Origin of the sequence: Litorimonas taeanensis (assembly GCF_003634015.1) — a bacterium.
GTDB lineage: Bacteria > Pseudomonadota > Alphaproteobacteria > Caulobacterales > Maricaulaceae > Litorimonas > Litorimonas taeanensis.
The window spans coordinates 572,298-629,098 of the sequence record NZ_RBII01000002.1; the positions used below are offsets into that span (position 1 = coordinate 572,298).

The following is a 56,801-nucleotide window of genomic DNA, read 5'->3' on the forward strand; positions in this document are numbered from 1 at the left end:
CCTTATGTCATTGTAGGGTTATTTGTGGGTGGGTTATTGCCTTACCTCTTTGGCGCTTGGGCGATGCAGTCCGTCGGACGCGCGGCGAGTTCTATCGTCGAAGAAGTGCGCCGCCAATTCAAAGCCGACCCTGGTATTATGAAAGGTACATCTCGCCCAGATTATGCAAAGGCCGTTGATCTTTTGACAGGCGCAGCCATCAAAGAAATGATTAAGCCTTCGCTTCTACCGATTTTGGCGCCTATCGTTTTATATTTCACTATCTATTTCGTCACAGGCGGCGGTAAGATTGGGACAAGCTATGCCCTCTCTGCACTCGGTGCGATGTTAATGGGCGTGATTGTTACTGGTCTGTTCCTTGCCCTCTCAATGACAGCCGGCGGCGGTGCTTGGGATAATGCCAAGAAATATATCGAAGACGGTCATCATGGCGGTAAAGGCTCTGAAGCCCATAAAGCCTCGGTCACAGGTGATACAGTGGGTGATCCTTATAAGGATACAGCGGGTCCAGCCGTGAACCCAATGATTAAGATCACAAACATCATTGCGCTCTTATTATTGGCCGTTCTGGCGCATTAAATACACCATGCATTAAAGTCCCAGGGCCTCGCAAAATTTGCGGGGCTTTTTTTATCTTCTGATTTCTCATCATACCCTTTCTGTGATAAGCCTTAACCATACGCTGCGGCGTATTGGGGTAGGGGCGCAACTATTTCCATTTTTGAAGACCTTAACAGCTTTGCGCAGAGCTATATGAGGGACATATGATTTTACTAAAAAGAACACTGAAATGCATGGCTTTACCGCTAGCCACTATCATTATGGGGTTTGGGGCAACGGCACAGGCACAGAGCTATAATAAAACCCCCAATGCCGCGATATCTGGTCATAACAAAGCCAAGATAAAAGGCTCGGTTTTAGATTGTCAAACGGCCTGTAACAGTCGGACAGATTTTGTCTGTACGTCATTTGATTACAATAAAGCCGATCAAAGCTGTGACCTCTCTGATCAGAATACAGAGTCAGTCAAGCTGAAAACAGATTATAAGAACCATCCTTATGACTATTATGAGAAAGCCCAGGTCATGCCGGATTTAACGACGGCTTGGGACTCATCAGAAGGACTTATATATTGGCTGGGCGGGTACTATCAAACGCCCGACAAAACATTGAAAGGGACATTGGAGCGCCACAAGGCTGGTTATAAATTCGTCGGCAAATGGGGTCGCATGGATTCTCAACGCGGCATTGTGCCTAAAGGAGATGTGACTTTAGTCTTTTCTGAAAAAGGTAAGTCCTTTACCGGGACATATGAAAAGGAATCGGGCGCGCTTGGTAATTGGACAGGCAGTTATAAGTCAAATGCCCCATATTCCCTCGGTGTCGTTCCGCCCCATGCTTCACAAAACAGCCAATATAACGCCCAGTTGGCTTTCCAAATAAAAGCCAGTGACTCTGATAATGGCGTTGAATTTGAAACCTATGAGCAATCCATTAGTCCCACTAACCGCTGTGATGCAGAGATGATTGCCTTTTTTAAGAAACAAGGTTTGTCAAATCCATCCATTACAAAGGTTTGCCGAAATTAACCGATAAGTTTTCCATTTAATTTTTATCTTGGCAGAGCCAAAGTTCTGATTTAGTAAAATTAGTACAAAGTCTCGCATAGACGAGGGGAGAGCGCCCCGCCTTTGAAAAAAGGCGGGGTTTATTTATGCGCTCTCCCTATCTTGCCCCGCCTTAAGCTTTTATAACTTGACCCATTAAGGAAGCGGCCTAAGCCTTTCCTTGCATCTGATTTTATAAAGGCAGTTTTATGGCAGGTCATAAACTCTCAATTGGTTTCCTCTCTGTCAGCATGCTCCTGCTTTCGACATGTCAGGAATCGACCCCTATCTCCCAGCCCGTTGATGACCCCGAAATCACAGCGCCACAGCCTGTTATATGGTCTGTGACGGATGAAGATAGCGAGGTCATACTTTATCCGACCTTTCATATCCTGCCCCAAAATATAAAATGGCAAAGCCCAATCTTAATGGCCGCCCTCACCCGAGCCGATGAAATTTGGTATGAAGTCCCTGCGGATACGGGCCGCGACCCAGCCTTTAAACAGCAGACAATGGCACTTGGGCTAAGCCCAGACCGCCCTCTCTCTTCAGTTTTGCCTGACGCCACCTATGCTAAGCTGTCAAATGTTATGCGCGAATTGGGCATGCCAGAAAACAGTCTCGACCCGATGCGGCCTTGGATGGCGAGCATGGCTATCCCCCTCATTCAAATGTCAAAATCTGGTTACGATCCTGAACTTGGCGTTGAATCAGTTCTTCAGCAGATCGTCACAAATAAGCCCGTAAGATCATTTGAAACGGGGCTACAACAATTACAGTTTCTGGCTGATATTCCTGAGGCTGAACAAATCGCCATGCTCGATGCGACCCTTGATGATATCAATGAAGGTCAATCCATGATTGATAGTATGGCCAAAGCATGGGCAACCGGAGATTTAGAGTTTCTACAATCTGAAATCTTGGACGAGATGAAAGCGGAATCCCCTGAAGTTTACAACATCATGATTAAGAAGCGTAATCAGGCGTGGCTAGATATTTTAGTCAATGAAATGCAAGGAGCTGGCGTGGATTTTGTAGCTGTCGGCGCAGGGCATTTAATCGGTGAAGACGGATTACCTGAACAGCTATTACAAAAAGGCTATAACGTAAAAATAATAACTCCGCCCTCACCCTAACTATTGCCGCTACTGTGCGATATGAATTATTTTGCCATATCGAAATATATGAATTCGGCATCTCTTCCATTTTCAAACACAATTTGACCGCCTCTCCCAATGGCTAGGCCGTCTCCGTGTCGTAAAGTTTGTCCATTTACTGTGACATGCCCTTTTACCATTTGCACCCAAGCTATGCGGTCATGACCAAGCTTTGTTTCTATGGTTTGGCCCTGTACCAATGTGGCGGCATAAATATCACTATCAGCCTTAATATGCAGAGAGTCTCCACGCCCATCCGAAGATAGAAACAAAGCTAGCGTCCCATCTTTGTCTTGGGCTGAGATTTCCACAGCATTATATCGCGGGGCCTCATCCTGTATATTTGGCAATAGCCAAATTTGTAGCAGCCTTACGGGCGAGGTTTCACTGGGGTTAAATTCGGAATGACGCACGCCCGTTCCGGCGCTCATATATTGGACGCCGCCTGCACTCACCACAGATCCATTTCCCATAGAATCTTTGTGCTCTAATTGTCCTTCTACGACATAGGAAAATATTTCGTAATTATCATGCGGGTGCATGGGAAAGCCGCCACCGGCATCAATCCAATCATCATTAATGACGCGTAGTGGGCCATAATGCATATGTTTGGCGTCATAATAATTGGCAAAAGAAAAACTATGCGCGGATTTCAGCCAGCCATGATCGGCCACGCCTCTGGCCTCTGCGGGACGAAGAGTTAAATCACTTGCCATATTAACTGTTTGGGTCATTTGGCCCTCCGTCTCACTGTCTTTGTGGTTATAGGCTTTCAATCGCCTCAAACGCCAATTGGATTTTGGCTTCGGCTTGCTGTGCCAAAGCATCTGCTGCTATGAAAGTCACATCGCTTATGCCAATAAAACCTAGAGCATGCCGCAAATATGGCGTCGCAAAATCTATTTCGCTACCGAGCTGCGTGCCGCCAGAGGCCACGAGCACAATAGCACGCTTATTTTTCAATAAACCTTGTGGACCCGTTTCTGTATAGGCAAAAGTCTTTCCCACGCGGGCCACCATATCAATCCAAGACTTGAGAGAAGCAGGGATAGAAAAGTTATATATAGGTGTGCCAATCAAGAGCGTGTCCGCCTGTTCGAGCTCTGAAACCAAAGTATCAGATTCAATCAACGCCTGATGTTGCGCTTCGTCGCGAGCTTCAGCTGGCGTAAAGTTCGCGCCAATCCAGCCTTCATTCACAAAGTTCAGACCCTCTGACAGGTCGCGATTGATAATCTTTACTGGCCCTTTAGCTGACATACTATCAATTGCCTTTTGGGTTAACCGTCTGGAAATTGAATCCGTTTTACGCGGGCTAACGTCCAAGCGTAGTATTGTATTTATATCTTTCATGTGTGTCTCCATACCGTCAGTTGAGTTGAGCATTAAACTTAGAGTGTTTCGTCACGCCAGATTAGAGGGTTGATAAACAACTGATTGTTGCGCATTGTGCAACAATGAACCGTTATGAAGAGATTGAAGCCTTTGTACGCACCATTGAGGCGGGCTCTTTTACCCATGCCGCGAAACAATTGGGCGTGACCAAATCCGCAGTCAGTCGTCGGCTCTCTGATTTAGAAACGCGCCTTGGTACGCAATTAATAATGCGTACAACGCGTTCGCTTTCTTTGACCGAAGCTGGCCAAGCACTGTTTGAACGCGCCATAGGATTGCTCGCTGACTGGAATGAAGCTGAAACGGTAAGCATGTCCCAAACCACCGCCCTATCGGGCCGTATCCGCATGGCGGCCCCATTAACCTTTGGCGTTAAATATCTGGGCCCCGCCATTATTGATTTTCTGGCCCTACATCCAGATATTGTTTTTGATATTGATTATAATGACCGAAAAATAGATCTTATCTCTGAAGGTGTCGATGTTGCGATACGGATAGGCGAGTTGACGGATTCCGGGCTCATCGCTCGCAAACTGGCCCCCATCACTATGTTGGCCTGCGCCGCCCCCGCCTATCTCGAAAAACATGGCCACCCTAAAACTGCCCAAGACTTAAAACATATGAAGAAACTCAGCTATGCAAATCGGTCTAAGCAATCCTGGCATTATACAGACAACCAAGGGAAACGCGGTGAAGTGACTATCCCTTCAGCCCTACGTTCCAACAATGGTGATTTTTTGAAAAACGCGGCTATAGCCGGTCTTGGTATTATACTTCATCCCAGCTTTATCGTCTGTGATGCGTTGCAAGACGGATCGCTTAAGGTCATTCTCAAAGACCATAATTTCGCCTCTATTTCCGCTTATGCTATATATCCACCCACCCGGCACCTATCATTGCGCGTCAGAACTTGGGTTGATTTTCTTGTTGAACGCTTCAAGGACATTCCCCCATGGGAGATGCATATACATTTGTCGAAACAAAAGAACTAATGCATAGTAAGCTTATTTCGCCGACAGTCCTTTGCTTTTAACAGCATTATTTTCGATGGTTTTCTAATGGAAACAGAACCCCTTAGTCCAATTGCACCGCCGCATAAAACCGCTGCCACGCCTGCCAAAGGTCGGTTGGCCGATTTACTGGCTTGCGGTTTAGCAATCTTGGCAGCAATCCTCAGTGCCTTTACAGCGCTTCGGTTCTTTCTGGGGTTTGCAGCCAATGACACGCATTTAGCAGGATTAAGTTCGGCTTTCATCTTTTCTATATTCTTAGGCGTGTTTGCGGTGGGGCCCGCCATAATAATTGCCCGTCTGGCTTTTCTTGGCTGGAAATCAGGATTGGTTTTAAAACAGGCCCTTTGGGTCTTATGCCTTGGCATGCCATGGGTGGTTTTGTCCGTGTTAATTATCAAGCACACACCCTTACCAATATATGCGGGATGGACAGCATTCACGCTGTCGAGTTTGCTCTGTCTGTGGGCCGCCATTTCAATTTATTTATCTCACAGCGGAACACAAAGTCGTCAATAACCGTTAGTTTAGTTGTGCATGGATATGATTATAACTATGTTTCAGTAAGCGTTCAGGGACGGTGCGCTATAAATGTATAACGCTACAGACGTTAATGAGTAAGGAGCCCCCGACATGACATCTCTTAGAAACCTCTTAATATGCGGCGCTACGGCCGCCATTCTGACGGCTTGCGCCACATCTACTCCCTATCAACCCGCTTCTAAGCCGGGGGGATTTGATGGGTTTTCACAAACCATGATTGAAAACGACCGCGCGCGTATTACTTTTGGTGGAAATTCCCTGACAAAACGTGAGACCGTTGAAAATTCGCTCTTATACCGCGCGGCAGAGATGGCTGTTGAACGCGGATTTGATTATTTCACTCTTGCCGAACGTGAAGTCGAAGCCAACAAACGTGTAAATGTCTCACCGTCATCTCGCTTTGGTCTTTACGATCCATATTTCAATTATAGCTTCTATCGACCGCGTTATGGCTGGAGTCAGAACTACCGCTATTCTCGTTTTGGAGGATTTTATCGTGGCCGTGGATTTGGCTATCGCGGATTTTACGATCCCTTTTACGACCCTTTCTTTGATGATTTTAATGTACGAGAAATCACCAAGTATCGTGCAACCGCAGAAGTCTTATTCGGCAAAGGCCCCAAGCCCGTTAATCGTGATAATGCGTTTAATGCCCGCGAAGTTTTACAAAACCTATCTGACGTAATTGAGTTTCCTGAAGAAAACTAAATCATCCACGCAAATAAAACTGGTTTTTTGCGCATTCGATTTTCGATCTAAAAATAAGATTAAGAAAACCGCCCATTGGCGGTTTTCTTATGGACTAAATGTATCCAACATTGAAACACGTCCCTAACTTAACAGACTCTCTAGCTACGCCTTCCCTACTTCCCTCTTTTTCTTAACTTTACGCTTTCCAACTTTCCCTTACGAAGTTATTAGTTGCGAATGATTTTCAATTGCGTTATTGTTGAAGTATAAGCGCTTCGCAAGGGCCGAGGCGTCACAGGGGACATTGAGGGATGTATGATATTACGAACACGCTCTGAGACTTTAGCTATTCTATTAGCGAAAGATGGCGGCAAATGTCCGCACCTACAGGCCGTAAGGGACGCCATTATACTGGCTCAGGCGGAAGCCGAATGTTTGCCGCAGCCTGAGAATGTCGGGAATGACCGCACTGGGTTGAAACATCAAAATCAAATTTAAACGTTGTTTTGGTCGCTCTATCGCGCGAAAGCCTTTGCGACATTACCATTTTTACAGTGATTAGGGTTGATTTCTAAGAAAAACCCGACGATATAGCGCGCATTCTGAATTCCCAGACATGTTGAATGCGAGATAATTGAATCCTATGAGCTTCCCCGGACAGCAAAATTTTAATGACCGATTAAAGGCCCAACGCGAAGCCAAATTGGCAATGCTAGAGCGCGCCAAAGAAAAGCAACTTGACCCCAAAGAAAAAGAGCGTCTTTTAAAAGAGCGAGCAGAGCGCAATAAGCGTCGTGAAGAACGTGAAGCGAAAAAAGAAGCTGAACGCAAAGCAAAAGAAGCCTTAATTGCTGAAGAAAAAGCAGAAAAAGAACGTAAAGCTAAGATTGCAAAAGAAGCCGCAATTAAAGCACAAGAAGAATTAAAACGCGCTCAAAAAGCGCGCCGCGATGCCAAATATGCCGCGCGGAAAAATCGCCGCTAGGCGCTCTTTTATCTTCATAAATAAGCCCGCCTCTGGCGGGTTTTTTTATACGTTGAAGTTTTTAGGGCGCTTCTGTCTTTGGTCGATAGGCACATATTTGCGCAATAGCGCAATTATAACATTTCGGCTTTCGTGCCACGCAGGTATATCGGCCGTGTAAAATGAGCCAATGATGCGCCCCTAAAGCATATTCATCAGGTGTCACGCGTAAGAGGTTTAACTCCACGATATAGGGATCTTTACCCGGGGCCATACCCGTTCGGTTGGCCACGCGGAAAATATGAGTATCGACGGCCATGGTGGGTTGACCAAAGGCTTCATTCATCACGACATTCGCCGTTTTGCGGCCTACGCCCGGGAGTTTAACAAGCGCGTCTCTGTCTTGGGGAACGACCGAGTTAAAATCATCAATCAACATTTGTGAGAGCTTTATCACATTCTTGGCTTTGTTCCGATATAACCCAATTGTGTTTATATGATTACGAACTACGTCTTCCCCCAGTGCGACCATTTTTTCAGGCGTGTCTGCCTTGGCAAAAAGATCTTTGGTGGCTTTATTAACGCCAACATCCGTTGACTGCGCCGACAAGGCGACAGCGACAACCAAAGTGTAAGGGTTTGAATAATTCAGTTCAGTTTTTGGATCGGGATTTAAAGTCTTTAAATGGGCATAAATTTGACCAATTTGATGACGATTTAATTTTGGTCGCGGAAGATTTTTATACAGCCGCTCTTTCGGGGGCGTATGCTTTACACTTCCTTTTGACGACTCCGCCACGGGTTAAGCCGATTTTTGCTCAATACGTTTTATCATCGCGGCAATCATTTTATCCGCCAAGTCCAATGAGCGGCCCTCGACTAAATGCCCGTCTTCATCAAACGCCACAGCCGCATTCCCCACACCGACTTGCACAGGCAGGACCTCGGCGCCAAGACGCATCAAAATATAGTTAATCTGGCGCATACACATTATCCCGCTCATTGCGCCCGGGGTACAAGACGCAATACCATAAACGGGTTGAGTGAAATGTTGGGTTCCAAATGTTGAAGTCCAATCAATCGTGTTCTTAAGTAAAGGTGGTAAGCCTCCATTATATTCAGGACTCACAATCACGAGCCCATCAAATTCTAGCAGGGTCATGACAAGGTTTTTCACCGTTGCCGGCAATTCGATATCACCGTGAAACAAAGGCAGTTCATATTCTGCCAAATCAATAATTGATGTAGAAACCCCTGCCGCTTTAAACCGTTGACGGAGCGCGTTTTCTAAACACTTATTAATCGAGTCCTTGCGTAAAGACGCGCAGATAAATCCAATTTTTGGGGTCGTCATTGGCTCACTTCCTATAGGGCAGCTATATATTCTGCCATTACGAAATCCTGCGATAACAGGATAGGGAATAATTTCAAGGCAGCGCCGCACGAGAACATCTTGCGCGGCAGAGCGTCCTCGCCCATATGAAGTTTATGCCAACGATATACGGACTTTCACCTTATTGGTTTTTTCTTATCCCAACCCTGATAATCGGCTTTTATGGCCTCAGGGCTTTTTTGGGATATCGGAGCGTCGCCCGTGATGCCTCGGCCGATTATCGCTATCGGAAAGAGAATAACACAGTTCCTGCCGGACTGAGCGAAGCGGGCTATATCGCGGCATTTCGGCGGTTCCATAACCCACGCGGCCCACTCTATGTGGCCCTTACACTGGCGGCAATTTTGCTGTTAACCCCCGTCGCTATGCTCATTATCCAGTTCTTATTAGAACAACTTTATCAAGTCACAGGGCGTTCGCGAGTTTTTGAGCCAGGTTATTTGGTATGGGGTTTTTCTATATTTTTTATGATGATCGCCAGTTGGGCTCTCATTGCCTATTTAGGGGCGAGGCGCTTTTATCGGCGTGCGCCGGGCACATTTGCCCAAGAGCTCGAGAAAGAAATCGAAAAAGAAGACAAAATTTAGGGTACCGCGCTAAAGCCCCAAAACATCTTTCATATTATAATGGCCGGGGCTTTGTTTCACAGCCCAGAGCGCCGCGTTAACGGCGCCATCTGCAAAAACAGAACGATCAAACGCGGAATGAGACAGCGTTATCTTTTCAAGCTCTGAAGCAATAATCACAGAATGATCGCCAATAACGCCGCCGCCGCGTAACGTCGCAAAACCAATATCGCCTTCTTGCCGCGCACCTGTTTGCCCCTCTCTGGATAAAACTTGTACATCGCCCAATTTGACATCACGCCCCGCGGCTGCCGCTTCGCCCAGCATAAGCGCTGTCCCCGACGGCGCGTCGACTTTGCGCTTATGGTGCATTTCCAATACTTCTATATCCCAGCCTTGCCGCAGTTTGGACGTCGCTAATTCAACAAGGGCCTCAAGCATATTCACGCCCATAGAAAAATTGCCTGATTGTAAGAACACCAAATCAGATATCGCCCCGTCCAAACTTTTTTGCTGGGCGGCATTAAACCCCGTTGTTCCAGAGATTACAGCTTTAACGGCGGAGCCTTTTATTGCATCGACTAAATCCAGTGTCGCTTGGGGCGCAGAGAAATCAATAACGACATCGCTTTGGCCTGCCTGTGATAAATCATCGGTCAAATTTACAATGGACTGTCCAGCGCCAGACATAACGCCAGCTAGCGCCAAAGCATCTTTTCCTAAATGTGGACTTTGCGAATGCGTAAGGGCGGTGTTTATGGATACACCGTCTATAGACGTTGCCGCCTTTATAATCGCTTGGCCCATTCGGCCATCTGCACCCAATATCGCGAATTTTATTTTTTCAGCCATAAATCCGCATAACGAAGAGCAGCCCTTTGGGAAAGCGCTTTGTCGTAAAAAGTGGTTATAGCGCGCTAATTACGGCGTATTTAGAAGGCTTCAAGGCCCTTTCTTAACGGGCTCTTGGAAAACATACTTAACAAGTGGCAAAGCGCTGTTTAATTAAATTTTATCGCTCTTTGTGTATCAGCTTGCCACAGGTTGGATCGGTCTTATCGGTTTGACGGGACGGCAGATTGCGCTATCTTTTGGGTATGTCAGAAACACAGCCCAAAGATAATCTTTTGCAACCTACCGAAAAGAAAGTGTTAAGCCCCGCTGCTAAGCGGGCGCTTGCCGAAGCTGAACTGCGCCGCAAAGCGCGTGACGCCGAAAACACGGCCCGTCCATCAGAGAAATCCGGCCCAAAAGGCGAGGAACCCACGCGCTATGGCGATTGGGAACGCGGCGGCATTGCCTATGACTTTTAAAAGTCAGGCCCGCTTCATCCGCGCCTAGCTGTGGGTGAGAAGGGCACAGACCCTCCCGCTCATAAATGAAGTAGACTGGGTGAAACATTGGGAGAGGCATATGCCTATCAAATATATCGTCAGCGCCGTCAGCGCGTTGGGAATTCTAAGTTTAACAAGCGCAGCAAGTGCAGGCGGATGTGCCGGCCCAGATTGCGTGTTGGGAATGCAGTATATTCCCGGAAATGCACCGCGATTTGATTCCATGACCGTCGCAACGCCTCAGCCCATGGGTCATTTGAAATCCATTAATTTTCAGCGGGCCCCACACGTCTCTATCATGCGGGTTCATGGTCTAGGCCCTAATGTCGAGCTATCAGATGGGCCGACAGGTTTTACAGAAGGCTGCCACCCCACATCGACGCGTTATTGCCGCCAAGATGTGAATACAACCGTTCACGCGCCAGCCCCAATTATGCATGCGCCCGCGGCGCCCGCCCCCCTTTACCGCCCAGCGCCTCCTCAAAGCTACACCCCGCAGCCTATGATGAACTCAGGCACATCCTATTCTGGTACAAGCACGAGTGGCTATTGGGAAAAAGTCTCCGGCCCCAGAACAATTGATGGCATGATGGCGACACAAGTGATCTGCCGCCGCCCTGCCCCGCAGCCTGTTGCACAGCCGCAGACATATTACCGCGTCGTACGGCCTATTGTTCACGTGCCAGTTCCTGTGCCTACGCCCGTGCCAGCCCCTATGCCGGCTCTGCCTTATTGCGGCGGCCGATAGTTTTATTAAAGCTTTGCGATGAAGGGGCCCCTCTTCATCGCTTTTTTTGGTGTTTTTATAGTAAAAAACAACCGTTCCGCGTAGTTGGCATGATGATTGCTTGTCCCTTCTTATTAAATTCACTGAGAAGGAGCGGCCAATGTCTCGTATTCTTAAAACGGCCCTTATATCTGTAGCGGGGCTTACGATTACAGCATCAGCGCAAGCCAGTTGCGGCGGAAATTTTTGTACCACAGCAAATACAGTTGTAAAATCAGCCCCACCTTGGACGGCGACACAAACGTCCAATTATCAGGCGACATCCCATTATTCCAATAACGCAACGCGTTATTATGGCTTTGCAGGTTCACCCACAACGATTCCTGGTCTCGGTGCAAATGAGAGCCTTCGGCCAACAGTTTGCCCAGTTAATGTTTACAACCCGAATGGCGGTAAAGTTCTTGGGTGTTACAACGTTGTAAAAACTATGACCTATAAACAGGCGCCTCAAATGACCTATTATCGTATTGTGCGCCCGATCGTTTATATTCGCTATCCAGTGCCCGTCGCTGTGCCAACATATCATCATTTCAATGCCTATAGCCAATATGGTCAATATGGACATTTCAGCCAATTTAATCGGGGCTGTGCTGGGGCGGCTTATGCATCAAGGTATCATCAATCTTCACGCTATGGCAGTTCGCGTTACGGTGGCTCGCAAAGCTCACATCATAACCATGCTGTCGGGTCTTGCGGATAAAATATCTTCGCGCTTATAGCGGTGAAATTTAAAGCCGCCTGAGGCAAGACATTCAAAACTAGATTTCTGAAAACCTCTCAATTATGGGAGGTTTTTTTATGGTAATTTTAACAGGTATTACCCTCGCATATTAGCGATTACATCTAGCGCCGCTTGGCGCGGTTGGGCCGCCGTTGAAATAGGACGACCAACAACCAAATGTGAAGCCCCATTATTGAGGGCGTCATATGGCGTGGCTATCCGTTTCTGATCTCCCGCATCACCGCCAGCCATGCGAACACCTGGTGTGACAATCAAAAAATCGCTCGGCACAACGGCGCGAATAGCGGCCGCCTCAAGCGGGCTGGAGACGACGCCATCCATTCCAGCCTCAATGGCCTGCGCCACGCGGCGCATCACTAAATCCTCAGCCGTACCGGCATACCCAATAGCTTCTAGAGCGGATTTATCCAGAGACGTTAATACCGTCACACCCAAAAGCTTTAACCCGCTCTCTCCGCGCCCCGTAACGGCGCTGTGCATCACATCGGGACGTGCATGAACGGTCAATAAATCAGCCCCTAACCCAGCAATTGACCGCGTGGCTTTTTCAACCGTTGCGCCAATGTCATGGAGCTTAAAATCATAAAAGACATTTTTTCCTTGCGCCTTTAACCGCTGTCCAAACTCAACCCCGCCAATCGGCAGAAGCTGTAGACCTATTTTATAACTATCAACGGCATCCCCCAATGTTTCCACAAGAGCTTCAGCCTCTGCCACGCTGGGCAAATCAAGAGCCACATAAAGGCGCGGATCAGATATTTTAGTCATTTACATTCCGAAATTTATTTGAATTTTTAGCCATAAGTTTTTGTGTAACAGAGAGCGGTAATAGCCGCCCAAGCAAAGCAATAAAATTGTTCACGCGGCCCGTAATATATACGGCGCGATTGCGCTCCAAGGCTTCATAAGCCAGTTCGGAGCAATAATCCGCATCCATCATCATATAGTCTGGCAAACGGTTCATGGCTTCTCGCGTATTATTGACGTCATGGAATTCCGTCATAGTAAAACCGGGGCAAATAGCCGACACATGGACACCTGTGCCGTCCAATTCCATATTCAAGCTTTCTGAAAACTTTATCAGGAATGATTTTACGGCTGCATAAAGCGTATGCCCTTTCGAGCCCGGCATATGCCCCGCAAGTGAGGCAATATTCATAATTCGGCCAAACCCTCTTTCCGCCATCATGGGGGCTAGCTTTCGGGCCAATTCACATGGCACTGTCGCCATTAGGTGAATGAATTTCGCATGGTCTTCCCACTCGCTCTCAAGGTAAGTACCAGGATGTCCATAGCCTGCATTATTAATCAAGCCATCGACTTGAAGGCCTGCTGCGTTAATCTCATTAAGAAGCGTTTCAACGGCATTGGGTTTGAATAAGTCAGCCTCAAATATGTGACTTTTGGTGCCGTAATCTTTTTCCAAATGCGTGGCCAGCGTCTCCATCCTATCTCTGCGGCGTGCACATAAGATTAAATCCCACCCCTGAGAGGCATATTCATTTGCCAAAGCCGCTCCAAGCCCCGCAGACGCGCCAGTAATTAATATCAGAGGTTTCGTCGTCATAAGCCAGACTCAAAAGGTGACAAGATTGTGAGTATTAATATTTGCATTAGCTGTTAGCTTATATCCTGTGACTTTCAAGGTTCACCTCTATATTTACGAAAATCAACTTGGAGAGCGCGATGCGAAACCGAATGAATACCTATCTCTTTATGATGGCTGCGCCCGCTCTTTTGCTCACGGCCTGCGCGACGCAAGCAGACCCCGAAGCCTATATGTCATATGACTGTAAGCAATTGCGCATGCTTTCCGAAAGCCGCGCACCGACAGACCCTTTCGCAGCCAATCGCGTAGGGCCCGACCCACAAGCCGGATTGTCTGGGGACCGCCAAGGTCTACGCACTCAAGATGCTGACTTAGTCGAAAAGCGCGATGACGAAACCCGATCTATCCGTGCAGCTTATCTGAAGAAAGGGTGCTAGCGCTTTTTGAGCCCCTGTTTTGGATAAAATTGACCTCATAAGAATAGGCATTTTTCTGGGCGCCTTAATCCTGTTTTCTGCCGCAGAAGCATTGTGGCCTAAACGCCCCCGTCTTCAAAACCGCTTTCGACGCTGGATTACGAATGTCGGCTTTGTCGTCATAGGGAGCCTCAGCCTACAATTACTCGGACCGCTTATTGCTGTTGGCATCGCAGCTTGGGCATCGCTTAAAGGGTGGGGGCTTCTCAATATAATAGACGCCCCCCTCTGGCTAGAACTTACCATCGCCTTTATTGTGTTGGATTTCGCTATTTGGTGGCAGCATGTCTTGTCTCACAAAATTCCGATTTTATGGCGACTCCATAAGGTTCATCATGCAGACCGTGATCTGGACGCAAGTTCAGGCGTTCGCTTTCATCCCATCGAAATCTTTCTATCGATGATTTATAAATGCGGCGTCGTCTGCCTCTTGGGCCCTCCTGTAATAGCCGTGGTTATCTTTGAAATCACACTCAATGCGATGGCAATTTTTAACCATGCAAATTTGGCCCTACCGCGAGGGATAGATAGCCCTCTGCGTAAAATCATAGTGACCCCCGACATGCACCGCGTCCATCATTCTGTAATCTGGCAGGAGAGCCAAAAGAACTATGGATTTAACTTATCGATTTGGGACCGCCTGTTTAAAACCTATCAAGCCGCGCCCCAAGCGGGTCAACAAGGGATGGCGCTGGGTTTAAGCGACGCTCAAACCAATGACCCACAATATCTGGGCTGGAGTCTGTGGCTCCCCTTTCGTAAATATAAATGACTATATTTTCGCGTTAATTTTATTATCACTTGAGAGACAACGCATCAGGGACTAGCCTATTCTTCACAAAGGGGGCGTTATGCTGATTTGGACTATTCTTGCGATTTTCATAGCGCTTCTGGTCGGGGTAGCGTTGGTTTTCAACCAATTGGTTCAAGCCCGACAAATGGTCAGTAATGGCTGGGCCGACATCGCTGTACAGCTAAAACGCCGGGCTGACCTTATCCCCAATATTGTGGACACGGTTAAGGCCTATGCTCAACATGAAAGACAGCTTTTCATTGATGTCACTGAAAAGCGCAATGCGGCCCTATCCGCAGGCGATAACCCAAAGGCAAGAGGCGCTGCCGAAGGTGCTTTGGCCCAACCTGTTACGCGCCTCTTGGCTGTTGCCGAAGACTACCCCGATTTGAAAGCCTCTCAGAACTTTCTCGACTTACAAAATGAGTTGAGCGAAACAGAAGATAAAATTGAAATGGCGCGGCGTTTTTACAACGGCGCTGTGCGCCAATATAATACGAAAGTCGAATCTGTGCCGAGCAATTTAGTCGCCGCCCCTTTTGGATTTAAGCAGGCTGATTATTTTAATATTGCCGAAGAAGATTACGCCGTACCCACCGTTGATATATAGGGGGCGGATTATGGTACAATTCACGGTTTTTTCTTTACTTCGCAGCCTATTATGTATGGCTATACTTTTGTTCGCCGTCACAAATACAGCCGCCGAAGAGCGTTACACATCTTATGATATTCAAATAGAGGTCGAGAAAAGCGGCGCAATCACTGTAACGGAAACGATTAATTTAATCGCTGAGAACGACCAAATTAAACGCGGTATTTTTAGAGAGCTCCCACGCTACTATAGTTTTCTGGATGTAAAGCTCGAAAATGACTATCAACTTCTCTCTATAAAAAGAAACGGGAAGGCAGAGAACTATACCGTTATCGAAAATGGCAACGCCGTGACATGGCGCATTGGCCGCGCAGATTATATATTGCCCGTTGGGCCGCATAGCTATGAAATTAAATACCGCGTACCAGAACAAATACGGCGTCACCGAGATGATGAAAGCGGCCCAGATCGAGACGAGCTATATTGGAATGCAACAGGCAGTTACGTTCTTTTCCCTGTTGAGAAAGCCTCTGCGACAATTATCTTTCCCGAAGGGGCAAATATTATTGACGCGGCCGCTTATATCGGTCGCTATGGTGAAAACCGTAAAAATTACACACAACAGATACAGGGCAATGTGGTTTCATTTTCCACAACTCAAGGCCTTCTCCCGCGCGAAGGTCTGACGGTCTCTGCGGCCATCAAGCCTAATATTATCGCCCCGATGAGCGCCGAACGAAAACGCGAATTAGAGTGGATTCGTAATGGCGGCAAAGTGGTCTTGGGCCTTGGGGGTGTGGGGTTATTCTTATATTATATCATGATGTGGAACCGTGTGGGGCGTGACCCAGTCAAGCCGCCCGTCTTCCCGCGTTACGCCCCACCCAAAGGCTACTCTCCGGCTGCCGTACATTTCATCCATTTCAAAGGTTTTCGCAAAATGGATGCCATGACCGCCTTGATGATGGGATTAAGCCTGAGAGATGTCCTCGACATCAAAGCCGAGAAAAAGAAAACAACCATCATTTCGGCCCCCGAAAATATACCGCAAGCGCAACTCTTGTCGGACGAAACTCAATTCATGAAAGTCTTCTTTCCCAAGAAACATCCTGAGAAGATTGTTCTCGACCGCAAAACAGATGCAAGATTCTACAAACGCGTTATACGGTTTAAATCCTATCTTAGAAAAAAATATAGCCATGATTATCACCGGTCTAATGCTGGCTGGGGACTATTGGGGATCATCCTAAGCGTCGTCATGGTCTTTGTAGTGCTCAGCCTGCCCGTCTCATTATCTGGCGCTATGGTTGGTGGATTTATTTTACTCATTGCTGCGTTAAATATTCTGTTTTTTATCCTTTTACGGGCTCCTACGAAAAAGGGCGCTCAAATCAACTCAGAAATTGACGGGTTCAAACTCTATTTAAATACCGCCGAAGAGAAGCGTATTAATACGGCGAACCCTATTGGAGATAGACCTCCTTTGATGACAGTCGAGCTTTATGAGCGCTTCTTGCCCTATGCCGTAGCTCTTGGCGTAGAAAAACCGTGGACGAAACAATTTGAGAAGACATTACCACTTGAAGCCAAGGAGTATCGACCACGATATGCCCATGGTTCTTTGATTGATGGTAAAGGCGGCAACCCCTTTAAGATGAGTGAAGCCCTGGCCACAGCTATGACTGCAGGCGTCGCCGCAGCGGCGCCCGTCAGCCAGTCCTCAAGCTCAGGTGGTTTTTCATCAGGGAGTGGAGGCGGCGGGTTTTCTGGCGGCGGCGGCGGCGGCGGCGGTAGCGGCGGCTGGTAGGTTTTCGCTCTCAGAATATGGCTTAAGGCACATCTGCATCATCGCCTTGCGGCGTTAAAGCTTGAAAATCGAAAATATCGGTATCGAGCAAATGTGACGGCCGAACATGAGACAGCGCTCGCATCATACTTGATTTCGTTCCGGGGGCTTTTGCTTCCCACTCTCTGAGCCTCTGCCCCATTAATTGCCGCTGAAGACCATCCTGAGACCCGCACAAATTACACGGAATTATCGGGCAGTTCAGAGCGGCTGTATAACGGGCAAGATCGCTTTCCTCGATATCAATCAAAGGCCGCAAAACAGTTACGTCCCCAGCGTCATTTAAGAGCTTACCCGGCATAGCGGCCAGACGTCCGCCCTTTGTCAGGTTCATCATAAAGGTCGCCAGAGCGTCTTCACGGTGATGTCCCAAAACAATGGCATCACAGCCCTCTTCTCTCGCCACGCGATATAATATACCGCGCCTAAGCCGAGAGCATAATGAACAGAAGGTTTTATTTTCGGCGACTTTATCAACCACTATGGAATAAGTGTCTCGGGTTTCTATGCGATAAGGCATACCAAAACTCTCAAACCAGTTAGGTAAGGTGTCCGCCGGAAATCCTGGCTGTTTTTGGTCTAGGTTACACGCCAAAAGGTCAACAGGCAGATCGCCATGAGCTTTTAGATCTAATAAAATTGCGAGTAAGGCATGGCTGTCTTTACCGCCAGAAAGACAAATTAGCCATTTGGGCGGCTCGCCCGTATTTGTCCCGACCATGCCATATCGGCGAATACTATCACCAGCTTGCCGCTTTAGGCGCTTACGAAGGCGGTTGAAATTTGTTGTGCCTGGCGCACGTGAAAATAAATCACGGGCTATCGCGCCATAATCAACGTCATCAAGGGGTAAAATATCGACCATTTATTTCTTTGTATATACGACGCGTTGCGGGAACGGGATTTCAATCTTATGGGCTTTCAAAGCCCGCCAAATAATAAAGCCTACATCTGATGTAAATTTATTTGGGCCATCATCAACACCTTCGCACCAAAACTCGACGCACATATTTATGGCGCTATCCCCAAAGGATCGAAACTCCACACTAGGCAGGTCAGGCTCGCCCAGCACATCAGGATGCTCCAAGACAGCGTCGCGGATAATTGGGACAAGGGCATCAAGATCAGTGTCATATGCAACCCCAAAATCAACTTCATATCGCTGGAGTGGATTATCATGCGTCCAGTTTTCATAAGCACCTTCTGTAAAAGATGTATTGGGTACAATGATGTCTTTTCCGTCTGCGGTCGCAACCGTTGTAGAACGCATATTAATAGCGCGCACACGGCCAAAATTTTCACCTTCCATCATTACGAAATCCCCGACCTTTACGGAGCGGTCAAATAAGATGATGAGGCCTGAAACAAAATTTGCGGCGATCGGTTGGAGGCCCAAACCAATCCCTAATGATAAAGCCGAAAAGATAACCACGAGTCCAGATAATGGCACTTTTGCCGCGCCCAGAACCAAAATAAACACCAAGGCAAAAATAAGGATTTGAAAAATTTTTGCCGCGACTTCTCGAGTTGTCACATCAAGATTATCTTGTGCCCGAATGGCGTCTTGCCCCCGTGCATTTAGCAAGTTCCCAAGTTTAAAGAAAATAACGCCAAAAATCAGCAGTAATATGACCGTCATCAATGTAATAGGCTTGCCGCCCATCGCCATTAATTCTGTACTGTTTAAAAGCCCTTTAAACTCATCATAATAGCCAAACACCATCAATAGAGCGAGCGGGATTAAGACCCATGTCGCGACTTTGCGTGTTAAGTCATTGGGCGCAAAATCTTTAATGGCCGAGAATAAAAGGAAAACAACCGCCAGCCCCTGCACCAATTTTACGAGCCAATCCTGCCCCGCAATCGGTATATTTTTTAAAACCACAGCAAAAAGGGCCAAAAGCGCAACAAGAAATATCGGACGTAGCAAATTCCGCGCGCGGTAAATAATATCACGCACAGCTTTCAACTTCACGTCTTTGGCAGGTTCACTCCGAAATAGGAATAGTCGTTTCTTCAACACCCCTGCAAAGATAGGGGCTAAAAAATACGCCGTAATAATGGCGCCGATCTGAGCCAAGAACGGCACGCTGCTTAGCCAACCTAAAATCTTGTTCAAAACCTTTTCGCCCAAAGCTTTTATCTCTGCGCCAGAAGTCGGGAAAACGCTGTCCTTTTCCGCGATAGGGTCTTGGTTGGCCTCTGAGTTTTCTTCGGTGGCTTCTTGTTGAAGGCGTATAGCTTCAACTAATGCTTTATCCGCCGCCGCCCGCGCTTCTAGCGCCGCTTTGATAGCCGGGTCATCCAAATCAATACTCTGTGTTTGCGTCGCATTTTGTTCTGGAAGAGCGGGCTCTTCTTCAGCCGTCACTGGCTCAGATACTGATGGTTGCGTGACTGGAGGCGCCGCATTTTCATCCTGCGCCCATATCGTCTGGCTAGTGAATGCCCAAAAGAGAATGAAACAAAGTATTGTTCGCAAAGCGGCCATATAGATAGTTCCCGAAAAGTTTGAGAGTCCCTAAGACACTCTTCGTTTTTTTTCAAACAAATATGGCTTTTGTAAAGGGTTTCGCGCTATAGGCAGTCCCGAATTACGGAGCCAATAATGTCTAAGCCAAAAAAAGTCGTCCTCGCCTATTCTGGCGGTCTTGATACATCCATCATCCTTAAATGGTTGCAAGAGGAAAAGGGCTATGAAGTCGTCACCTTCACGGCAGATCTCGGCCAAGGTGAAGAGCTAGAGCCAGCCCGCCGCAAGGCAGAAGCCCAAGGCGTAAAAGAAATCTTTATTGATGACTTGCGCGAAGAATTTGTGCGTGATTTTGTCTTTCCAATGATGCGCGCCAATGCGGTTTATGAGGGGCTATACCTGCTCGGCACATCCATCGCGCGGCCGCTTATCTCTAAGCGCCAAATCGAAATCGCGCATATGGTCGGCGCCGATGCCGTTTGTCACGGCGCAACAGGTAAAGGCAATGACCAGGTTCGCTTTGAACTGGGCTATTATGCTCTTGACCCAGACATCAAAGTTATTGCGCCGTGGAGAGAATGGGATCTGAATTCTCGGACCAAGCTCTTAGAATATGCGGAAAAGCACGGCATTGAAATTGCCAAAGACAAACGCGGTGAAGCACCGTTCTCTGTCGACGCCAACCTCCTTCACACATCATCCGAGGGCAAAGCTTTGGAAGACCCGAATGAGGAAGCTCCAGAATTTGTCTATCAGCGCACAGTCTCGCCCGAAGAGGCTCCTGACAAGCCGACCTATATCACGATTGGTTTTGAAAAAGGCGATGCAGTCTCGATTGACGGTGAAGCGATGTCACCTGCCACGCTTCTAACGGCCTTGAATAAACTTGGCGGCGACAACGGCATTGGCCGCCTTGACCTACTTGAAAACCGTTTCGTTGGCATGAAGTCACGCGGTATTTATGAAACACCTGGCGGAACCATTTTGCTTATGGCGCATCGCGGCATTGAGCAAATCACTATGGATAAAGGTGCAGCGCATTTAAAAGATGAATTAATGCCAAAATATGCTGAGCTGATCTACAATGGCTATTGGTTCTCACCAGAGCGCGAAATGCTTCAAGCGGCGATTGACGCCTCACAAGAATTGGTGACAGGAACTGTACGCCTTAAGCTTTACAAAGGCAGTGTCGACATTGTTGGCCGCGACAGCCCGTACTCACTTTACTCTCAAGAACACGTCACTTTCGAAGAAGACGATGTTTATGATCAAGCCGATGCTGGCGGGTTCATCAAAATCAATGCTCTGCGTTTACGCTTGTTAAAAGCCAGAGACAGAAAAGCTGGAAAAAACACTTAGGCCCGAGGCCAGACCGCCTCATTTAGACGCTTTATCACTTTCGCCATTGACGCTTGATAAGGCGTCAATGGCCTTTGATTAAGGCCCCTCGTAAAAGTTACACCTCACGCATAAATCTTGTGCCATTTGTCAAAATAAGGGCTGTTTTATTCGTCCCATTTGGCGTAGCGAGAGGAATATTTTTAATGCCCCTAAAGTCTGACAAAAGGTAGATTTATGGCGACCTCATCCTCAAAAGAATTAAACTTCCGTCAAAGCGTTGATTTGATGTTCAATCGCGCAGCGAGCTTTGTGGACATCTCTCCAAAGCTCATTGAAAAAATCCGCGTTTGTAATGCCACCTATACGGTTCGCTTTGGTGTGAAACTTCGTAACGAAGTTCATACTTTTGTGGGCTATCGCGCGGTGCATTCCGAACACAAAGAGCCCGTTAAAGGCGGTATTCGCTATTCTTTGGACGTGAACCAAGACGAGGTCGAGGCGCTCGCCGCTTTGATGACCTATAAAACAGCCCTTGTTGAAGTTCCTTTTGGCGGATCAAAAGGGGGGCTTTGCATCAACCCTAAGGATTGGACAGAAGAAGAGCTAGAGCGCATTACCCGCCGCTTTACTTTTGAACTCTCTCGCCGCGATCTTATCCACCCTTCATTAAACGTACCGGCGCCAGATATGGGCACGGGTGAACGTGAAATGGCATGGATGATGGATGAATTCCGCCGTCTTCATAATGATAATATTGATGCTGTCGCCTGTGTAACAGGAAAGCCTGTCCATTTGGGCGGAATTGAAGGCCGCGTCGAGGCCACTGGCCGCGGCGTGCAATATGCGCTTCGTGAATATTTCCGTCACCCCGATGATGTCAAAAAAGGCGGATTTAAAGGCGATCTAGATGGGAAAACCGTCATCGTTCAGGGCCTTGGGAATGTGGGATATCACGCCGCTCTATTCCTCTCCGAAGAAGACGGGGCCATTATTACAACCGTCATCGAACGCGGCGGCATTATTAAAAACCCCAATGGGATTAATATTCGCGCGTTAAGAGACCACATGAATTCAGGTCGACCTTTGGCTGATTTCGAAAGCGGAACCTTTGAACCGCCAAATGACGCAGCGATTTGTGGTAAATGCGACATCCTTATCCCTGCTGCATTAGAGGGTGTTATCAATGTAGAAAACGCCCACAACATTAAGGCTAGCCTTATTATTGAGGCGGCCAATGGTCCCGTGACTGCCAAAGCCGACAAAATCCTGCGAGATAGAGGCATCTTCATTATTCCAGACATGTATGCCAATGCGGGCGGTGTGACTGTTTCTTATTTTGAGTGGGTTAAAAACGTCAACCATATCCGTTTCGGTCGTTTACAGCGCCGGAATGAAGAGCGTAAATATCACATTTTGATTGATGCGCTTGAAAGCCAAGGTATGAATTTTAAAGATAACTTTAAAAAAGAATATTTGGAAGGCGCAGGCGAACTTGCTCTTGTACGTGCTGGTCTCGACGACACTATGCGGACAGCCTATCAAAACATCAAAACAGCCTTGGAAAACAAACCTGAACTAGAAGACTTCCGCACAGCAGCCTTTTACAGTGTTATCGAAGACATCGCTCTACATTACCGTAGCATTGGACTGTAATAATTGCGTTTATACCCAACAATAAAGCCCAGCTAAAAGCTGGGCTTTTTCGTTTCAAGAATTTGTGTTTATAACGCTTCGTTTGGATTACATTTCAATTGTTTTTCTATTGCCAATATCTGGTGTTTCATTCGATATATTAGCTTTCGTAATTTCATATAGAAACGAGAACACATTCTTATCCGAAGTCCAAATCGCCGCCTTTTGCGGCACAAATTTCAAGAGAATTAATTTCGGGTCGGCCTTTCCCTCAGGGTACCAAGCCTCAACAATTGGGCTCCAAAATTTATCAATTATATCGGCGTCATTATGGGTTGTTAGACGACCCTTGATAGAAGCCTGAAAGTCTTTTGTTATATGGCATAATTCAACCGTGCCGGGATTTACGCCAATTGTCTTTCCTAATTGTGAAAACCTATCCGCAAAGAAATATATGACGCTCTCATCGACATCCACCTGTGGAGTCATAGGCTGCATGTGTTCATCAATATTTGTGGAGCCAAGCATTACACTCCGTGCAGATTTAATCTCTTTTAATAAGTGTTCTTGTGGGCTCTCGTCAAATGTAGTGGCCTTTGCCATGTCGTCTCTCCTTAGCATATTGTGTAAAAAGAAAACGCGGCCGCGCTGATATTGGTTCCATTAAGCCTAGTTTAATCGTCTTTGCTTTGTGCTAGCCAAGCCTTATAACGCGTTGTCTGACGTTTTTGTTTTAACTGCTGTTTTATCAAAGCCCAGATTGCCTTTTGCTTGGTCTTAACCCCGCGCCCTTGACTCACATGACTTAGCTGTTCTTTTGCCAATGCCATGTTAGCGAGAGATCGTAAGCCCGTATTTTTCCACATTACGGTAGCGATAGATGTATGCAGGTTTTTACCAACCCGCCAATCATTTGGTAGATTCGGGTTATAAGCCAAAGCCCGCGCAATGCCGACAATATCCACGCCTTCAGCCAAGGCCGTTTCTGCCGTTTCTCGCCGCGTTACGCCGCCCGTTACCATAATCGGCATTGTCGCGGCCTTTGCGATGTCTTTGGCAAAGTCGAGGAAAAACATCTCTCGCGCCTGAGTGCTTTGGGCCCGGCCATCTGCAGCCATGCCCATCATGGCAGCGCTTTCATAATTCCCGCCTGACAGTTCAACAAAGTCAATCGCCTCGCCGCCAAGCCAATCCACAACCTGCCGCGCATCGCCAATATCAAAGCCGCCTTTTTGAAAGTCCGCAGAATTTAACTTCACGCCGACGATAAAGCCGGGCTCTACCCGCGCCCGAACAGCCCGAACAATTTCAAGTAAGAACCGTGCGCGGTTCTCTAAACTGCCGCCCCATTTATCCTCGCGTAGGTTTGTGAGCGGCGACAAGAACTGTGCAACCAAATACCCGTGTGCGGCGTGAATTTCTACGCCGTCAAACCCCGCGCGCTCGGCCATATGTGCCGTATCCGCAAATCGCTTTATCGTGCCCAAAATTTCATCCGAAGTCATAGCGCGGGAGGGCGCAAACATTTTATCTCCTGGCCCTTCCATGGTGACTTTTGTAACAGAGGCTGAAACCCCTTCTGTCCCCATGGTCGCATAAACTTGACGCCCCGGATGCGAAATTTGCATGACGAGCTTTCCGCCGCCAGACTTTCCAGATTTAGCCCAGCGCTCAAACCGCATCCGATTATCATCGTCCGCTAAAGACCCTAGTTCAAGTACAACACCGCCCGGGCCCGTTAGGGCTTTGGGGTCAACCATCACATTGCCTGTTAGAATTAAGCCCGCGCCGCCCTTGGCCCATTCGGAATATAGCGTAAATAACGCCTCACCTGGAATCTGGCCTGCCTCAGCCATGTTTTCTTCCATCGCCGCTTTACACAGTCGGTTTGGTAGAACAGCCCCGCTTTGCAAGGTTAAAGGAGAAAAAATATCAAATGTCATAAATCCCCGTTAATGGCTTATACCTTGCCTCGCAAGCGCCATGCTTTGATGAGCCCATAAGCGCTGATAGAGAGCCACGCTATTTCAATAATAAATGAAGCCAGATTAAAGCTGAAATATAATGAGACGAGAATGAGCACGGCGCCGCATAGGTTCATCGCAGAATAGAGCATCGACTTCGGGTCAATTTTTTCAATCTGCAATAAGCCATAGCTAAGCAGAACAAAAGAAACACCGAGAATACCGATTGCATCATAAAGGGTCATGATAAGTCATCACTTTTTAAAGGGAGGGGGGCCTTAAACCGAATAGACAAAAATGCAAACCTTTTTACCCTAACTCTTAACAGGGTTCACACGCCGCATAGTCAGATTAATACGGCCGCCTTTTGGAACGAGCGCGCTTTCTCCGTAATAGACTTTACTTACGCCATGATAGCATTGTCGGGACTCTCCCGATAATATGACCACATCGCCTGAGAACAATTTAATGCCGTGTGTTTTTCCGCCTCGCTGTCTACCACCCAGGCGAAACATGGCTGGGTCGCCCAGACTGACTGACACCACAGGGGCGTTTAAGGCGTTCTCATCATTGTCAATATGTAGTCCCATCTTAGAGGCGCGGTCTTCGCGATACCAATTTATCAGTGTGGCCTCGGGGCGGGCCGGATAATCTGCGACATCGTCCCATAATCGTTCCAAGGCTTTTGGCAAAGCAGGCCAAGGTTTCCCCGTTTTCGGGTGGGCGGTTTCATATCGGTAGCCACCACTCTTATCCGTCACCCAGCCCAGCGGACCAAAATTGCTCATCACCACAGAGAGCGGCGCGCCCGTACGCGGCATGGTCGGCGTATAAAACGGCGCCTGAATGGCGGCGACCTTCACAGCCTCGATTAAGGCTGCTTGCTCATCAGGTGAATAATAAAGCGGGAAATGTGCAAAGCCTTGTGGAAGGTCGCATTGTAACAAATCAGGCATGGGCGCAAACTAAACGAAGTTTGCATTCGCCGCAATTCTCCCGCTTGGTAAATCACAATTGTACTTTAGGCTCCACGACAACACAAAAATGTGACTCTTTAACACAATCCCCCCTTGCACCTTGCGAATCGCCACCCATATCGGGGCAGATGGCACGTTTACCCGTGTGATACCGTGGATTTCTCTCTTTGAAATCACTCTCGTATCTCATAAGAACGCGCCGAAAATATTAACGTTGCGGCGTCAGGGATAGGCCGCGTAAATAGGAGACATCAATGTCAAAAGTAATTGGTATTGACTTGGGGACAACAAACTCTTGTGTTGCTGTCATGGATGGCGACAAGCCCCGAGTTATCGAAAACTCAGAAGGCCAACGCACAACCCCATCTGTTGTTGCCTTTACCGAAGGTGGAGAGCGTCTTATCGGTGTTCCAGCCCGCCGCCAAGCGGTCACAAACCCAGACCACACCTATTTCGCTGTGAAGCGCCTTATTGGTCGTAACATCAAAGATCCGGCCGTTAAAAAAGACGCCAAGCTCGTCCCTTATAAAATTGTCGAAGGCAAAGGCGGCGACGCTTATGTTCAAGGCCGCGATGATAACGCCTTAAGCCCGTCTGAAATCTCTGCCATGATCCTCACGAAAATGAAGGAAACTGCAGAAGATTATCTTGGCTCTGCTGTTTCGCAGGCTGTTATTACAGTTCCGGCTTACTTTAACGATGCTCAACGCCAAGCGACGAAAGACGCGGGTAAAATTGCAGGTCTTGAAGTTCTTCGTATCATTAACGAGCCAACAGCAGCGGCGCTGGCTTATGGTATGAACAAAGAAGACGGCAAAACTATTGCTGTTTACGATTTGGGCGGGGGTACATTTGATGTGTCAATCCTGGAAATCGGTGATGGCGTTTTCGAAGTGAAGGCGACGAATGGCGATACATTCCTCGGCGGTGAAGACTTTGACATGCACATTGTTGAGTACTTCAATTCAGAGTTCAAAAAAGAAAACGGCATTGATCTGAAATCAGACAAATTGGCTCTACAACGTCTTCGTGAAGAAGCTGAAAAAGCCAAAAAAGAATTGTCTTCTGCATCAACTTATGAAGTGAACCTTCCCTTTATTACGGCTGATGCATCTGGCCCGAAACATTTGAACATGAAGCTGACTCGCGCAAAACTCGAGACGCTTGTTGCGGACCTTATCAAGCGCACAATCGCGCCTTGTAAAAAAGCGCTTGCCGATGCTGGCCTTAAAGCTGGCGATATTGATGAAGTCGTTTTGGTTGGTGGTATGACACGTATGCCAGCGGTTCAAAAAGCCGTAACAGACTTCTTTGGTAAAGAACCTCATAAAGGTGTGAACCCTGACGAAGTTGTTGCCATGGGCGCGGCTATCCAAGCAGGTGTATTGCAAGGTGATGTGAAAGACGTTCTTCTCTTGGACGTAACACCACTATCCCTAGGTATCGAAACCGAAGGTGGTGTCTTTACACGTATGATTGACCGTAACACGACAATCCCAACCAAAAAGTCTCAGGTTTACTCAACCGCCGCGGACAACCAGTCTGCTGTGACTATTCGGGTCTCTCAGGGTGAGCGCGAAATGGCCGCCGATAACAAATTGCTAGGTCAATTTGATTTGGTAGGTATTCCTCCTGCACCGCGCGGCATGCCTCAGATCGAAGTTACATTTGATATTGATGCCAATGGTATTGTGAACGTGTCAGCCAAAGACAAAGCCACAGGCAAGGAACAGCAAATTCGTATCCAAGCCTCTGGTGGTTTGTCCGACGAAGATATCGAGAGCATGATTAAAGATGCAGAAGCGAACGCGGATGAAGATAAAGCGCGCCGCGAACTCGCAGAAGCCAAGAATCAAGCGGAAGCTTTGACACATAAAGCCGAAGCCGATTTGAAAGAGCATGGCGAGAGCTTGTCTGACGAAGACAAAGAGGCCATTGAAACTGCCATCACTGAACTCCGTGAAACAGCAGAGACAGACGACACGGCACTTATCACAGATAAGATTCAAGTCTTGACGGCCGCTGTCATGAAAATGGGCGAAGCAATTTATGCGAATGCTCAAGAAGATGAAGGCCCAACGTCTGCGGCAGCAGATGCCGAAGATGACGATGATGATATCGTTGACGCAGAATTTGAAGACGTAGAAGACGACAAGTCTTAAGCGCTTCGCATTCGTTAACAATAAACCCCGAAGCAGGTTTGGTTTTTACCAACTCTGTTTTCGGGGTTTATTATTTGCGGCAAGACACATAGTGTTGCCGCAACGATATCTATTCCGTTCTGCCAACGACAAGAAAGGTCTCTCATGTTAGACTTCGACCGCCTAGAAAACGGCACGGTGAAATCATTTCCTTTCACCTATCTGATGGCCGAAGCCTGTTTATCCGAAGAGGACGGCGCAGCAGTCAGACAAGATTACCCGAACATTACTAAGACAGGCTATTTACCGCTTTCTAAATTAGACGTTCATGGAGCTTTCTCGCGGTTGATAGACGATTTACAATCACCGCGATTAGCTGAAATACTTTCAGATAAACTCGGCCTTGAACTTCGCGACAAGCCGCGCATGATTACAGTACGCAAATTGTCTAAAGATAGTGATGGGCGTATTCACAATGACAGCCTTTCAAAAATTTGCACCTGCTTAATCTATCTAAACGAAACTTGGGATCCAGCCTATGGCGGGGCCATACGTGCCTTGAACGGCGAAAATGACATGGATGATTTTGCGGATGAGATGACCCCCTTAACAGGGAATATGTTTGCTTTCGCTAGATCAGAGACGAGCTGGCATGGCCATCCTCCTTTTGCGGGGGAGCGTTATGTCATTCAAACGACATTCCTAATCAATGAAGAAGCTTTAGCCCGCAAAGAAAACAGGGGCGGTATTCAGCTCTTGTTGAAAAAACTCAACCCCTTTGCACGATAAGCTGTTTTATAAATTTTTGCCGGCATGATAATTCTATCGGTACAAACATTCCCGCCCGATGCAGGGGGAAAGCAAGTCTTGATGGAAGGGCTCGCAAAAGCCGCGGCTATTCATCATGATGTTTTGGTCTTATCCGATAAGGCTCGCGAAGGCAGAGATAGCCAGAACCCCCATTACAATTTTACAGTGCAGCGCTTTGGTAGCTTTAAACCTTTGCGGCAAAGACAAAAAGCGAAATTAATTTCGCAGCTTGTCGAACAAGAAAAAGTTTCGCATTTATTTTGCGATAGTTGGCGAAGCGCAGAGCACTTACCGCCAAACTTACCTTGCTCCGTAACGATATATGCACACGGTAATGAATATCCGCTGGGCGGGCCTCAGAAAAACAAAACGAAGGCCAGACGTTTAATTAAAACTTTTGCTAAAATCGATCATATAATTGCCGTCTCAAAACCGACCGCCAACAGAGTACGCCCTTATTTACCGCCCATCTCTGCCCCGAAATTGCATATAATCAATAACCCTGTTTCCCTGCCAACACCGGCCACACAACAAAATGCGCATTTTGTAGAAACGCTTTGGCCACAAAAGAAAGAGCAGTCCACACGCATCCTCTCTCTTTGCCGTCTTATACCTTTGAAAGGGATAGATAGAGCCGTGCAGGCCGTTAAGGCGCTGAGAGATGAAGGTTATGCCCTGCAAATGATTATAGCAGGTGAAGGCGAAGATAAATTACGCCTAATGAAAAGTGTTGAGCAGGCAGGTTTAGGCCAATACATTCACTTCGTTGGTCATATAGCGGGACCCCAAAAAACAGCCTTGTTTGAAAGCGCCGATATCTTTATTCAACCCGGCCGTAAAATTGGAGATTATGAAGAAGGGTTTGGCCTTACTTATCTTGAGGCCGGGCTTCATGGTCTTCCGAGTCTTTGCGGTCAAGCGGGCGGCGCGCCAGAAGCAGTCCTTCATGAAAAAACAGGTCTTGTCATCGATGGCATGAGTCAAATAAATGTCACAAATGGGCTTCGGCGCCTTATTGACGAAACCGAGCAGACTTCCCACATGGGCAAAGATGCGAAGGCCTTTGCGCAATCGCATTTATGGGACAAACAAATCGACCTGATTTTAAACCGGGTCAAAGAGGTTAGAGGGACGCGCTGTGTCTAAACGTGATTATTACGAAATTCTGGGCGTTGCAAAAAATGCTGATGCTAAAGCCTTAAAGTCGGCTTTTCGTAAAAAGGCTATGGAATGCCACCCTGATCGTCACCCTGACGACCCAGACGCAGAGGCCCGCTTTAAAGAACTCAATGAAGCTTATGGTATTTTATCGGATGAGCAAAAACGTGCAGCCTATGACCGTATGGGCCACGCGGCCTTTGAACAAGGTGGCGGGATGGGCGGCGGCGGCTTCCAAGACTTCGGCGATATATTCAGTCAAATATTTGGCGGCGGTGGCGCTAGTGGCGGTTTTGCCGACATGTTTGGCGGCGGCGGACGTGGACGACAAACTGTTCAGCGCGGATCTGACCTACGATATGAAATGGAAATTACTCTAGAAGACGCGTTTCGTGGCAAGGATATTGATATCGAAGTCCCAATCGCGGAAGACTGCGATCGTTGTGATGGCCTAGGCGCGGAACCTGGTGCCTCCATTGAAACATGTTCGACCTGCGGCGGCGCAGGGCGTGTACGCACGCAGCAAGGGTTTTTCACAATGGAGCGGCCCTGTTCAACCTGTGGCGGCCAAGGTGAATATGTATCGGACCCTTGTCATCAATGCGATGGTCAAGGCCAAGTGCGGCAACAAACGGCGCTCGACGTCTCTATTCCTGCAGGTGTCGAAGACGGCACACGTATTCGCCTCTCTGGTCAAGGCGATGCGGCGCCTCGGCGCAGTGGCGGTGGACAACGAGGCGATCTCTATATTTTCGTCTCTGTCAAACCACACGGATTGTTTGAACGCGATGGGGCTAACCTGTTCTGCCGCACCCCTGTCCCCATGACGACAGCCGCGCTTGGCGGCGAAGTTGAAATCCCGACTATTGATGGCGGACGGTCCAAATTGAAAATTCCTGAGGGCAGCCAGAGCGGGAAGCGCATGCGCCTACGCGGTAAAGGCATGAGCGTTCTTCGTTCTGCTCAGCGCGGCGATATGTATGTAGAGCTCGGCGTGGAAACACCGTCCAAGCTCAATAAAAAGCAACGCGCCCTGCTCGAAGAATTTGCCCGTGAAGGCGGCGATGAAATCAGCCCCGAATCCAAAAACTTCTTTGATAAAGCAAAGGCGTTCTGGGAAGATTTGGTGGATTAATGTCGCGCATAAGCGATTATTGTGATGCTCATTCAAATCGAGCCCGATGGATTTTCGCTACTGCAGCAAGCCTAAGCGGAACGACAGCAGCCTGCCTGTTTTTTGCAGCGCAATATTTTGGCTCTATTTTTCTTCTAGTTCCAGAAGTCTTACTTTACGGTTTCTCAGCGGCTATAAGTGCTTTTTTTGCAGGAGCATTAGCATGGCCTCCGAAGCCATGTCGTTCTAAATGGCGTATGGCTTTAGCTGGAATTTTTACAGTCGCTTTAGCTTTTATTTTAATGGGGTTTATCTTGACGGGCATTATGGTCTTTGTAGATCATGATGATATAAAACTCATTTTTATCATGCCGTTTTTCTTCCTCTTATTTGGAAGTATATACACTCTGGGTATTCCGTATCTAATTGGAATTCTTGTTTCACTTCTCTTTGCGAACAAATAAGTTTTATTTAACTATTTCATTCGACGAAAGTCGCTCGCACCTGATGTGATGGAGTTCCATAAATCATCATCTTCTTTGTCGTCTGAGACATCTCGGGTAAGGTTCCACAACGTTCGAATATAAACGCCTTTATCATCTTCGCTCATTTGGCCTGTCCAGCTGGTGAGAGAGCCATAACCTTTGAAATTTACGGTAAAGGTGATTTGGTCACCCTCTACGAAACCTGTCAGTGGAAATTGTTTGGATTTATCGGGCTGCCCCAAAGCCGTTTGGTAGAAACCAGATAAAAGCCCGTCTTTTTCTGTAAAGGTTACAGCCGAGTTTCTATCATTCACCCATTGCCCAGAAAACAAACTTTCAGTCACCTCTAAAGTCTTGGCGCTTTGGGCCTCCCCTGCGGAACACGCTGACAGCGAAAGCGCCGCAGAAACGCCTATTGTCAAAAGTCTAAACACCCGCGACACCTAAAATTAAATATAGCATTGTCGTTATCGCGCCGCCCACCAGAGCATAGGGTAGCTGTGTGCGCACATGGTCAATATGGTCACTGGCTGTGGCCATAGACGTAATAATCGAAGTATCCGAAGTGGGGCTACAATGATCACCAAAGACACCACCGCCCAGCGCCGCCGCAACTGCGAGGGTCACATTCGTGTCGAGGCCCTGCGCAAGCGGAACGGCAATCGCTATCATAATCGCAAACGTGCCCCAACTCGTACCCGTTGAAAAAGCGATAAAGGCGCTAATGAGGAATATTAGAGCCGGAACCAAAGCCGGTGATAGATAAGGTTTTGCGCTTTCCGCAACAAAAACCCCCGTACCTAAAGCATCACAAAGATCGCCCAACGCAAAAGCAAACACCATCAATAAGGCGAGCGGCACCATGCCAGACATGCCTTTTAAAATGATATCTATCATTTCTTTTATGCCCATTATGCCTTGAGCTTTGCTCATGACCATAGACATTAAAATCGCGCCGCTTACCGCATAGAGAACGGATTTGGAGCCAGACGCCCGATCAATAATGTCGAAAAAAGCATTCGAGGCGCCGCCCTCATTTGACCACCCTGTGTAAACAAGGAAAACAGGCATAAGCAAAACAAGCGTAACCAGTGGAATAATCATGTTCCGCGCGTGGTGCGCCGCGCCTGTTTTGGGTTCCATCATTGTAATATCGCCCGCGATCATGGGTATGGCTCCATCGCGTAGAACCTTGCCTTCAGTCTTAGCGCGGGTCTCAGCCTTTCGCATTTCGCCAAAATCTCTACCACTTAGAATGACAAAGATCAGAATTGTGATGGCGAGCATGGGATAGAAATTAAAAGCCACAGCCCCTGCCAACATAGAAACCGGTTCAGCGATATTTTGTTCAAGCAGTAAGCCCATAATAAAAGCGCCCCATGCATTTAGCGGAATCAAGATACAGGCCGGCGCGCAAGTACTATCGGCAATATAGGCCAGCTTCTCGCGGGGTATATTGAGCTTATCCGTTATCGGGCGGTATAATGTTCCAACCGTGAGTGTCGAAATATTACTTTCCACAAAGATCAACATACCCGTCAGCACAGCAAGGAGTTCAACCCGCCGCCTTTGTCCTTTCATATCAGCTGTAGCCGCTTTGCTTTGCAGCCAGTTGACAACGCGTGTGACGAAACCTTCGACCCCACCAGCCCGCTGGATAAGCGCAATCAGTGCCCCAATCAAAAGCGTAAAGATAATAATCTCTGTATTGTAGTTGCTCTCGAAGACGCGAACAAAACCGCCTAATGTATCCAACAGGCCTTGCAGTAAATTACCGCCCGACAGGATAACAAATCCGGACGCGATACCAATCAAGAGCGAGAGAAAGACCTGCCGCGTTGCTAGGGCTAGTATAATCGCCAAGAGCGGGGGGAGAAGAGAAAGTAAGCCGTAATTTTCCATGTCTTTGGGTTAAGGTAAAATTACGGCTTTGCAAAGTGAAGAAGAAAAGTGAAAACTACCCTTCGATTGTAAAGATCAGTCCCGCATGCGCTTGTAAGCGGTCTATCAAAGCATCACCCATAACAGGCGCTGTTGTAAAGACGCCTCCCCCTGTTTTAGATTGGGGGACATCTTTGACCAAAGCCATTGCACTCTCCGCAATCATTTTCGAGGTTGAACCATAGCCAGGGTCTTTGTCGCCTTTAACACTCGCCATAACTTTTTGACCACCTGCTGTATCGCCAATAAAGAGTACGTCATAAAATCCGTTATCACGTTCTTCTTTTGACGGACCTTCACCCGGTTTAGGTGGGTTTTCGCCGAAGGGTTTTTTATTTCCCGCAATTCCTTTGGCAATAGCTTCGCCTTGTTCCCCTGGGCCCGTAAACATCATTTCATCATAAATAAAATCTTCGCCATAGGCGTGACCTAGAAGCGCATTTGAACGGTGAACATTCTTTGTATTGATAGAGGCCATAATAAAAGGCGCAGACCATGAATCTAAGTCAACTTCATGAATAGGTTTGCGTCCATGGGGTTGGGTTGGCCCGCTGAAATTAGGCACCAATGAAAAAGGATCTTTCAACCAATCCAAAATTTCTGGTTGTTTTTGTGCCCGCACCATTGTGCCGCCTAGGCTTGCGGCCGTTCCGCCAGAGAAAGTGCCTTTCATCTTACGCACACGACCTCGAATTTTTGGTAATGCCTTGCCTGTTTCCGCCTTGGCATGCCGCTGTAGAAAGTAAACACCCAAATCAAAAGGTATTGAGTCAAAGCCACAAGACAAGACAATACGGGCACCACTTTCTTTTGCCGCGGCGTCATAGTCCTCAATGATATCGTGCATCCATGCTGGTTCTCCGCACAGATCAACATAATCGGTTCCCGATTCGACGCAGGCTTTTACCAAGGGTTCGCCATAATGCTGATAAGGTCCAACGGTTGTAATGATGGCTTTCGTTCGCTTGGCCATATCCGATAACGTGTCAGGCGCATCAGCATTTGCGACGATTAGGTCCACATTATCCGAGACACCCATTTCAGCCCGCACGGCCTTAAGCTTGTCCATAGAGCGCCCTGCCATTGCCCATTTTAAATTTGTGTCCCCATATTCAGACTGCAAATATTCGGCCACAAGGCGACCTGTAAACCCAGTGCCACCATAAACAATAATATCAAATTCGCGATCAGACATAATACTCTCCCATTTTTCGTTACCTTATCCTTTATGGATAGGGTCGGTATCCCAAAGTTTTTGAAGCCAAGCTAGACACATATAATCTATCCCCGACAACGGCGTTAGAAACAACGAGCGCCCCTGTCGTCGCTGGGTAAACACCATCTGCATCTTGCCACGTCCTCAAAACCTCTCCGCTTGAGTCGATTTGCAGAACGAATCCATAATCTTGGGCTTTGGGTTTCATAAATTCTGGTAAACGCCAGATAATTTCTCTCAGCTTTGGTTTATTCGCGAGGCTATCAAGAGCTTTGGCTCTTTTCGAAACAAGGCCGATGAAATAAGTCCCGTTTGGGCCGCGGTTAATATTATCGGGAAAGCCAGGAAGGTTATCAATAATCACCTTTCGCTCGCCCTTAGGTGAAATTTCCAAGACCCGGTACTTGCCTGTTTCAACAACCCAAACAGACGTTCCATTTGGGGCCCTCGCAACACCATTTGAAAAGGCCAAGTTATCAGCCACAATATGGGTTGTTTTATCACTTGGGTTATATGCTAAAAGCCGGCCCGTTTCTCCATGCTCCATAATTTCTAATAATGAAGCCGCCAAGGTCGATCCAATAGCTCTTGCGCCGAATTTTGTGCTCGCATCTGAAAAATAGATGAGGCCATCAGACGTAATATCCAGATCATCTGCATAGAGGATAGGCGTTCCTGCGACCATATTCGATAAGACCTCTAGGGTCCCCGCCCCATCAACCGACACCAAACCAACATACGGGTCGGCAATTATCAGCTTCCCATGCATTGATTCCATGCCAAGAGGACTGCCGCCCGTATTGGCAAAACGTATAAATTTATCAGTAAGGGGATCAAATTTCAAAATCCAACCTGTTTGCGAGGATAGATAGAGTTCACCTTCCATTTCAACAATATCTTCAGGTCCATGAATGCCCTCTGGCAGCGGAGCTTTGGCTAAATTTTCTAAGCCTGTATTCGGAGAAAACGCGCCGATATAACCTTTATGTATGGGGGCCTGCCATGAACGTGGCGAGATAGGGACAGGAAAAAAAAGCAAATATAAGATAATCCCTATAAAAAAGACCACTAATAACTTTAAAGCTGTTTTCATATGTCTCTCCCCTCGCCACGCTATAACAGGCCATGGGGTGAGACAACTCTGTCTTATTGGTTTACCCGACGCGCTAATTCAGATAGGGAAACGCCATCTTTATGGAGAGGGTTATCTAACGGTTTGACAAAGCATAACGATATATTCCGAGTGGCGTGTCTCGATGATATTGACGCGATTTTGGGCTTTACAGCCAACGGAGTGCAAGGACTAACCAATGTCCCGCGGACGCGAGAACGCGTGCAAGAACAGCTTCAAGAAACGATTGATACTTTAGCCGGAAAACCCGGAGCAAATCGCATAATATTTGTGGTTGAACGTGACAGTAAGGTTTTAGGCATTTCAGGCATCATTGTAAAAGTGGGTGTCGAATCTCCCTTCTATAATTTTAAACGTAATCACCACTCAGGCCGCTCGGCCAATCCCGTCCTCGCCATTGACTATGATACGCTGCAAATGACAACGGATTTTAATGGCTATACAGAAGTAGCATCTTTATTCATGGGGCCAGAAGGGCGCGGCACGGGATTAGCACGACTTTTATCCATGGGCCGTTTTGGATATATTCGAAATAATCGCAATCAGTTTTCAGATGGATTAATGGCTGAAATTCTCGGTTGGACTGATGAAAATGGCGTATCGCCTTTTTGGAAACATCTGGCGTCCCGCTTTATCGATATGCCTTTTGACAATGCTGATAAACTGAGCACAATTGATAAACGCTTTATCGTCGACCTTTTACCGGGTATCCCGATTATGCTGAATTTATTACCTGATATTGTTACGGAATGTACTGGTCGCCCACATGATAGTTCGGCGCGCGCCATGAGAATGCTTCAATCTGTCGGGTTTCAAGTCACGGATATGTGCGACGTTTTTGACGGCGGCCCAGCTGTGAAATGTCCGACAGACAGCACTTGGATTGCACGGTCCACACGGCGAGTTAAAAGCCTAGACGCCCCCGCAGGTGCCGAAATTTGCATGCATTTTTCTGGTGAAGGCGCTCATTTCCGTGCCGCTCTTGGCCCGGCTATTCCGCAAGAAGGTCGCGCCGACGCCCATGCTGCCTCTATCGTTAAGACCTCAGCAGAAGCACCTGTCTATATCGCACAAACCCGAGAGCCCGCACCGATTTAGAATCGGCCGCATTATTACGGCTAATTTTTACGCACGAGAAACGTATGAGTGTTGAATTAAACATAGATGGTCTTGTCGGCCCAACGCATAATTATGCTGGTCTAAGCTTTGGCAATATTGCCTCTTCGGGTAATAAAGGCGCAATCTCAAACCCAAAGGCCGCCGCCCTTCAGGGCCTCCAAAAGATGCGGACGCTCGTCAATATGGGTTTACCGCAGGCTGTCATGCCGCCACATGCGCGGCCACTTACGTATTATTTACGGGGCCTTGGATTTAACGGGACGGATAGCGCCGTTCATGAAAGCGCCTGGAAAGCAAACCCTGCTTTGGTTGCGAACCTTATGAGCGCATCCCCTATGTGGACAGCCAACGCCGCCACAGTGTCCCCATCAATTGATACAGCGGATGGTAAGGTCCACCTGACAGCCGCGAACCTCGTGGCCATGCCGCACCGTAGTATCGAGGCGCCGCAAACAGAACGGCTGTTACAGGCCATATTGCCAAAGGCCGTCATTCACCCTGCCCTGCCGTCAAATACAGTTTTCGGCGATGAGGGCGCCGCAAATCATAATCGTATGAGCCAAAGCCATGGTGATAAAGGGTTAGAGATTTTCGTCTATGGGCGTGAGGCTTTGTCTGACGAGCCATCAACAAAGTTTCCCGGACGCCAAACCTTAGAAGCCAGTAAAGCCGTAGGGCGCCTGCATGGTCTGGATGAAGCCGCAACGCTTTACCTCCGTCAGTCGGCAAAAGCCATTGATGCAGGGGCTTTTCACAATGATGTCGTCTGCGTCACAAATGGAACCGTCATGTTCTTCCATAAAGACGCCTTTGATGATGTTGCGGCTATGCAGAATGTCGTAAGAGAGAAAGCTAAACCCCTAGGGTTTGAGCCTGAGTTTTTAATGGCAGATATTCCTCTTGAAGATACCATTCAGTCCTATCTATTTAACTCGCAGCTTTTATCTCTACCGAATGGGAAAATGGGGCTTATTCTGCCCAAAAATGTAGAGAACACACCCTCTGCGAAAGCGTTCGTCGATCACTGTATCGCGGGAAACAACCCGGTTTCTGAGGCACATTATTTAGACTTGAAGCAGTCCATGCAAAATGGCGGCGGCCCAGCCTGTCTCCGCCTGAGAGTCCCGCTCACAGATGAAGAGTTGAAACAGGTTCACTCCCCTATGCTTATGGACGAAGCGAAACTGCAATCCCTAGATGAATGGGTGAATAAATATTATCGCGAGGCGCTCTCTCGCGATGACCTAGGCGACCCTGCACTGATGATAGAATGCCGAACAGCCTTGGATGATTTGACTCAGCGCTTATCTCTAGGGTCTATATATGATTTCCAAATGGAAGGAGGCGCTCAATGAACGCCGTTACAGACTTAATTTCCCTTTCTGATCTAAGCCCAGAAGACAAAGCAGCCCTAGACGCTGTAAAGGCCCGGCAAGAATTTATGCTAGAACGTGTTCTTGAGTGGGCCTCAATTAATACTGGAAGCTGGAATGCTGAGGGCTTGAATACACTGGCTCCTTTAATTCAATCTGCGATATCTTTGGATCTTGAGGCCAATGTCGAACTGCTAACAACTGAGCCAATTGAAGAAATTAATAACAAAGGCACGAAAGATAGATTTCAAAGCGGCCCTGTCATTCGCGCCCAAGCCCGGCTTGACGCCCCATTACGCATTGTTTTGACGGGGCATTACGATACGGTTTTTCCAGCGGGGACTTTTACTGAAATTAAAGATCTCGGTAATGGGACCTTAAACGGTCCGGGTCTGGCCGATATGAAGGGCGGTATTACCGTTATGATTGATGCGCTTCGAGCCTTTGAAGCTGGGCCGCTTAAAAACCAAATTGGGTATGAAATTATTCTTACCCCTGATGAAGAAACAGGGAACTTTGCGTCTTCGCCATTCCTACATGCCGCCGCGAAAAACGCCCATATCGGCCTTACATTTGAACCGGCTATGGATTGCGGTAGCCTCGCGGGCGCGCGTAAAGGTTCGGGCATTTGGGATATTGTCTTCCATGGCAAAGCCTCTCATGCTGGCCGCGCACCCGAAGCGGGGCGTTCCGCTATCAGCGCCGCAGCCGATATGGCCCTACGCGTAGAAGCTCTGAACGGTGAACGTGAAGGTGTGACATTTAATGTTGGTTCCATTGATGGAGGGAATGCCGTCAATATTGTGCCAGAACTAGCGATTTTGCGTATGGGCTCTCGCGCCCCCACGCCCGAAGATGCAAGATGGGCAGAACAAGCTGTCAAAGCCGCCTTAGCAGATGTCTTACAACGCGACGGCATTTCAGCCCATAGTCATGGTGGATTTTACCGTCCTCCTAAACCTCGTAATGCCGCTCAGGATCAATTGCTTTCAGATGTGAAAGCCACCGGTAAAGCTCTTGGCCTTGATTTAGTTTTCAAAGATACGGGCGGGGTTTGTGAAGGTAATAATGTCTTCGCTGCAGGCACCCCTAATGTTGACACGCTGGGCGTACGCGGCGGGCGCATCCATTCTTCGGATGAATTCATGGTTGTTGAGAGTCTAGCCGAACGCGCGGGCCTTGCCGCCTTGCTTTTGAACCGTATTGCCGATGGCCGCATAGACGCACCTGCAATTAAAAAATTAATGGGTCAATAAAATGTCAGATACATTTATTAGTGGACAATGGACATCTGGCGAGGGGGGTGAGTTTGAGAGCTATTGCCCCGCGACTGGCGAAAGTGTTTGGCAGGGGAAGGATTCAACCGCCGAGCAAGTAAACGCTGCTATTGCCAATGCCCGTCAAGCCCAACCCAAATGGGCCGCTACGCCGCTGTCTGAGCGTATAGAGATTTTACAGCGATATGCTGAAAAGCTAACAGAGAAAAAAGAGGCTATTGCTTATGCAATTTCCCGCGACATGGGCAAACCTCTTTGGGAAGCCCGTACAGAAGTCGGAGCTATGGCCGGCAAGATTGGTCATTCTATTCGCGCCCAAGCAGAGCGGGCGGGCGATAAAGATGAGGGCGCCCTAACATTGACTCATCGCCCACATGGCGTGATGGCTGTATTTGGGCCATTTAATTTTCCGGGGCACTTACCCAATGGGCATATCGTCCCTGCGCTTTTAGCAGGAAATAGCTGCGTCTTTAAACCTTCTGAGCTTACGCCCAGCGTGGCCACATTAATCGTGCAAGCCTTCGAAGAGGCAGGCTTACCCCCGGGCTGTTTAAACGTCGTGCAAGGTGGACGCGAGACAGGGCAAGCGCTTTTAAATGGAGACATTAATGGTCTTTTATTTACCGGTTCAGCCAATACTGGCACAGCCTTTCACAAGCACTTTGCAGGCCGCCCAAATGTTATTCTTGCCCTAGAAATGGGCGGAAACAACCCACTAATCGCTTGGGATGGCGATAGCCAAGCCGTCGCCGACACAGCCTTTTTCAGCGCCTATATTTCAGCAGGTCAAAGATGCACCTGTGCGCGGCGGCTCATTTTACCCGAAGGCGCGTTTGGGGATGATGTCTTATCATTGATTCAAGCCCGTATCGGACAAGTCACTGTCGGTAAATGGGATGAAGACGTCTTCATGGGCCCTGTTGTCTCCGAGCAATCTGCTCAAAATGGGTTGAAATTTGAACAAGCCTTAACCGAAGCGGGGGGTAGGCCTATTGTGCCGTTACAAGTTGAGGGCGCCTTTGTTCACCCAGGCCTGATTGAAATGAGCGGCGCCTCTGATGTTGAAGACGAAGAATTATTCGGCCCTCTGTTACAAGTGTACCGCGTTAAAACTTTTGACGAAGCTATCGCTAAAGCCAATGATACGCGCTTTGGTTTGTCTGGCGGATTGCTGAGCCAAGATAAAAACCTTTGGCATCGTGCAGGTCTTGAGATGCGGGCGGGCATTTTAAACTGGAATAAGCCGACAACCGGCGCGGCCTCGTCACTACCATTTGGCGGCCCTGGCTTATCAGGCAATTTCCGCCCAGGCGCCTATTATGCGGCAGATTATTGTGCGTGGCCACAGGCTGGGCAAGTCGCCGAATCCGTAGCTAGTCCCGTTATGGTGGGCATGAAATAAAAGGAATACCTTATGCGATATTTACACACTATGGTGCGCGTTGAAGACTTAGAAGCCAGCCTAGAGTTTTATTGCGGGGCCTTGGGCCTCGTGGAAACACGGCGTTTTGATGTCGAAAAAGCCCGTTTTACGCTTGTTTATTTGGCCGCGCCCTCAGATGAGAACACAGCAAAAGACACGAAATCACCCGAGTTAGAACTCACTTACAATTGGCCCGACGAAAACGGTGTGAGAGAAACCTATTCAGGTGGCCGGAACTTTGGTCACCTTGCCTATCAAGTAGATGATATTTATGCCGCCTGTGAACGCTTGCAAAAAGCCGGCGTGACGATTAATCGCCCTCCGCGCGATGGGCACATGGCCTTCATTCGTTCGCCTGATAATATCTCGATAGAACTTTTACAAAAAGGTGAACGATTGGCGCCACAAGAACCTTGGGCCAGTATGGAAAATATTGGGGAGTGGTAGTCGGCGCTATACCCAATTCTATTGGCAACAATTAAGGCGCCGTTTTATAAACAACGCCGCCCTTCATGACGAAGTCCACTTTTTCCAAGGCTTTCATATTCTCTAATGGGTTTTCGCCGACTGCAATGATATCGGCGAATTTCCCTGCATTTAAAGAGCCTGTCTCTTCGGAAACACCAAATAAGGTGGCATTATTTATTGTAGCTGCCTGAATAGCCTGTATGGGCGAAAGTCCCCAATCCACCATATATTGCATTTGGCGTCCATTTTGCCCGTGTGGGTATACCCCTGCATCCGTTCCAAACGCCATTTTCACTCCAGCCTTTGCGGCTGCCTTAAAGCGCTCTCTTTGTTTTTTCCCGACGATGCGTTCTTTCGCCAAGCTCTCTTCTAATATCCCAGCCGCTTCGCCTTCTGACAAAATATAATCCGACACATAGATATCCATAGACAAATATGTCCCATTTCTTTTGGCTAAACGAATACCTTCATCAGAAATGAAACTCGCATGCTCTACAGAATCGACACCCGCTTTAATCGCCGTGTTGATGCCGTCTTCACCATGAGCATGAACGGCAACTTTAAGGCCCAGTAAATCAGCCTCATCCACTATGGCTTTCATCTCTTCAAATGAGAATTGCTGAGCGCCGATCTTTGTACCCTTTGAGAGCACACCGCCCGTTCCGCAAAATTTAATAACCTTTGCGCCATATTTATTATTTTCTCTAACTTTTGCGCGGACAGCCCAAGGGCCATCGGCAACGCCGCCCGCCGTTACTTTCGCTTCAAAGGGTAACAAATTATTATCACAATGCCCGCCCGTAATACCCAAGGAGCGACCCGCAGGAATAATTCGCGGGCCAGGCACCGTTCCATCATCAATAGCGTTCATCAAGTCAATATCAGCGAAACCCGGTGCGCCCAAATTTCGTACTGTGGTAAAGCCTGCCATCAACGTTGTCTTCGCATTGGCAACCCCGTGTATGGCTGCTGATGGTGTGGATTCCTTTAGGCTGTTATATCCGTGTAGATTAGCATTCCCAATTAAATGTACATGGCTGTCCATTAACCCGGGCAGAAGCGTATAGTTTAAAAGGTCTATTTGCTCAGCCGTCTCTGGCAAGTCTTTGTTGCTTAATTCTGCCAGCGGTCCGATATCTTTGATACGATCACCCTCGACATAGATATATTGCCGCGCCGTAACTCGTCCTGTTTCGACATTTATGATATGGCCTGCTTTAATGAGCTTAGCATCAACGACTTCTTGCGCGGCGACAGTATTCGGAATGAACGCAGCGGCAAAACATAAAAGCATCGATTTCAGTTGTCGCATAGCGGTCTCCGCATTTCTATTTAGGCTGAAGCTCTATCTGAGGGTGAAAGAGTACTTGGTGTTCTCAAGCTCACTCGCAGTACAAAATATATGACGATAAGACTGAGAACAAACCACAGACCTCCCCAAAAAAGAGTAGGCCCGCCCATTGTTTCAGCGATAATACGTGCATCTGAACGTAAATGCGATCGCTGTAATGTGTCACTGAATATATCGAATGGTACATAAACCATGCTAGTCAGACCAATCACGCGAAGGAGAATGTCATTAATAGTTCGGCTTAAGAACAAAGCGGCTGATAAAAATAAGAGACCCCCGACAACGCAAAAGGCAACTGAAAATAGGTCTCGAATATAGAAGAGGGTCAAGATCAACATAATACCGCCTAGACAAGCAACTACCCACCTATCTATTTGGGCACGCAGGGCCAATATAAATATCATTGCACCAAGAATGAGCGAGCCGAGATAACCTGCTGAGGCAATAATAAAACTATTGCCACCTTGCGACGTGACAGCTCCGCCTTGTTGCGCTGAAATAGATAGCGCCATGACTTTTCCGCCTGTCAACCACGTGGCTAAAACGTGTGAAAACTCATGCAGGAACACAATGAAAATTTTGACGGGAACAATAATAGGGCTCGACCATAGGCCGAATATAACCAATGTTATAAGCCATAATGTCCAATGCGATTTAATATGAATCCACGCCACAGCCCAACCTATGAGCGAAATCACCTTTTCGCAATACTGCGCCTCTATGATTTAACGCATTTGCGCCGTCTCTGGGCTCAAAAAAATCAGACTTTATCAAGGATTGCGCTATAACAATATCTAAGTAGCTCGAATCAATTTCTAAGAGATAGTCTATTTCTGCGCAGAATTCATATCGCATTAAAACGGAATTTCCGCTCCTTATTTCCTTAATCGTAACGCTTGTTTCTCTCATTCTCACGGTTGGTTTGTATCAAGAATTCGAAAGACGAGACACTCAAACCATACAAACAGCATTTGATGAACAAGTTGCCTTGATCAATCAAGGTGTTGGCAATCACATTTCAGAAGCCATATTAGCGCTTCAACGTATGGCTGATCGTTGGGAATCAAGCGGCGGAACGCCTTTTGAACAATGGCAAGATGATGCCCAAAATTACGTTACTGATTTTGAAGCCCTCAATGCTTTAGAATGGGTGGATGAAGACTATATTATCCGCTGGATAGAACCGATGGCTGGTAATGAAGCCGCGTTAGGCCTTAATATTGCCTTCGAAGAAGAGCGCCGCAAAGCCTTGGTAAACTCTGCGCAAAAAGGTAAAACCACTATCACGCCGCCTCTTGATTTGGTTCAAGGGTATCGCGGCATGATTATTTACATCCCGCTCTTCATAGATCAAAACTTTGGCGGGTTTCTTGTTGCTATTTACAACACTGATTCATTCATCTCGTCATACCTACCGGATGAATTCGCCGAGAGCTTTGATTTACATGTTTCTGATTCTGGTAAAACGGTTTTCCAAACCCCGGGGTTTGAAAGCTTTAATACACGGTGGCACAATCAATCCTCTATTTCTCTGCTAGAACGAAAATGGACTGTGGCCATTGGCGCTAAGGAACATTTTGTCAGCGAACATCACTCTCATGTTGCACTTGTGACATTTATTGGTGGACTTTTGACCTCTCTTTTACTTGGCTTTGTAATTTATTCGTTTTTAATTTCGCGTCAGAAAAACCGTATACTTGAACGTCAAAAACATACTTTGACGATGCGAGAAAATGAGAAAAATAAACTCCTAGATAGGCTTGCCTATTCTAATGAGGAACTCACACATTTTGCTTATATTTGCTCGCATGATCTCCAAGAGCCCTTACGGATGATACGGAGCTTTTCTCAAAAATTAAAGACCCATATGGGTGAAGCTCTAACAAAGGACCCTAAAGGCGATAAGTATTTTACGTTTATTATGGATGGCGCTGAACGGGCTCAAATTTTGATACAAGATATTTTATCTTATTCAAAAATTGATCAGTCGACGGAAAAAATCGAACGAGTTGACCTCAATGAAATTGTAAGCCTTATCAAGGATAATACGGAGGGCTTACTTAAACCACAAACGGGCGTCATTTCTTCTGAACCTCTCCCGTTCATTGAAGGGAATAAAACACAGCTTTACCAGCTGTTTCAAAACCTCATAAATAATGGACTCAAATACCAAGCCAAAGGCGCAACACCAAAAATAGACATTTCGGCGGTTGAATTAGAAAAGACCTGGCAAATATCAATTAGTGATAATGGGATTGGAATCTCGGCAAAATACCAAAACCAGATATTTGACGTCTTTAAAAGACTACATCGCCGCACAGAATATGCAGGCACCGGCATTGGCTTGGCAATTTGCAAAAAAGTTGTCGAGCGGCATGGGGGAGATATATGGGTAAATTCTGAAGAAGGCCAAGGGGCAACCTTCACTTTCACACTGCAAAAAGAAAACACAAACCCAGCTGCGCCGATAGCCCCTTAACAGACATTATAGAGACAGAGAATGGCTGGGCGATATGAGCCTAACTTAGGTTTCAGTCATGAGGTGTTTTGAAATCGTAAAGCAAAAAGTAGAACCGTTCTCAGACGTTTTCTCTAACCACAATTGCCCCTTATGCTTCTGTATAGCTTTTTTGGCATAGGGTAGACCCATACCCTCACCTGGGAAATCTTCATTTTCTACGGCGCGGCGAAACACTCTAAAGATGTCTTTTTCATTCTTTTTAGGCACGCCCATCCCATTATCTGTGATGGTAAATGTCCAATAATCCTCTCCTTCATGGCCAATAATCTCAATCACGGGCTTATGAGGCCCATTATGATAGGTCAGACCATTTTCAATGATGTTTTTGAACACCAAGGAAAGGCGAGTTTTATCACAGGTAATGATGGGTAATGTATCATAGTGAATTTCGGCCTGCTGCGTTTCAATTAACGCCGCAAGTTCAGTTTGGGCCGTGTTGATTAATTCAGCACTTTCGACATTGTCTTCTATCACTTGTTCACGCGTGTTTAAGCGAGAATATTCCCGTAGCTGTTCCAAAGTTTCACGCCCTGAATGGGCACTAGTAATGATGTGATTAAGGTGTCTTTTTGATTTTTCGTCAAGCGTGTCACGGTTGTTACTGAGTACCATTTCCGCAAAACCTGCAGCATGTCGTAATGGGCCACTCAAATCGTGCGAGACAATATAAGCAAAGTCTTGAAACTCTTCAGTCAAAGCCTCAAGCTCGGATTTTAGACTTTCAATTTCTAATTCAGGGCGGGGGATTGCGTCAGTCATTATTCAACAGAAGGCAAACAAACAATATCAACCCAGAAATTTTCGACTTGTTGAACGACGTCCATAAATTTTATCGCGTCGACAGGTTTAACGATATAGCAATTTGCCTGTAGGTCGTAGCTTTCAAATACATCGCGATCTGATTCTGAGCTCGTTAAAACGATTGTCGGAATTCGGCGCAAATTTTCATCATTTTTAATGGCGTGAAGCACATCACGGCCACTCACGCGCGGCAAATTCAAATCGAGAAGAATAATATCTGGAGTGGGTGAATCTTCGAGCCCATTGCGTTTAAAGAGAAAGTCCAATGCCTTACCGCCATCCTCGGCAATGTGGAGCGTATTCCTGAGGCGAGCATCTTCAAAAGCCTCTCGCGTCAGCTCAATATCACCCTCATTATCTTCAACCAGAAGTATATCAGCGAGTTTATTGGCAGAGCTCATATTTTTTATCCTGATGGCAGCATTATCGGGCATTTGATCCTCGCGAAGGAAAGTAATCCCTACCCGAATCGATAGCCTAGCATACAAATCCTAAGAAAATATGATATAGTAAAGTTTTTGGGGTGGAATTTACATTATACAAGCTAACATTGAGTTAGCGAATTATGACTATTGTTGATGTTCTCGCGTGACGCACGTAAAATCAACTTTAGGGAGAGCGGCTATCAGGTAGGTGGGGTGATGCAATAGCCGCTCAAGCTTTTAAAGCCTCATATTAACGGGCGCGTTTGGCGTTATTGTCAATAAAAACAGGCGTTGCCATTTTTGATCCGCCTTCTGATGGGCTCATTTTGTTAAAGCCATCAGTCAACATAACAGAAGACTGCTCTGTGACAAAAGCGATACGGTTCGTAGGCTTTGCGGGTACAGGCTTTACCACACGTTTGATACGTGTCTTTGATTTTGAAGACAATTTGATTGTTGTAACAGGCTCGACGTAATTCGAAGCGTGAACCCACTCAGTCTGAGCAACACCCTTCTCTAGAGGAAATTTATTGAAAGCGTTTTCAGCGTGTGCGCTGGTCGCGATAGTCGTTGAAAGCAAAGCGGCGCATACCACGAAAGCTGTTTTATAACGATTAGACATATTAGACTCCTTTCAGAGCGATCATTAGGTTGAGGTGGCCGCAACCACCGTAAAATTATTAAGTTTGGAAGTTTTGGCGCGAACCCGATGGATCGGCGCAAATTTTAGCGCATAAGGATATCGTCACGCAAAATCGCGTGTTGATAATAGGTGCATATATCTATCGTGCCTTCCGGCACATCCACCCGTCCTACTGACAGGCTTGAGACTAAAATTTCTGAGCACTCTGTGAAAAACATATCGCTTTCACTAAAGGGAGAATGCAACTTATGGCGGCGGGGCAAAGCGACCAAATATTCCGGGTATCCGTCACATTGATCCGAGGCCTAAGTTATCCCTGCAGCCCTTATAATTTCATGAGATTAAAACTTGCTCTATAGTTTTAGTTAAAATTGCTTTAACACGAAAACTTGAACAGCCTTCTTTTATAATGTCTGTAAAGGTGGAACCCAGACGTCTGTAACCCCGTATACATTAAAGCTTTAATTGACTTATCGTTTCTATGGCCGTTTAATTTACACATTAGAAACCCTGTTCAAATAGAATAGGTGCGTTAGGATTTATAAAATGAAACGCTTACTGCTCGTAGATGATGACAAACTTGAGTTCATGTTTGTCAATTTCCTATTGAAAGATCGTTATAATGACGGCTTTGAATTAGGCTATGCGTCATCCATTAGTGATGCGCAGGATTATTTGTCTAAGCAAGGGGTGGATTATATTCTTCTCGACGATAAGTTGGGAAACGGCATAACATCCGCTGAATCTATCCCTCAGCTTCAGAAACGCGCCTTTAACGTCCCTATTGTTGTCATTTCAAAAGACATAAACGGCCCTCATCTAAGAGACCGTCGCCGAATGGGAACCAACAAGGTTGTCGACAAATTCAAATTAAAGAATGCACTCGCTGACGGCTTACTGGATTAATCATCTCTATTTTAACTCGCTAAATATGGATGATGGATTCAACGGGCCGATGGTCAGAATGAATTTCTTCTAAAACCTCTGCCGCGCTCCCTTCTCCATTTGAAGTTCGCTTTAATTTAGATTGCAAGCCAATCTGTGAGACGGGCCCAATAATGACATGGTCAAAGTCTTTCCGAGGTGACCAGCTCGGATAAGATTTATGCTGCTCTGATGTTAGGTTAACAGAATTTCGAGCCGCATTGAAATATTCTATAGGCAGTGACCTCGTCTGACAGTTTAAATCCCCCATCAAAATAAATGGGTGGTCTCGGGGGATTTTCTCGGACAAATATTGCATCTGGGCAATTTGATCAGCCGTCCCCAAGCTAAGGTGTGTATTGACGGCATAGAATGGCTTTTCGGCTTTAATCAACGCAATCATAGCCCCGCGTCCCGTTCGGCTACCTGGTAACTTTATGTCTTCTTGATCTCCGATTTCAAACTTAGAAAGCAGTGCATTTCCATGACGAGACACTTTACCAATTTTACGGTTTTCTTGCAGGGCCATGTAGGGCGCTTTTGAATAACGTTTTAATTGATCGACTTGGCATAGAAAATTTGACCGCCGCCCCCCTAAATCAACTTCCTGTAAATAGACCAAATCATATCCTGAAATAATCTCTCCTATTTGAGCAAGAGTTCTGTCTTTGTGAGATGTATGACGTAATTGTCTCCGCCACTGTGTTATATATTGATAATAGGCTTTGGTGCCAATCCCTGCCTGAATATTCCATGTTAGACACTTTAATTGCATAATTTATATACGCATGAGTGAACGCTTTGTTCAACCAAGCGTATAATGACTTTAGGGCGGGTTAAATATGTTTGAAATTCAAGTCACAGCCGTTCTGCATATCATCCTGGTATTGGTGTTTGGGCTTAGGGTAATTGCCCGAAGGTTAGCCGTTCCAACGACTTTGGCTTGGATTATTGTTATCGCCGCCTTCCCTATTATTGGCCTATTGTTCTATTTTGTTTTTGGGGATCATAGACTGGGCCGAAAGCGTATTAAACTCGGTCCCAATATTCGAAACCATTTCCAAGACGCCTATAAAATCAATGCTGATGTCCATAAGAGCCTAGAGCTTAAAGTCTCTCCCTATTTCAGAGAGCTTTCTCAAATCATTACAGCGGAAACAGGGTTTTTACCTTCTTTTGGAAACCGATCTGTCCTTATCAGTACGCCGGACGGATTTTTTAACGCGCTTTTACAGGACATAGAGCTGGCAAAAAACCATTGTTATCTAGAGTTTTACATAATCGAACCCTACGGAAAAGTTTGTGAAGTTTTAGAAGCCCTATGCCGCACGGCCGAACGCGGCGTTGATTGTCGAATTATAGCCGACGATATTGGCAGCAAGGATTTCTTCAAATCTCATTGGCCACAAACTTTAAGGCAGGCAGGCGTTATTGTCGTAAGATCCTTACCTGTTGGTCTCTTAAAGTCTTTCTCTAAACGTACGGATCTAAGGAACCACCGCAAGATTATCGTCATTGACCAAAAGATTGGCTATATAGGTAGCTTTAACCTAATCGATCCTGATTTCTTCAAACGGGAAAGTCGGGTCGGGCAGTGGATAGACCTTGTTGTGCGGGTTGAGGGGCACGCCGTCTCGTCACTCGCCTGTGTTTTTAATACAGATTATATCTTTGATCACGTGGGTTTTGATTTTCAACATTCTGACCTGCACGACCTCCCCCAAGATACCAAATCAAAACAATATAAAAGAGATGCAATTTTTCAGATATTACCTTCTGGCCCTGAAATGCGCTCTAGCCTTATTTATGAAGTTATTGTTTCCGCTATATTTGGCGCACGGAAAAAAATTACAATTGTGACGCCTTATTTCGTTCCTGATGAAGCCATCGTCCTTGCTTTATCTAATGCCGCAAAGCGCGGTTTAATTGTGGAGCTTATATTACCTCACCGCGTTGACAGCCGAATGGCACGATATGCAGGGCAAGCCAATTTTAGCACTCTGCTTGAGGCTGGGGTTCAAATATACCGCTTTGTGGGCGGTATGCTGCATACAAAAGCCATCTTAATCGATGATTCAATCTCGTTTGTAGGGACTGTGAATATGGACATGCGAAGCTTTTATCTAAATTTAGAAATCACGCTCTGCGCCTATGATAAAGAGTTTGCCAAAGCCTTAGCGGCGCAAATGAATGAATATCTTGAGAAAAGTCGCCTTATTAATGCTGACATTTGGGCCAAGCGAAAACCGATAGAAAAGTGGAAAGAACGCATTCTAAGGCTCGCTGGGCCCTTGCTTTAAAGCGCAGGCCTCTAGCGGCTTATTCTTGCTCCGCTATAGCCACTTCCATTTCTGCAAAACCTTTGGCCACAGGCTTTTTAACTGAACGTCCCCAAAGACTTACACCTACTGCCGCAAGCGTCGCCATAATAAATCCGGGTACAATTTCGTAGAGCACGGATGATAAACTCGCGCCGCCAATTGTTATAGGCAAATATAACCAGAGCAGAACCGTCACAGCCCCTGTAACCATACCTGCCAAAGCGCCGTCACGCGTTAGACCTTTCCAATAAAGGCTTAATAATATGACGGGTCCAAAGGCCGCGCCAAAACCAGCCCACGCATTAGAGACCAAAGATAAAATATTACTCGACCGATCAAATGCTAGGAATATGGCCACGAGACTAACCAAAACAGTCGCTAAACGGCCAATAAGAACAAGCTCTGACTGAGAGGCTTCACGCCGTAGAAATGTCTTATACAAATCTTCTGTTAACGAGCTGGAAGAGACTAAAAGCTGTGACGATATAGTGCTCATAATCGCGGCTAAAATTGCAGCCAGCAGAAAGCCTGAAATAAGGGGATGAAATAAAGTCTGGCTCAATAAAATAAAAATAGTCTCTGGATCAGATAATTGGTCCTGCAAGCCGTTCGCCTGCACATACGCCAGACCAATATAACCCACCAACACAGCCCCAATAACAGTTACAACCATCCATGACATCCCAATCCAGCGCGCCAAAGCGACATCTTTGACCGTACGAATAGCCATGAAACGCACAATAATATGTGGCTGACCAAAATAGCCGAGCCCCCAAGCCATAAGTGATATGAAACCCATGACTGTAATACCTTGTGTCCAAGAAAAATATTCCTGCGCTGTCGCTGTTATATTTTCCCCTGAGGTAAATCCTGTCAGCACGCTTGTTTTTGCCGCATCAAAACCGCCCATTGCCATAAGGGCCACGACTGGTACCAAAATAAGCGCGATAAACATGATACACCCCTGAACAAAGTCCGTTAGGCTAACGGCAAGGAAACCCCCAATGACCGTATAGGCCAAAACGACACCCGCTGTGATAAATAGGCCGAGTTGATAGTTTAGGCCAAATGATGCCTCAAATAATTTTCCGCCCGCTACGATCCCCGCAGACGTATAAAGCGTGAAGAAAATAATGATAACCAAGGCTGACATTAGCCGCAGAGCATGTGATGTATCCTTAAAACGGTTTTCAAAATAATCTGGAATAGTAATCGAGTCGTCGGCCATTTCGGTATAAAGGCGCAAGCGCGGCGCAACGAAACGATAATTCAAATAAGCCCCGATTGTCAGTCCGACGGCAATCCAAGCCGCGCTAAAACCACCCAAGAAAATCGCCCCGGGTAACCCCATAAGCATCCATCCGCTCATATCAGAGGCCCCAGCAGACAAGGCCCCGACGGCAGGGTGAAGCTTTCTCCCTCCGAGCATATATTCAGAAACATCGCTTGTGGATTTTCGATATGCGTAAAATCCAATCGCCATCATTAATAGAAAATAGGCCGATAGTGAAATTATCTCGAAGGGGTTAATTGTCATATAGGTTTAATCTCTTCTAAATTTATGGGCGCGTTTGACCTGTGCCATGCACTAAATATTTAAAGCTCGTCAATTGTTCGAGGCCCACTGGGCCCCGGGCATGCATTTTACCTGTTGCAATACCAATTTCGGCGCCCATACCAAATTCGCCGCCATCGGAAAATTGCGTAGAAGCATTATGCATAACCACCGCGCTGTCTATGGCCAACAAAAAGCGGCGAGCCGCCTCGTTATCTTCTGTAATAATCGCGTCCGTATGACCAGACGAGTGTTTAGAAATAAAAGCCAAGGCCTCATCCAAATTTTCAACCAATTTAACAGAGGCAATTGAATCAAGATATTCCGTAGACCAATCCTCTTCTGTGGCTAAGGTCAAACGGGGCTCTAAAGAGACCGCTTCCGCATCGCCTCTTAATTCACACCCCTTCAATGAATCGGTCAATTTTGGTAAAATAACGGTCGCAATCTTGCGGTCAATCACAATGCTTTCTGTTGCACCGCAAACACCCGTTCGGCGTAGCTTGGCGTTCGTAATAATTTTAACCGCCTTATCAATATCCGCAGCGTGGTGTACATAGCTATGGCAATTTCCATCTAGATGAAGAAGCGTGGGAACCTTGGCTTCATTTGCGACAAGCTCCACAAGGCCACGGCCGCCCCGAGGAATAACTAAATCCACATAATCATCCGCTTGTAATAATGCCTTTACGGCTGAACGATCTGTTGTGCCAACAGCCTGAACCACATGAGCGGGTAACCCAGCTTCAGCAAGGCCTCTTTGCATGGCCTCTACAATAATTTCGGTGGAATGCCGGCTCTCTGAACCGCCGCGTAAAATAACGGCATTGCCTGACTTCAAACAAAGCGCGCTCGCATCCGCGCCGACATTTGGGCGCGATTCATAAATCATACCAATAACGCCAATCGGTACAGCCACACGCTCAATGTTCAAACCATTTGGCCGCTCAAAATGCGCGAGCTTTCGGCCGACAGGGTCTGGAAGTGCTGCAATCTGCTCCAAAGCGCTTGCCATGGCTTCAACGCGGTCTGGAGTCAGCTTTAACCGATCAATAAAAGCATCCGGTTTTTTCCCCATCACGCTTTGAACATCTTTATCATTGGCAGCCAGCAAAACAGGCAGGCTCTCTCGCAAGGCTTTCGCTGAAGCAATAAGAGCGGCATTTTTTGTATCCGTCGATGCCAAGCCCAAAGCCCGCGCAGCGGCTTTGGCTTGCTCGCCCAGCCTCATGATATGATCTGTCACGTCTGTATTTGTGAGTGTCATAACAGGTAATCCTAATTCCTTATCGAAGTTCAATGGCGCGATTATACGCGGCATCGACAGTCTGTTTTAATTTTTGGCTGAGGCCCATATCTGCATTTAACGCCTTTAGACCTGCCTCTGTTGTTCCTTTTTTACTGGTGACATTATTCCTTAAAGTTTCAAGGTCGTCATCAGAATCCATCGCCATTTCAATGGTGCCGACTATCGTGCCTAACACAAGAGCCCGCGCTTGCTCCCTTGAAAAGCCTAAGCTCTCTGCCGCTTCTACATAGGTTCGCGCAAACTCAAATACATAACCCGGGCCGCTGCCCGCAATAGCAGTTATGCGGTCGAGCCCATCTTCGCTGTCTACCTTTACAGCTGTCCCCGCGAGCTCCATCATGTCCAAAGACACTGCCTTCTGGGCCTCTGAACACTCTGGCGAGGCATAAAGCCCTGCAACCCCTTTACCAATAAAGGATGGCAGGTTTGGCATGATACGGATAATCGCTCGCGTTTTCAAAGCCGTCTGTAATCTCTCGGCAGAACAGCCCGCCGCCATTGATATAACAAAACCGTCCTCTGAGAGTAGATTTGCATAGTCAGGCAAAATCGTTTCAACCATTTGGGGCTTAATCGCTATAATTATAATGTCGAATTTTTTTGACTTAAGCGCGTCGGCATTATCATACCCTACCACCCCATTAGGAAGTTCAGGTAAAGTGGGATCAACCACAGTATAGTGTACAGCCTCTGAACGGATCCACTGGCGCAATAAAGCCCCACCCATTTTACCACAACCAATCATTAAGGCTTGATAGTGTTTCGTTTTAAAATTCATGCGGTGCCATACCCTTCATGTAATTAGCATTCAAACTATATTTCGGTCACTAGTCATATTTACGCCAAATAAATGGCATTTTAATACTTATTTGCACTAAAAAAATGATTTGTGTTCAAACTATTTGATATTCAAGCCTCGTAGCGTTAAGGGCCACTCCATATTGAAGGAGAATGTTTTGCCTATCAAAAAACGTATCGTCATAAAAATCGGCTCCAGCCTCTTGGCGAATGCTGAATTGCTAACACCTCGCTGGGGCTTCATCCAGAGGCTTTTAGAGGATATGAGTCAATTGCGCGAGCAAGGCTATGAAATTATCCTTTGCTCTTCAGGCGCTGTTGCGCTTGGTCTGCGGATGATTGATGAAACACCTGAAACAGCAGGGCTACGCGATAAGCAAGCCGCCGCCGCTTGCGGAATGCCGCTTTTATTGAATGCTTATAAGCAAATCGGCATTGAATTTCAGATGAACATTGCTCAGGTCTTGGTAACGCTTCGCGACATGGAAGAGCGCAAACGTTTTTTAAACACAAAGAATACTATTCACCGTCTCTTGCAATCTGGCGTAGTGCCTATTGTTAACGAAAACGATTCAATCACCACCGAAGAAATTCGCGTCGGAGACAATGACCGCCTCGCGGCTAAGGTCGCCCAAATGGTTCAAGCTGATCATCTTGTTATTTTGACATGTATTGATGGGTTATACGATAAAAACCCAAGCGAACCCGACGCCAAATTAGTCGAAGTCGTTGATGATGTGAGTCAATATCTTGCCGTGACAACAGGTACGTCCGAATTGGGGTCGGGCGGGATGCTTACGAAAATGCAAGCCGCAAATATGGCGCAAAATGCAGGCTGCACAACATTAATCGCAAATGGAGAATGTGAACATCCTGTATCCTCTGTTTTATTAGGCGAAAGAAAACATACGCGTTGTACAGCGCATAAAAAACCTGCCTCATCTTGGACAGCATGGCTAACAGATCGCCTTCAAATGGCCGGAAGCATTGTGGTTTCAAATGAAACCGTAAACCAATTAGCCTCTGAAGCCGTACCCATTTTGAGAGACAATGTTTTATCCATCCAAGGTACTTATTTAAAAGGGGATGTCGTTCACATTTATAGTGAGGCAGGAGAAGAGATTGCGCGCGGGCTCAGCAATTTTTCCGCAGAAGAAACGATGGTGCTTGCCACCAATCCAACCATGCCGGCAAAACAGCTCTTAGGCTATCAAACCCACGCTACACTTATTGGCGCGGATAATTTGATTTTGTTAAATGAACGGCATCTTCAGTGGGACAGTCCACATGAGGATCAAAGCCGTACGGTAATGCGTTAAATCGGCTTGGTCAGGTCACCCACTTCTAGAATAGGGGCCGCATCCAGTTCTTCTGCGTTTAGCATTTCTGCTAGGCGCTGAACGGAAGAGAGTAAAAGCGTTTTTTCCCAGCTTTTCAGCGCTTCAAATTGATGCGTAAAGCTCTCTTGCAATAAGGGCGGAGCCCCAGAGAGTCTTTCATGACCCGCTTCTGTCAGTAATAAATGAACCACGCGCTTATCTGCGTCGCTTTTTTCTCGCCTAACGAGGCCCGCTTTTGTGAGGCGGTCTACGATCGACGTGACTGTGGCTTGAGATAAATAAACATCTTTCGCAATTTCTGACGGTTTCGTCGGTTTATCAAGGCTTAGAGTTTGCAAGACCAAGAGTTGCGGGGCCGTTAGCCCTGCTGACTTTACTAAGCGTTTTGAGCTCAGATCAATTGCGCGCGTAATTTGGCGAATAGAGACCAGAAGATCGTTTTGTCCTGACATGATAATGACGCGCGTAAAATCGCGGCCCCTTCTAAATTTCATTCAGTCAAGCTGATGCCTTATTCAGAAGGTTGAAGCAATGTTCCCTTATGCCATTAATTCAGGTCTGTGGAGTAAAGGGGTGTGAAATCACGGATTATGGAAAAAGAGCGCCTGACTTATGGCGGCTTTCACATTCTCTGGATTAAATGGCTTACTAATCAAATATGCGGGCTCTGGCTTATCGCCTGTCAGTAATTTTTCGGGAAAAGCTGTAATAAAGATAATGGGTACAGCATGTTCATCCAAAATATCAGAGACAGCATCTATACCTGAGCTGCCATCTGCCAATTGTACATCAGCCAGAACAATTCCGGGCGTTTTTCGAGCCGCCGCTTTGACAGCCTCCGTCCGAGTGGCCGCAATACTGTCGACAGTGTGACCCAGCTCTTCTACTAAGCCCTCAATATCCGCAGCAATAATCGGCTCATCTTCGACGATTAACACATTTGTACGCAGTTCTTTTTCAATATCGGCTTCCGCTTCGGTTAAAAGAGCCGCCGCCTCATCTTTGGAAAGCCCCATGACATAAGCGACTTCATCAAGATTTAGACTCTCAAGCGCGCTCAAGAGGAAAGCTTGCCTAGAAGCCGGTGTAAGCTTTCGGATGCGAGCTGAAGGAGATTGTTCTTTCTCCTCACCATCTGTCTCTAGAACCCCACCAGATGAATTCCAAATCCCCAAAAACATTTTGAACAAAGCTAATTTTGGGTCTTCATCCGCACTAATTTGTACATTTCCCGCGACCAAAGCCTCTAAAGCCGTACGTACATATGTGTCTCCAGCAGATTGGCTGCCTGTTAACGCCCGTGAAAATCGGCGCAAATAGGGTAG

60 protein-coding genes (2 of these 60 cut by a window edge) are annotated in these 56,801 nt (G+C 47.0%); 32 read left to right on the forward strand and 28 right to left on the reverse strand.

Features of this window, described 5'->3' with window-relative positions; genetic code table 11:
* From DES40_RS10640 to DES40_RS10650, 3 genes are all read left to right on the forward strand, one after another.
* Positions 1 to 579: the 3' portion of a sodium-translocating pyrophosphatase gene (locus DES40_RS10640; RefSeq protein ID WP_121101889.1), read on the forward strand. 1,563 nt of this gene lie to the left of the window's left edge; the window shows 579 of its 2,142 coding nt (coding positions 1,564–2,142); the start codon falls outside the window, past its left edge; it ends in the stop codon at positions 577 to 579.
* A gap of 185 nt (positions 580 to 764) precedes the next feature.
* Positions 765 to 1,589, forward strand: coding sequence for a PAN/Apple domain-containing protein (locus DES40_RS10645; protein WP_121101893.1), 825 nt, complete (start codon positions 765 to 767; stop codon positions 1,587 to 1,589).
* A gap of 227 nt (positions 1,590 to 1,816) precedes the next feature.
* Positions 1,817 to 2,743: a TraB/GumN family protein gene (locus DES40_RS10650; RefSeq protein ID WP_121101896.1), complete on the forward strand. Its 927-nt coding sequence runs from the start codon at positions 1,817 to 1,819 to the stop codon at positions 2,741 to 2,743.
* 26 nt (positions 2,744 to 2,769) lie between these two features.
* On the opposite strand, the gene DES40_RS10655 is transcribed toward DES40_RS10650, so the two are convergent.
* Complete coding sequence (locus DES40_RS10655) at positions 2,770 to 3,498, reverse strand: pirin family protein (protein ID WP_233345576.1); 729 nt, start codon at positions 3,496 to 3,498, stop codon at positions 2,770 to 2,772.
* Between the two features lie 28 nt (positions 3,499 to 3,526).
* Positions 3,527 to 4,117 (reverse strand): FMN-dependent NADH-azoreductase, encoded by a 591-nt coding sequence (locus DES40_RS10660; protein WP_121101899.1) that lies wholly within the window; start codon positions 4,115 to 4,117, stop codon positions 3,527 to 3,529.
* A gap of 104 nt (positions 4,118 to 4,221) precedes the next feature.
* Here DES40_RS10660 and DES40_RS10665 point away from each other — a divergent pair, with 104 nt between their 5' ends.
* The 5 genes from DES40_RS10665 (at position 4,222) to DES40_RS10685 (ending at position 7,387) form a co-directional block, all read left to right on the forward strand.
* A complete protein-coding gene (locus tag DES40_RS10665; protein WP_121101902.1) occupies positions 4,222 to 5,151 on the forward strand; it encodes a LysR family transcriptional regulator in 930 nt (309 codons plus the stop codon).
* A 66-nt stretch (positions 5,152 to 5,217) separates the two neighbouring features.
* Positions 5,218 to 5,688 (forward strand): hypothetical protein, encoded by a 471-nt coding sequence (locus DES40_RS10670; RefSeq protein WP_121101905.1) that lies wholly within the window; start codon positions 5,218 to 5,220, stop codon positions 5,686 to 5,688.
* Positions 5,689 to 5,802: 114 nt separating this feature from the next.
* Positions 5,803 to 6,420: a CC0125/CC1285 family lipoprotein gene (locus DES40_RS10675; protein WP_121101908.1), complete on the forward strand. Its 618-nt coding sequence runs from the start codon at positions 5,803 to 5,805 to the stop codon at positions 6,418 to 6,420.
* Positions 6,421 to 6,717: 297 nt separating this feature from the next.
* The gene (locus tag DES40_RS10680; protein ID WP_121101911.1) at positions 6,718 to 6,900 is read left to right on the forward strand and encodes a hypothetical protein; all 183 of its coding nucleotides are present in this window, start codon (positions 6,718 to 6,720) and stop codon (positions 6,898 to 6,900) included.
* Positions 6,901 to 7,045: 145 nt separating this feature from the next.
* Complete coding sequence (locus tag DES40_RS10685) at positions 7,046 to 7,387, forward strand: DUF6481 family protein (protein ID WP_121101914.1); 342 nt, start codon at positions 7,046 to 7,048, stop codon at positions 7,385 to 7,387.
* A 61-nt stretch (positions 7,388 to 7,448) separates the two neighbouring features.
* Here DES40_RS10685 and nth read toward each other — a convergent pair whose 3' ends face one another.
* The gene (gene nth, locus DES40_RS10690; RefSeq protein WP_233345577.1) at positions 7,449 to 8,165 is read right to left on the reverse strand and encodes an endonuclease III; all 717 of its coding nucleotides are present in this window, start codon (positions 8,163 to 8,165) and stop codon (positions 7,449 to 7,451) included.
* Between the two features lie 3 nt (positions 8,166 to 8,168).
* Positions 8,169 to 8,720 (reverse strand): NADPH-dependent FMN reductase, encoded by a 552-nt coding sequence (locus tag DES40_RS10695; RefSeq protein ID WP_121101917.1) that lies wholly within the window; start codon positions 8,718 to 8,720, stop codon positions 8,169 to 8,171.
* 134 nt (positions 8,721 to 8,854) lie between these two features.
* On the opposite strand from DES40_RS10695, the gene DES40_RS10700 reads away from it, so the two are divergent.
* A complete protein-coding gene (locus DES40_RS10700; protein ID WP_233345578.1) occupies positions 8,855 to 9,346 on the forward strand; it encodes a hypothetical protein in 492 nt (163 codons plus the stop codon).
* 9 nt (positions 9,347 to 9,355) lie between these two features.
* Here DES40_RS10700 and dapB read toward each other — a convergent pair whose 3' ends face one another.
* Positions 9,356 to 10,177 (reverse strand): 4-hydroxy-tetrahydrodipicolinate reductase, encoded by an 822-nt coding sequence (gene dapB, locus DES40_RS10705; RefSeq protein WP_121101923.1) that lies wholly within the window; start codon positions 10,175 to 10,177, stop codon positions 9,356 to 9,358.
* Positions 10,178 to 10,422: 245 nt separating this feature from the next.
* Here dapB and DES40_RS10710 point away from each other — a divergent pair, with 245 nt between their 5' ends.
* The 3 genes from DES40_RS10710 (at position 10,423) to DES40_RS10720 (ending at position 12,146) form a co-directional block, all read left to right on the forward strand.
* Positions 10,423 to 10,638 carry a DUF1674 domain-containing protein gene (locus tag DES40_RS10710; protein ID WP_121101926.1) on the forward strand — a complete coding sequence of 72 codons (216 nt, stop codon included), beginning with the start codon at positions 10,423 to 10,425 and terminating at the stop codon, positions 10,636 to 10,638.
* Positions 10,639 to 10,738: 100 nt separating this feature from the next.
* Positions 10,739 to 11,407 (forward strand): hypothetical protein, encoded by a 669-nt coding sequence (locus tag DES40_RS10715; protein WP_121101929.1) that lies wholly within the window; start codon positions 10,739 to 10,741, stop codon positions 11,405 to 11,407.
* Between the two features lie 139 nt (positions 11,408 to 11,546).
* Positions 11,547 to 12,146, forward strand: coding sequence for a hypothetical protein (locus DES40_RS10720; RefSeq protein WP_121101932.1), 600 nt, complete (start codon positions 11,547 to 11,549; stop codon positions 12,144 to 12,146).
* Between the two features lie 117 nt (positions 12,147 to 12,263).
* Here DES40_RS10720 and pyrF read toward each other — a convergent pair whose 3' ends face one another.
* Positions 12,264 to 12,956 (reverse strand): orotidine-5'-phosphate decarboxylase, encoded by a 693-nt coding sequence (gene pyrF, locus DES40_RS10725; RefSeq protein ID WP_121101935.1) that lies wholly within the window; start codon positions 12,954 to 12,956, stop codon positions 12,264 to 12,266.
* Entirely contained in the window at positions 12,949 to 13,755 is an 807-nt protein-coding gene (locus DES40_RS10730; protein ID WP_121101938.1) for an SDR family NAD(P)-dependent oxidoreductase, read from the reverse strand. Before DES40_RS10730 ends, pyrF begins: the two co-directional genes overlap by 8 nt.
* Before the next feature lie 119 nt (positions 13,756 to 13,874).
* Between DES40_RS10730 and DES40_RS10735 the strand changes: the two genes are divergently transcribed.
* The 4 genes from DES40_RS10735 to DES40_RS10750 all read left to right on the forward strand — a co-directional run bounded on the left by DES40_RS10735 (position 13,875) and on the right by DES40_RS10750 (position 17,405).
* Entirely contained in the window at positions 13,875 to 14,174 is a 300-nt protein-coding gene (locus DES40_RS10735) for a hypothetical protein (protein WP_147405899.1), read from the forward strand.
* 19 nt (positions 14,175 to 14,193) lie between these two features.
* The gene (locus DES40_RS10740) at positions 14,194 to 14,985 is read left to right on the forward strand and encodes a sterol desaturase family protein (protein ID WP_121101943.1); all 792 of its coding nucleotides are present in this window, start codon (positions 14,194 to 14,196) and stop codon (positions 14,983 to 14,985) included.
* Positions 14,986 to 15,070: 85 nt separating this feature from the next.
* Complete coding sequence (locus DES40_RS10745) at positions 15,071 to 15,616, forward strand: LemA family protein (RefSeq protein WP_407656792.1); 546 nt, start codon at positions 15,071 to 15,073, stop codon at positions 15,614 to 15,616.
* A 10-nt stretch (positions 15,617 to 15,626) separates the two neighbouring features.
* Positions 15,627 to 17,405 (forward strand): DUF2207 domain-containing protein, encoded by a 1,779-nt coding sequence (locus DES40_RS10750; RefSeq protein WP_121101949.1) that lies wholly within the window; start codon positions 15,627 to 15,629, stop codon positions 17,403 to 17,405.
* Between the two features lie 22 nt (positions 17,406 to 17,427).
* Here DES40_RS10750 and ttcA read toward each other — a convergent pair whose 3' ends face one another.
* Together ttcA and DES40_RS10760 are read right to left on the reverse strand one after the other, a co-directional pair.
* Complete coding sequence (gene ttcA, locus DES40_RS10755; RefSeq protein WP_121101952.1) at positions 17,428 to 18,309, reverse strand: tRNA 2-thiocytidine(32) synthetase TtcA; 882 nt, start codon at positions 18,307 to 18,309, stop codon at positions 17,428 to 17,430.
* Entirely contained in the window at positions 18,310 to 19,935 is a 1,626-nt protein-coding gene (locus DES40_RS10760; protein WP_121101955.1) for a mechanosensitive ion channel family protein, read from the reverse strand.
* Between the two features lie 117 nt (positions 19,936 to 20,052).
* Here DES40_RS10760 and DES40_RS10765 point away from each other — a divergent pair, with 117 nt between their 5' ends.
* Entirely contained in the window at positions 20,053 to 21,276 is a 1,224-nt protein-coding gene (locus tag DES40_RS10765; protein WP_121101958.1) for an argininosuccinate synthase, read from the forward strand.
* Between the two features lie 216 nt (positions 21,277 to 21,492).
* On the forward strand, positions 21,493 to 22,911 hold the full coding sequence (locus tag DES40_RS10770; RefSeq protein WP_121101961.1) for a Glu/Leu/Phe/Val family dehydrogenase: 1,419 nt from the start codon (positions 21,493 to 21,495) through the stop codon (positions 22,909 to 22,911).
* Between the two features lie 87 nt (positions 22,912 to 22,998).
* Here the strand turns inward: DES40_RS10770 and DES40_RS10775 are convergent, their stop codons facing one another.
* From DES40_RS10775 to DES40_RS10790, 4 genes are all read right to left on the reverse strand, one after another.
* Positions 22,999 to 23,493 carry a pyridoxamine 5'-phosphate oxidase family protein gene (locus DES40_RS10775; RefSeq protein ID WP_121101963.1) on the reverse strand — a complete coding sequence of 165 codons (495 nt, stop codon included), beginning with the start codon at positions 23,491 to 23,493 and terminating at the stop codon, positions 22,999 to 23,001.
* A 71-nt stretch (positions 23,494 to 23,564) separates the two neighbouring features.
* Positions 23,565 to 24,833, reverse strand: coding sequence for an NADH:flavin oxidoreductase/NADH oxidase family protein (locus tag DES40_RS10780; RefSeq protein ID WP_121101966.1), 1,269 nt, complete (start codon positions 24,831 to 24,833; stop codon positions 23,565 to 23,567).
* A 17-nt stretch (positions 24,834 to 24,850) separates the two neighbouring features.
* Positions 24,851 to 25,099, reverse strand: coding sequence for a CBU_0592 family membrane protein (locus DES40_RS10785; RefSeq protein WP_121101969.1), 249 nt, complete (start codon positions 25,097 to 25,099; stop codon positions 24,851 to 24,853).
* 69 nt (positions 25,100 to 25,168) lie between these two features.
* Positions 25,169 to 25,810: an alpha-ketoglutarate-dependent dioxygenase AlkB family protein gene (locus tag DES40_RS10790; protein WP_121101972.1), complete on the reverse strand. Its 642-nt coding sequence runs from the start codon at positions 25,808 to 25,810 to the stop codon at positions 25,169 to 25,171.
* 275 nt (positions 25,811 to 26,085) lie between these two features.
* Between DES40_RS10790 and dnaK the strand changes: the two genes are divergently transcribed.
* The 5 genes from dnaK (at position 26,086) to DES40_RS10815 (ending at position 31,518) form a co-directional block, all read left to right on the forward strand.
* Entirely contained in the window at positions 26,086 to 27,993 is a 1,908-nt protein-coding gene (dnaK, locus tag DES40_RS10795; protein ID WP_121101975.1) for a molecular chaperone DnaK, read from the forward strand.
* Positions 27,994 to 28,137: 144 nt separating this feature from the next.
* On the forward strand, positions 28,138 to 28,761 hold the full coding sequence (locus DES40_RS10800; protein ID WP_233345580.1) for a 2OG-Fe(II) oxygenase: 624 nt from the start codon (positions 28,138 to 28,140) through the stop codon (positions 28,759 to 28,761).
* 24 nt (positions 28,762 to 28,785) lie between these two features.
* Entirely contained in the window at positions 28,786 to 29,928 is a 1,143-nt protein-coding gene (locus DES40_RS10805; RefSeq protein WP_121101978.1) for a glycosyltransferase family 4 protein, read from the forward strand.
* Positions 29,921 to 31,075, forward strand: coding sequence for a molecular chaperone DnaJ (dnaJ, locus tag DES40_RS10810; protein WP_121101981.1), 1,155 nt, complete (start codon positions 29,921 to 29,923; stop codon positions 31,073 to 31,075). The genes DES40_RS10805 and dnaJ overlap by 8 nt, the downstream gene beginning before the upstream one ends.
* Positions 31,075 to 31,518, forward strand: a complete 444-nt coding sequence (locus DES40_RS10815) for a hypothetical protein (protein ID WP_121101983.1) — start codon at positions 31,075 to 31,077, stop codon at positions 31,516 to 31,518. The genes dnaJ and DES40_RS10815 overlap by 1 nt, the downstream gene beginning before the upstream one ends.
* A gap of 11 nt (positions 31,519 to 31,529) precedes the next feature.
* Here the strand turns inward: DES40_RS10815 and DES40_RS10820 are convergent, their stop codons facing one another.
* The 4 genes from DES40_RS10820 to DES40_RS10835 are packed head-to-tail and all read right to left on the reverse strand — an operon-like array spanning position 31,530 to position 35,789.
* Positions 31,530 to 31,973 (reverse strand): avidin/streptavidin family protein, encoded by a 444-nt coding sequence (locus DES40_RS10820; protein WP_170144965.1) that lies wholly within the window; start codon positions 31,971 to 31,973, stop codon positions 31,530 to 31,532.
* Positions 31,966 to 33,441: a Na+/H+ antiporter NhaC family protein gene (locus DES40_RS10825; protein ID WP_121101989.1), complete on the reverse strand. Its 1,476-nt coding sequence runs from the start codon at positions 33,439 to 33,441 to the stop codon at positions 31,966 to 31,968. The genes DES40_RS10820 and DES40_RS10825 overlap by 8 nt, the downstream gene beginning before the upstream one ends.
* Before the next feature lie 55 nt (positions 33,442 to 33,496).
* The gene (locus tag DES40_RS10830) at positions 33,497 to 34,675 is read right to left on the reverse strand and encodes a saccharopine dehydrogenase family protein (protein WP_121101992.1); all 1,179 of its coding nucleotides are present in this window, start codon (positions 34,673 to 34,675) and stop codon (positions 33,497 to 33,499) included.
* 31 nt (positions 34,676 to 34,706) lie between these two features.
* Complete coding sequence (locus DES40_RS10835) at positions 34,707 to 35,789, reverse strand: SMP-30/gluconolactonase/LRE family protein (RefSeq protein WP_121101995.1); 1,083 nt, start codon at positions 35,787 to 35,789, stop codon at positions 34,707 to 34,709.
* A gap of 123 nt (positions 35,790 to 35,912) precedes the next feature.
* Between DES40_RS10835 and DES40_RS10840 the strand changes: the two genes are divergently transcribed.
* From DES40_RS10840 to DES40_RS10860, 5 genes are read left to right on the forward strand one after another with little or no spacing between them, the layout of a single operon-like run.
* Positions 35,913 to 36,926, forward strand: coding sequence for an arginine N-succinyltransferase (locus tag DES40_RS10840; protein WP_170144966.1), 1,014 nt, complete (start codon positions 35,913 to 35,915; stop codon positions 36,924 to 36,926).
* Between the two features lie 44 nt (positions 36,927 to 36,970).
* Positions 36,971 to 38,302, forward strand: coding sequence for an N-succinylarginine dihydrolase (gene astB / locus DES40_RS10845; protein ID WP_121102001.1), 1,332 nt, complete (start codon positions 36,971 to 36,973; stop codon positions 38,300 to 38,302).
* On the forward strand, positions 38,299 to 39,576 hold the full coding sequence (locus DES40_RS10850; protein ID WP_121102004.1) for a hydrolase: 1,278 nt from the start codon (positions 38,299 to 38,301) through the stop codon (positions 39,574 to 39,576). The genes astB and DES40_RS10850 overlap by 4 nt, the downstream gene beginning before the upstream one ends.
* A 1-nt stretch (position 39,577) precedes the next feature.
* Positions 39,578 to 40,999, forward strand: a complete 1,422-nt coding sequence (gene astD / locus DES40_RS10855) for a succinylglutamate-semialdehyde dehydrogenase (RefSeq protein ID WP_121102007.1) — start codon at positions 39,578 to 39,580, stop codon at positions 40,997 to 40,999.
* 12 nt (positions 41,000 to 41,011) lie between these two features.
* The gene (locus DES40_RS10860) at positions 41,012 to 41,467 is read left to right on the forward strand and encodes a lactoylglutathione lyase (RefSeq protein WP_121102010.1); all 456 of its coding nucleotides are present in this window, start codon (positions 41,012 to 41,014) and stop codon (positions 41,465 to 41,467) included.
* Between the two features lie 31 nt (positions 41,468 to 41,498).
* On the opposite strand, the gene DES40_RS10865 is transcribed toward DES40_RS10860, so the two are convergent.
* Together DES40_RS10865 and DES40_RS10870 are read right to left on the reverse strand one after the other, a co-directional pair.
* Entirely contained in the window at positions 41,499 to 42,800 is a 1,302-nt protein-coding gene (locus tag DES40_RS10865) for a Xaa-Pro dipeptidase (protein WP_121102012.1), read from the reverse strand.
* A gap of 20 nt (positions 42,801 to 42,820) precedes the next feature.
* Positions 42,821 to 43,537: a M50 family metallopeptidase gene (locus DES40_RS10870; RefSeq protein ID WP_325051279.1), complete on the reverse strand. Its 717-nt coding sequence runs from the start codon at positions 43,535 to 43,537 to the stop codon at positions 42,821 to 42,823.
* 224 nt (positions 43,538 to 43,761) lie between these two features.
* Between DES40_RS10870 and DES40_RS10880 the strand changes: the two genes are divergently transcribed.
* Positions 43,762 to 45,318 carry an ATP-binding protein gene (locus DES40_RS10880; protein WP_121102018.1) on the forward strand — a complete coding sequence of 519 codons (1,557 nt, stop codon included), beginning with the start codon at positions 43,762 to 43,764 and terminating at the stop codon, positions 45,316 to 45,318.
* A gap of 45 nt (positions 45,319 to 45,363) precedes the next feature.
* On the opposite strand, the gene DES40_RS10885 is transcribed toward DES40_RS10880, so the two are convergent.
* From DES40_RS10885 to DES40_RS10895, 3 genes are all read right to left on the reverse strand, one after another.
* A complete protein-coding gene (locus DES40_RS10885) occupies positions 45,364 to 46,119 on the reverse strand; it encodes a sensor histidine kinase (RefSeq protein ID WP_121102021.1) in 756 nt (251 codons plus the stop codon).
* Positions 46,119 to 46,562, reverse strand: a complete 444-nt coding sequence (locus DES40_RS10890) for a response regulator (protein ID WP_121102939.1) — start codon at positions 46,560 to 46,562, stop codon at positions 46,119 to 46,121. Before DES40_RS10890 ends, DES40_RS10885 begins: the two co-directional genes overlap by 1 nt.
* Before the next feature lie 274 nt (positions 46,563 to 46,836).
* Positions 46,837 to 47,208, reverse strand: a complete 372-nt coding sequence (locus DES40_RS10895; RefSeq protein WP_121102024.1) for a hypothetical protein — start codon at positions 47,206 to 47,208, stop codon at positions 46,837 to 46,839.
* 567 nt (positions 47,209 to 47,775) lie between these two features.
* Here DES40_RS10895 and DES40_RS10900 point away from each other — a divergent pair.
* Complete coding sequence (locus DES40_RS10900) at positions 47,776 to 48,135, forward strand: response regulator (RefSeq protein WP_121102027.1); 360 nt, start codon at positions 47,776 to 47,778, stop codon at positions 48,133 to 48,135.
* A gap of 19 nt (positions 48,136 to 48,154) precedes the next feature.
* On the opposite strand, the gene DES40_RS10905 is transcribed toward DES40_RS10900, so the two are convergent.
* Complete coding sequence (locus tag DES40_RS10905; protein ID WP_121102030.1) at positions 48,155 to 48,928, reverse strand: endonuclease/exonuclease/phosphatase family protein; 774 nt, start codon at positions 48,926 to 48,928, stop codon at positions 48,155 to 48,157.
* A 67-nt stretch (positions 48,929 to 48,995) separates the two neighbouring features.
* Between DES40_RS10905 and cls the strand changes: the two genes are divergently transcribed.
* Entirely contained in the window at positions 48,996 to 50,453 is a 1,458-nt protein-coding gene (gene cls, locus DES40_RS10910; RefSeq protein WP_121102033.1) for a cardiolipin synthase, read from the forward strand.
* 19 nt (positions 50,454 to 50,472) lie between these two features.
* Here cls and putP read toward each other — a convergent pair whose 3' ends face one another.
* From putP to DES40_RS10925, 3 genes are read right to left on the reverse strand one after another with little or no spacing between them, the layout of a single operon-like run.
* On the reverse strand, positions 50,473 to 52,011 hold the full coding sequence (putP, locus tag DES40_RS10915) for a sodium/proline symporter PutP (RefSeq protein ID WP_121102036.1): 1,539 nt from the start codon (positions 52,009 to 52,011) through the stop codon (positions 50,473 to 50,475).
* A 22-nt stretch (positions 52,012 to 52,033) separates the two neighbouring features.
* A complete protein-coding gene (locus tag DES40_RS10920) occupies positions 52,034 to 53,296 on the reverse strand; it encodes a glutamate-5-semialdehyde dehydrogenase (protein WP_121102941.1) in 1,263 nt (420 codons plus the stop codon).
* Positions 53,297 to 53,315: 19 nt separating this feature from the next.
* Positions 53,316 to 54,116, reverse strand: a complete 801-nt coding sequence (locus tag DES40_RS10925) for a pyrroline-5-carboxylate reductase family protein (RefSeq protein WP_170144967.1) — start codon at positions 54,114 to 54,116, stop codon at positions 53,316 to 53,318.
* A gap of 178 nt (positions 54,117 to 54,294) precedes the next feature.
* Between DES40_RS10925 and proB the strand changes: the two genes are divergently transcribed.
* Positions 54,295 to 55,455, forward strand: coding sequence for a glutamate 5-kinase (gene proB / locus DES40_RS10930; protein ID WP_121102945.1), 1,161 nt, complete (start codon positions 54,295 to 54,297; stop codon positions 55,453 to 55,455).
* Here the strand turns inward: proB and DES40_RS10935 are convergent.
* Complete coding sequence (locus DES40_RS10935; protein ID WP_233345582.1) at positions 55,452 to 55,970, reverse strand: MarR family winged helix-turn-helix transcriptional regulator; 519 nt, start codon at positions 55,968 to 55,970, stop codon at positions 55,452 to 55,454. The genes proB and DES40_RS10935 overlap by 4 nt on opposite strands.
* Before the next feature lie 87 nt (positions 55,971 to 56,057).
* Positions 56,058 to 56,801 carry the 3' portion of a response regulator gene (locus tag DES40_RS10940; RefSeq protein WP_121102039.1) on the reverse strand. It continues 30 nt past the right edge of the window, so the window shows 744 of its 774 coding nt (coding positions 31–774); the start codon falls outside the window, past its right edge; the stop codon is at positions 56,058 to 56,060.

Bases quoted from the DNA above. Each gene is read 5' to 3' on its own strand.
- DES40_RS10825 (WP_121101989.1), bottom strand. From the start codon at position 33,441: ATGGAAAATTACGGCTTACTTTCTCTTCTCCCCCCGCTCTTGGCGATT.
- DES40_RS10920 (WP_121102941.1), bottom strand. From the start codon at position 53,296: ATGACACTCACAAATACAGACGTGACAGATCATATCATGAGGCTGGGC.
- DES40_RS10900 (WP_121102027.1), top strand. From the start codon at position 47,776: ATGAAACGCTTACTGCTCGTAGATGATGACAAACTTGAGTTCATGTTT.
- DES40_RS10850 (WP_121102004.1), top strand. From the start codon at position 38,299: ATGAACGCCGTTACAGACTTAATTTCCCTTTCTGATCTAAGCCCAGAA.
- DES40_RS10935 (WP_233345582.1), bottom strand. From the start codon at position 55,970: ATGAAATTTAGAAGGGGCCGCGATTTTACGCGCGTCATTATCATGTCA.
- DES40_RS10835 (WP_121101995.1), bottom strand. From the start codon at position 35,789: ATGAAAACAGCTTTAAAGTTATTAGTGGTCTTTTTTATAGGGATTATC.
- astB (WP_121102001.1), top strand. From the start codon at position 36,971: ATGAGTGTTGAATTAAACATAGATGGTCTTGTCGGCCCAACGCATAAT.
- DES40_RS10800 (WP_233345580.1), top strand. From the start codon at position 28,138: ATGTTAGACTTCGACCGCCTAGAAAACGGCACGGTGAAATCATTTCCT.
- DES40_RS10775 (WP_121101963.1), bottom strand. From the start codon at position 23,493: ATGGCAAAGGCCACTACATTTGACGAGAGCCCACAAGAACACTTATTA.
- cls (WP_121102033.1), top strand. From the start codon at position 48,996: ATGTTTGAAATTCAAGTCACAGCCGTTCTGCATATCATCCTGGTATTG.
- DES40_RS10685 (WP_121101914.1), top strand. From the start codon at position 7,046: ATGAGCTTCCCCGGACAGCAAAATTTTAATGACCGATTAAAGGCCCAA.
- DES40_RS10790 (WP_121101972.1), bottom strand. From the start codon at position 25,810: ATGCCTGATTTGTTACAATGCGACCTTCCACAAGGCTTTGCACATTTC.
- pyrF (WP_121101935.1), bottom strand. From the start codon at position 12,956: ATGACTAAAATATCTGATCCGCGCCTTTATGTGGCTCTTGATTTGCCC.
- DES40_RS10655 (WP_233345576.1), bottom strand. From the start codon at position 3,498: ATGACCCAAACAGTTAATATGGCAAGTGATTTAACTCTTCGTCCCGCA.
- DES40_RS10680 (WP_121101911.1), top strand. From the start codon at position 6,718: ATGATATTACGAACACGCTCTGAGACTTTAGCTATTCTATTAGCGAAA.
- DES40_RS10890 (WP_121102939.1), bottom strand. From the start codon at position 46,562: ATGAGCTCTGCCAATAAACTCGCTGATATACTTCTGGTTGAAGATAAT.
- DES40_RS10660 (WP_121101899.1), bottom strand. From the start codon at position 4,117: ATGAAAGATATAAATACAATACTACGCTTGGACGTTAGCCCGCGTAAA.
- DES40_RS10645 (WP_121101893.1), top strand. From the start codon at position 765: ATGATTTTACTAAAAAGAACACTGAAATGCATGGCTTTACCGCTAGCC.
- DES40_RS10695 (WP_121101917.1), bottom strand. From the start codon at position 8,720: ATGACGACCCCAAAAATTGGATTTATCTGCGCGTCTTTACGCAAGGAC.
- DES40_RS10665 (WP_121101902.1), top strand. From the start codon at position 4,222: ATGAACCGTTATGAAGAGATTGAAGCCTTTGTACGCACCATTGAGGCG.
- astD (WP_121102007.1), top strand. From the start codon at position 39,578: ATGTCAGATACATTTATTAGTGGACAATGGACATCTGGCGAGGGGGGT.
- DES40_RS10805 (WP_121101978.1), top strand. From the start codon at position 28,786: ATGATAATTCTATCGGTACAAACATTCCCGCCCGATGCAGGGGGAAAG.
- DES40_RS10675 (WP_121101908.1), top strand. From the start codon at position 5,803: ATGACATCTCTTAGAAACCTCTTAATATGCGGCGCTACGGCCGCCATT.
- DES40_RS10770 (WP_121101961.1), top strand. From the start codon at position 21,493: ATGGCGACCTCATCCTCAAAAGAATTAAACTTCCGTCAAAGCGTTGAT.
- DES40_RS10650 (WP_121101896.1), top strand. From the start codon at position 1,817: ATGGCAGGTCATAAACTCTCAATTGGTTTCCTCTCTGTCAGCATGCTC.
- DES40_RS10885 (WP_121102021.1), bottom strand. From the start codon at position 46,119: ATGACTGACGCAATCCCCCGCCCTGAATTAGAAATTGAAAGTCTAAAA.
- DES40_RS10895 (WP_121102024.1), bottom strand. From the start codon at position 47,208: ATGTCTAATCGTTATAAAACAGCTTTCGTGGTATGCGCCGCTTTGCTT.
- dnaK (WP_121101975.1), top strand. From the start codon at position 26,086: ATGTCAAAAGTAATTGGTATTGACTTGGGGACAACAAACTCTTGTGTT.
- DES40_RS10700 (WP_233345578.1), top strand. From the start codon at position 8,855: ATGCCAACGATATACGGACTTTCACCTTATTGGTTTTTTCTTATCCCA.
- DES40_RS10720 (WP_121101932.1), top strand. From the start codon at position 11,547: ATGTCTCGTATTCTTAAAACGGCCCTTATATCTGTAGCGGGGCTTACG.
- DES40_RS10750 (WP_121101949.1), top strand. From the start codon at position 15,627: ATGGTACAATTCACGGTTTTTTCTTTACTTCGCAGCCTATTATGTATG.
- DES40_RS10830 (WP_121101992.1), bottom strand. From the start codon at position 34,675: ATGTCTGATCGCGAATTTGATATTATTGTTTATGGTGGCACTGGGTTT.
- DES40_RS10670 (WP_121101905.1), top strand. From the start codon at position 5,218: ATGGAAACAGAACCCCTTAGTCCAATTGCACCGCCGCATAAAACCGCT.
- DES40_RS10715 (WP_121101929.1), top strand. From the start codon at position 10,739: ATGCCTATCAAATATATCGTCAGCGCCGTCAGCGCGTTGGGAATTCTA.
- putP (WP_121102036.1), bottom strand. From the start codon at position 52,011: ATGACAATTAACCCCTTCGAGATAATTTCACTATCGGCCTATTTTCTA.
- DES40_RS10780 (WP_121101966.1), bottom strand. From the start codon at position 24,833: ATGACATTTGATATTTTTTCTCCTTTAACCTTGCAAAGCGGGGCTGTT.
- DES40_RS10815 (WP_121101983.1), top strand. From the start codon at position 31,075: ATGTCGCGCATAAGCGATTATTGTGATGCTCATTCAAATCGAGCCCGA.
- DES40_RS10760 (WP_121101955.1), bottom strand. From the start codon at position 19,935: ATGGCCGCTTTGCGAACAATACTTTGTTTCATTCTCTTTTGGGCATTC.
- DES40_RS10765 (WP_121101958.1), top strand. From the start codon at position 20,053: ATGTCTAAGCCAAAAAAAGTCGTCCTCGCCTATTCTGGCGGTCTTGAT.
- dapB (WP_121101923.1), bottom strand. From the start codon at position 10,177: ATGGCTGAAAAAATAAAATTCGCGATATTGGGTGCAGATGGCCGAATG.
- DES40_RS10730 (WP_121101938.1), bottom strand. From the start codon at position 13,755: ATGACGACGAAACCTCTGATATTAATTACTGGCGCGTCTGCGGGGCTT.
- DES40_RS10860 (WP_121102010.1), top strand. From the start codon at position 41,012: ATGCGATATTTACACACTATGGTGCGCGTTGAAGACTTAGAAGCCAGC.
- DES40_RS10905 (WP_121102030.1), bottom strand. From the start codon at position 48,928: ATGCAATTAAAGTGTCTAACATGGAATATTCAGGCAGGGATTGGCACC.
- DES40_RS10865 (WP_121102012.1), bottom strand. From the start codon at position 42,800: ATGCGACAACTGAAATCGATGCTTTTATGTTTTGCCGCTGCGTTCATT.
- DES40_RS10735 (WP_147405899.1), top strand. From the start codon at position 13,875: ATGCGAAACCGAATGAATACCTATCTCTTTATGATGGCTGCGCCCGCT.
- DES40_RS10785 (WP_121101969.1), bottom strand. From the start codon at position 25,099: ATGACCCTTTATGATGCAATCGGTATTCTCGGTGTTTCTTTTGTTCTG.
- DES40_RS10710 (WP_121101926.1), top strand. From the start codon at position 10,423: ATGTCAGAAACACAGCCCAAAGATAATCTTTTGCAACCTACCGAAAAG.
- DES40_RS10925 (WP_170144967.1), bottom strand. From the start codon at position 54,116: ATGAATTTTAAAACGAAACACTATCAAGCCTTAATGATTGGTTGTGGT.
- ttcA (WP_121101952.1), bottom strand. From the start codon at position 18,309: ATGGTCGATATTTTACCCCTTGATGACGTTGATTATGGCGCGATAGCC.